The sequence below is a fragment of the Prevotella amnii CRIS 21A-A genome (genome assembly GCF_000177355.1).
Lineage (GTDB): Bacteria > Bacteroidota > Bacteroidia > Bacteroidales > Bacteroidaceae > Prevotella > Prevotella amnii.
The window spans coordinates 115,343-157,795 of sequence record NZ_ADFQ01000051.1; the positions used below are offsets into that span (position 1 = coordinate 115,343).

General features: G+C 33.1%; 34 protein-coding genes (1 of these 34 running past the window's edge). 14 read left to right on the forward strand and 20 right to left on the reverse strand.

Annotated features, from left to right (window positions below; all coding sequences use genetic code 11):
- The 5 genes in view from HMPREF9018_RS04690 to HMPREF9018_RS04710 are tightly spaced (at most 35 nt apart) and all read left to right on the forward strand, a layout consistent with a single transcriptional unit that may run on beyond the window.
- Positions 1-669: the 3' portion of a SusC/RagA family TonB-linked outer membrane protein gene (locus tag HMPREF9018_RS04690; protein ID WP_008448812.1), read on the forward strand. Its footprint begins 2,442 nt before the window's first position; only the last 669 of its 3,111 coding nucleotides appear in the window; its start codon lies off the left edge, out of view; the stop codon is at positions 667-669.
- A gap of 30 nt (positions 670-699) precedes the next feature.
- The gene (locus tag HMPREF9018_RS04695; RefSeq protein WP_039864398.1) at positions 700-2,256 is read left to right on the forward strand and encodes a SusD/RagB family nutrient-binding outer membrane lipoprotein; all 1,557 of its coding nucleotides are present in this window, start codon (positions 700-702) and stop codon (positions 2,254-2,256) included.
- A gap of 35 nt (positions 2,257-2,291) precedes the next feature.
- A complete protein-coding gene (locus HMPREF9018_RS04700) occupies positions 2,292-3,392 on the forward strand; it encodes a glycoside hydrolase family 18 (RefSeq protein ID WP_008448690.1) in 1,101 nt (366 codons plus the stop codon).
- 19 nt (positions 3,393-3,411) lie between these two features.
- Positions 3,412-4,581: a DUF1735 and LamG domain-containing protein gene (locus HMPREF9018_RS04705; protein WP_008448697.1), complete on the forward strand. Its 1,170-nt coding sequence runs from the start codon at positions 3,412-3,414 to the stop codon at positions 4,579-4,581.
- 20 nt (positions 4,582-4,601) lie between these two features.
- On the forward strand, positions 4,602-5,606 hold the full coding sequence (locus HMPREF9018_RS04710; RefSeq protein WP_008448730.1) for a DUF1735 domain-containing protein: 1,005 nt from the start codon (positions 4,602-4,604) through the stop codon (positions 5,604-5,606).
- Between the two features lie 167 nt (positions 5,607-5,773).
- On the opposite strand, the gene HMPREF9018_RS04715 is transcribed toward HMPREF9018_RS04710, so the two are convergent.
- Positions 5,774-7,300, reverse strand: coding sequence for an alpha-L-fucosidase (locus HMPREF9018_RS04715; protein ID WP_008448754.1), 1,527 nt, complete (start codon positions 7,298-7,300; stop codon positions 5,774-5,776).
- Between the two features lie 104 nt (positions 7,301-7,404).
- Here HMPREF9018_RS04715 and HMPREF9018_RS04720 point away from each other — a divergent pair, with 104 nt between their 5' ends.
- Both HMPREF9018_RS04720 and HMPREF9018_RS04725 read left to right on the forward strand, forming a co-directional pair.
- Positions 7,405-8,676: an MFS transporter gene (locus tag HMPREF9018_RS04720; protein ID WP_008448875.1), complete on the forward strand. Its 1,272-nt coding sequence runs from the start codon at positions 7,405-7,407 to the stop codon at positions 8,674-8,676.
- Positions 8,677-8,716: 40 nt separating this feature from the next.
- Positions 8,717-10,354: a beta-N-acetylhexosaminidase gene (locus tag HMPREF9018_RS04725; protein WP_008448870.1), complete on the forward strand. Its 1,638-nt coding sequence runs from the start codon at positions 8,717-8,719 to the stop codon at positions 10,352-10,354.
- 18 nt (positions 10,355-10,372) lie between these two features.
- Here HMPREF9018_RS04725 and HMPREF9018_RS04730 read toward each other — a convergent pair whose 3' ends face one another.
- From HMPREF9018_RS04730 to ftsY, 15 genes are all read right to left on the reverse strand, one after another.
- Positions 10,373-11,059 carry a tetratricopeptide repeat protein gene (locus tag HMPREF9018_RS04730; RefSeq protein ID WP_008448723.1) on the reverse strand — a complete coding sequence of 229 codons (687 nt, stop codon included), beginning with the start codon at positions 11,057-11,059 and terminating at the stop codon, positions 10,373-10,375.
- Between the two features lie 99 nt (positions 11,060-11,158).
- Positions 11,159-13,126, reverse strand: coding sequence for an NAD(+) synthase (locus HMPREF9018_RS04735; protein WP_008448727.1), 1,968 nt, complete (start codon positions 13,124-13,126; stop codon positions 11,159-11,161).
- A 32-nt stretch (positions 13,127-13,158) separates the two neighbouring features.
- On the reverse strand, positions 13,159-14,385 hold the full coding sequence (locus HMPREF9018_RS04740; protein WP_008448584.1) for a DUF2027 domain-containing protein: 1,227 nt from the start codon (positions 14,383-14,385) through the stop codon (positions 13,159-13,161).
- 32 nt (positions 14,386-14,417) lie between these two features.
- Positions 14,418-15,689: an S-adenosylmethionine:tRNA ribosyltransferase-isomerase gene (locus HMPREF9018_RS04745; protein ID WP_008448657.1), complete on the reverse strand. Its 1,272-nt coding sequence runs from the start codon at positions 15,687-15,689 to the stop codon at positions 14,418-14,420.
- 20 nt (positions 15,690-15,709) lie between these two features.
- Positions 15,710-16,399 carry a phosphatase PAP2 family protein gene (locus HMPREF9018_RS04750; protein ID WP_008448599.1) on the reverse strand — a complete coding sequence of 230 codons (690 nt, stop codon included), beginning with the start codon at positions 16,397-16,399 and terminating at the stop codon, positions 15,710-15,712.
- A 32-nt stretch (positions 16,400-16,431) separates the two neighbouring features.
- Entirely contained in the window at positions 16,432-19,017 is a 2,586-nt protein-coding gene (locus tag HMPREF9018_RS04755) for a BatD family protein (RefSeq protein WP_008448655.1), read from the reverse strand.
- Between the two features lie 4 nt (positions 19,018-19,021).
- On the reverse strand, positions 19,022-20,722 hold the full coding sequence (locus HMPREF9018_RS04760) for a VWA domain-containing protein (RefSeq protein ID WP_008448790.1): 1,701 nt from the start codon (positions 20,720-20,722) through the stop codon (positions 19,022-19,024).
- A gap of 32 nt (positions 20,723-20,754) precedes the next feature.
- Positions 20,755-21,711, reverse strand: a complete 957-nt coding sequence (locus HMPREF9018_RS04765) for a vWA domain-containing protein (RefSeq protein ID WP_008448668.1) — start codon at positions 21,709-21,711, stop codon at positions 20,755-20,757.
- 13 nt (positions 21,712-21,724) lie between these two features.
- Complete coding sequence (locus tag HMPREF9018_RS04770) at positions 21,725-22,792, reverse strand: hypothetical protein (protein ID WP_008448702.1); 1,068 nt, start codon at positions 22,790-22,792, stop codon at positions 21,725-21,727.
- On the reverse strand, positions 22,789-23,661 hold the full coding sequence (locus HMPREF9018_RS04775; protein ID WP_008448717.1) for a DUF58 domain-containing protein: 873 nt from the start codon (positions 23,659-23,661) through the stop codon (positions 22,789-22,791). Before HMPREF9018_RS04775 ends, HMPREF9018_RS04770 begins: the two co-directional genes overlap by 4 nt.
- A gap of 21 nt (positions 23,662-23,682) precedes the next feature.
- The gene (locus tag HMPREF9018_RS04780) at positions 23,683-24,678 is read right to left on the reverse strand and encodes an AAA family ATPase (protein ID WP_008448819.1); all 996 of its coding nucleotides are present in this window, start codon (positions 24,676-24,678) and stop codon (positions 23,683-23,685) included.
- Positions 24,679-24,824: 146 nt separating this feature from the next.
- Positions 24,825-26,120 carry an HU family DNA-binding protein gene (locus HMPREF9018_RS04785; RefSeq protein WP_039864402.1) on the reverse strand — a complete coding sequence of 432 codons (1,296 nt, stop codon included), beginning with the start codon at positions 26,118-26,120 and terminating at the stop codon, positions 24,825-24,827.
- Entirely contained in the window at positions 26,120-26,410 is a 291-nt protein-coding gene (locus HMPREF9018_RS04790) for an HU family DNA-binding protein (protein ID WP_008448826.1), read from the reverse strand. Before HMPREF9018_RS04790 ends, HMPREF9018_RS04785 begins: the two co-directional genes overlap by 1 nt.
- An 11-nt stretch (positions 26,411-26,421) precedes the next feature.
- Entirely contained in the window at positions 26,422-27,720 is a 1,299-nt protein-coding gene (gene rimO / locus HMPREF9018_RS04795) for a 30S ribosomal protein S12 methylthiotransferase RimO (protein ID WP_008448814.1), read from the reverse strand.
- A gap of 28 nt (positions 27,721-27,748) precedes the next feature.
- Positions 27,749-28,702, reverse strand: a complete 954-nt coding sequence (gene ftsY, locus HMPREF9018_RS04800; protein ID WP_008448659.1) for a signal recognition particle-docking protein FtsY — start codon at positions 28,700-28,702, stop codon at positions 27,749-27,751.
- Positions 28,703-29,354: 652 nt separating this feature from the next.
- Here ftsY and HMPREF9018_RS04805 point away from each other — a divergent pair.
- From HMPREF9018_RS04805 to HMPREF9018_RS04830, 6 genes are read left to right on the forward strand one after another with little or no spacing between them, the layout of a single operon-like run.
- The gene (locus tag HMPREF9018_RS04805) at positions 29,355-29,771 is read left to right on the forward strand and encodes a PaaI family thioesterase (RefSeq protein ID WP_008448862.1); all 417 of its coding nucleotides are present in this window, start codon (positions 29,355-29,357) and stop codon (positions 29,769-29,771) included.
- 31 nt (positions 29,772-29,802) lie between these two features.
- Positions 29,803-30,861, forward strand: a complete 1,059-nt coding sequence (locus HMPREF9018_RS04810) for an isochorismate synthase (RefSeq protein ID WP_008448769.1) — start codon at positions 29,803-29,805, stop codon at positions 30,859-30,861.
- Between the two features lie 9 nt (positions 30,862-30,870).
- The gene (gene menD / locus HMPREF9018_RS04815) at positions 30,871-32,535 is read left to right on the forward strand and encodes a 2-succinyl-5-enolpyruvyl-6-hydroxy-3-cyclohexene-1-carboxylic-acid synthase (protein ID WP_008448857.1); all 1,665 of its coding nucleotides are present in this window, start codon (positions 30,871-30,873) and stop codon (positions 32,533-32,535) included.
- A gap of 51 nt (positions 32,536-32,586) precedes the next feature.
- Entirely contained in the window at positions 32,587-33,414 is an 828-nt protein-coding gene (gene menB / locus HMPREF9018_RS04820) for a 1,4-dihydroxy-2-naphthoyl-CoA synthase (RefSeq protein WP_008448685.1), read from the forward strand.
- A gap of 31 nt (positions 33,415-33,445) precedes the next feature.
- The gene (locus tag HMPREF9018_RS04825; protein ID WP_008448618.1) at positions 33,446-34,483 is read left to right on the forward strand and encodes an o-succinylbenzoate synthase; all 1,038 of its coding nucleotides are present in this window, start codon (positions 33,446-33,448) and stop codon (positions 34,481-34,483) included.
- Between the two features lie 24 nt (positions 34,484-34,507).
- Complete coding sequence (locus HMPREF9018_RS04830; RefSeq protein WP_008448744.1) at positions 34,508-35,509, forward strand: AMP-binding protein; 1,002 nt, start codon at positions 34,508-34,510, stop codon at positions 35,507-35,509.
- A 251-nt stretch (positions 35,510-35,760) separates the two neighbouring features.
- Here HMPREF9018_RS04830 and HMPREF9018_RS04835 read toward each other — a convergent pair whose 3' ends face one another.
- Together HMPREF9018_RS04835 and lepA are read right to left on the reverse strand one after the other, a co-directional pair.
- Positions 35,761-36,360: a Crp/Fnr family transcriptional regulator gene (locus HMPREF9018_RS04835; RefSeq protein ID WP_008448687.1), complete on the reverse strand. Its 600-nt coding sequence runs from the start codon at positions 36,358-36,360 to the stop codon at positions 35,761-35,763.
- Between the two features lie 34 nt (positions 36,361-36,394).
- Positions 36,395-38,176, reverse strand: coding sequence for a translation elongation factor 4 (gene lepA, locus HMPREF9018_RS04840; protein ID WP_008448838.1), 1,782 nt, complete (start codon positions 38,174-38,176; stop codon positions 36,395-36,397).
- Between the two features lie 527 nt (positions 38,177-38,703).
- On the opposite strand from lepA, the gene HMPREF9018_RS04845 reads away from it, so the two are divergent.
- Complete coding sequence (locus HMPREF9018_RS04845) at positions 38,704-39,252, forward strand: glutathione peroxidase (RefSeq protein ID WP_008448675.1); 549 nt, start codon at positions 38,704-38,706, stop codon at positions 39,250-39,252.
- 422 nt (positions 39,253-39,674) lie between these two features.
- Here HMPREF9018_RS04845 and rprY read toward each other — a convergent pair whose 3' ends face one another.
- Together rprY and HMPREF9018_RS04855 are read right to left on the reverse strand one after the other, a co-directional pair.
- The gene (gene rprY / locus HMPREF9018_RS04850) at positions 39,675-40,382 is read right to left on the reverse strand and encodes a response regulator transcription factor RprY (RefSeq protein ID WP_008448673.1); all 708 of its coding nucleotides are present in this window, start codon (positions 40,380-40,382) and stop codon (positions 39,675-39,677) included.
- A gap of 46 nt (positions 40,383-40,428) precedes the next feature.
- On the reverse strand, positions 40,429-41,991 hold the full coding sequence (locus HMPREF9018_RS04855; RefSeq protein ID WP_008448849.1) for a sensor histidine kinase: 1,563 nt from the start codon (positions 41,989-41,991) through the stop codon (positions 40,429-40,431).
- Between the last annotated feature and the right edge of the window lie 462 nt (positions 41,992-42,453).

The window sequence follows — 42,453 nt, forward strand, 5'->3', positions numbered from 1 at the left end:
GAAACTATCAGACAAGGTGGCTTAAAGGGTGCCGAGGTAATACTTAAAAAAGGTGGTACTATGGGAGATATCTACATGACTACCGACTTTAAGCGCGATGCCGATGGCAATATAGCTGTGCAAGACGGCAATATAGCTCAGGTTAACCTTACTAACCCTTCTTACAGAGGGTCAGTGCTTCCAAAGGGTAATATTGGTTTCTCTAACGATTTCACTTACAAAGGGTTTAACCTTGGCTTCGTTATTACAGCCCGCTTAGGAGGTATAGTAATGTCTCAAACACAGGCTATAATGGACTCTTACGGTGTTTCTAAACGCACAGAGATAGCAAGAGATAACGGAGGCATATCTGTTAATAATGGTGTTATCAGCGCACAAAACTATTATAGCATTGTAGGTGGCGACAACCCTATATGGTCTGAATATATTTATAGTGCTACAAATGCTCGCATTCAAGAGCTTCATGCTTCTTACACCTTCCCTCGTAAGTGGTTAGGTGGCGCAGAGCTAACTCTTGGTATAAACGCTAACAACCTATTAATGCTTTACAATAAAGCTCCTTTCGACCCTGAATCTACAGCCTCTACAGGAACATATTACCAAGGCTTCGACTACTTTATGCAGCCAAGTCTGCGTTCTTTAGGCTTTAATATTAAACTACAATTCTAAAACAATCTTGTATCCTAATAAATAATTAAAATGAACAAGAATTACATAAAAAGAAGTATTGTACCATGTATAATGGCTTCTACTATGATTTATACGTTATCTTCATGCACAGAAGGCTTCCAAGAAGAGAACCGTCCGGGAGAATGTCTATCTTCAGAAGAGCTTAACAGAGATAACTATACAACCTCATCTTTTATTGTGCAAATGGAAAACGAGTCGTTCCCAGAACAGGAAAATACCTATCAGATGAATCAAGACTTAATAGGTAACACCTTAGGACGCTTTTTTACATACGCTAATAACAGTTTTGCAGAGAAAAACTTTGCTAAATTTAATGCTCCTGACGGCTGGGTAAGCTATCCTTATAAAGACTCTCAACCTAAAACAGTATCTGCTTTTAAAGCAATAGCACGCCTTACTAACAAGCAAGGGGTAATGTATGCTTTAGCTTTGATTATGCGTGCAGCTAACTTCTTACGTCTTACAGATATGTACGGACCTCTTCAGATAGGAGCAGTTAAGGACAATCCTAATGCTTACTCATCTCAAGAAGATGTATACAAATCGCTTATAAAAGACCTTGATGAGGCTACCAGCATTATAAAACCTTTATTACTTATAAAGCCTAACCTCACTGTGGCAGAAGAATATGATAAGGTGTATAAAGGCAACTGTGCTAAGTGGGAAAAATATGCTAACTCTTTAAAGCTACGTATGGCTATACGTATGCGCTTTGTAGCTCCTGAACTTGCTAAAAAGATAGGCGAACAAGCTGTAAAAGATGGGGTTATTACTAAAAATGAAGACAACTGTACCATAGAATACTCACCTAACGGATTATATAAAACATCTGTAGAATGGGGTGATACACGTGCTGCTGCCGACATAGAGAGCTATATGACTGGATATAAAGATCCTCGACTTATGAAATATTTTAATGCTACTGCTACACAAGGCGCACGCCCTGTTATAGGCTGTCGTGTAGGTGCTAAGATAGGTAACAAAGCTGTGGCTGTTAAGCTATACTCTTCTGCTAACGTAACAAAAGATACTCGTGGCGTATGGCTTTCTGCTTCAGAGATGGCTTTCTGCCGCGCTGAGGGAGCATTAGCTAACTGGGCTGGCATGGGAGGCTCTGTAGAGGAGCTTTATAACGAAGCTATTCGCCTATCATTTGAGCAGTGGGGAGCTAAAGGTGCTGACGATTATATCAATAACAACACCTTAAAGCAAGCCGACTATGTAGACGCTGCAGGAGGCTATGGTGCTAATGCCAGTGCTGTAAGCACTATTACCATTAAATGGAACAATAACGCTACTGAAGAAGAAAAGATGGAACGCTTAATAACACAGAAATGGATAGCTCTTTATCCTGACGGGCAAGAAGGCTGGTGCGAGCTTCGCAGAACTGGATATCCTAAGGTGTTCCCAGTAGCACAGTCTACAGGCTCTACCCTACAGGTGCCTAACCGCATACCTTTTGCACATGATGAAATTACCCAAAACAAAAACAATTACGAAAAAGCCGTAAAAATGCTTCGTGGAGGACAAGACAACTATGAAGCTAAAATGTGGTGGCAAAAATAATATATTGTGAAATTAAATAGATTGAAAATAAAAAGATGAAAAATTTATTCAAGACAATATTACTCACAGCTATAACCACTACAGCCTTTACAGCATGTAGTGACTGGACTGAGACAGAACCTAAAAACCCTACTGATCTTACAACCACTAACAGAAGTGAGGCTTATTATGCTCAGCTACGCAAATATAAAGCTACCGATCATGAGGTATCTTTTGGGTGGTTTGGTAACTGGACAGGTAGCGGTGCGTCGTTAGAAAATTCGCTTGCAGGACTTCCAGATAGTACAGACTTCGTTTCTCTATGGGGTAACTGGAAAAATCCTTCTGCTGCCCAGCTAAAGGATCTTCGTTATGTACAAGAGAAAAAAGGAACAAAGGCTCTTATATGCTTCTTAGTGTTTGACATTGGCGACCAGATAACGCCAGAAATTCCTGAAGATAAGCGCAAGGCAGGCATGACCTTTAAGCAGTGGAGACATGAGTTTTGGGGCTGGAAAAATGACGAGGCTTCACAGTTAGAAGCTACAAAGAAGTATGCTAACGCTATATGCGACACCATTTATAAATATAACTACGATGGTTTCGATATAGATGCAGAGCCAAGCTATGCACAGCCCTTTGCTACTGATCGTGAGCTTTGGACAAACCCAAAGATAATGACTACCTTTGTAGAAACTTTAGCTAAACGCATAGGTCCTAAATCGGGTACAAAGAAGATGTTAGTAGTAGATGGAGAGCCTCACGCATTCCTTGCTTCTTTAGGTAGCTATTTCGACTATTTTATCCTACAGGCATACGGTAATAGCTCTAATTCGGGATTAGATAGCAGAGTATCTTCACAAATAGGACATTTTAAAGGAACTCTTAAAGTGGAAGAGATTGCTAAAAAAATTATAGTATGTGAGAACTTTGAACGCTACGCAAGCTCAGGTGGTGTGACTTTTAGAGCCCCTCATGGTAAAACAATGCCATCTCTATGGGGTTTTGCACAATGGGAGCCTACCTACGATGGTAAGACTTATAGAAAAGGTGGTGTAGGTACTTTCCACATGGAGTATGAGTATGGACCTAAAAACTCTATTACTTACCCATATTTGCGCAAAGCTATTAATATAATGAACCCTATTATTAAATAACGATTAATAAGAAAAGAAAATGAAAAATTATCTACCAAAATACGTTTTAGGTGGCTTAATAATGGGCACTGTGGCTTTTTCTTCTTGCAATAATGCAGAATATTCTGAATTGACACATCAAGCATATATAGCACAGACAGCCACAAGTGGTAATTCTTCTACAAAGATAACATTAGGACAGAAAGCTGTTACACAAAACATCAGTGTGCGCCTTTCAGACATAGCTCAGCAAAACAGCTCTTTCGAGCTAACTCCTGACCCTGAAGCTCTAAACGCTTTTAACAAGCATAACGAGACAAGCTACACCTTTTTACCAGAAGGTAGTTATAGCTTATCGGCTTCTGAAATTACCGTGGGCAAAGGGAAAGTTACTTCACAACCAGCTATCCTTACCATAAAACCACTTTCAAAGGCTTTAAAAGATAGCGGAAAGAAGTATGCTATAGCGTTCAAGCTAAAGGCTAAAGATGGTGCTGAGCAGGTACTTACCTCTGGTAGCACTATGGTATATATTTTAGACCAAGTAGTATATCAGGCTGTTCCTACTATTAACAGCAGTAGCAACATTAAGCTAAACTTTAGAAAAGAGCTTTCACTTAAGGAGTGGACTCTCGAGATGAACGTAAACATCAGCATGCTTGGCACTCGTGTAGGCGAGCTTAACAACCAGACCCTCTTTGGCTGCTGGGCACCAGCAGGTAAAGACGGAGAGATATATACACGTTTCGGAGATGCTCCTATAGAGGGTAATCGCTTACAGGTAAAGACACAAGGTACACAGATGAATAGCAATATGCTCTTTAAGTCTAACACATGGTACCACTTAGCCTTTGTATGTCAAGGGACAAAGTTATATCTATATGTTAACGGCACATTAGACAACTCTATGGACTTACCCGGTAAGGTAGTATATCTTAGTGATCATGCACAGTTTGGTAATCAGGATTATCTTAAAGCAAATGTTATGGTTAGCGAACTTCGTTTATGGACTAAAGCACGTTCTAAATCGGAAATTGCTAATAATATGTACTCTTGCGACCCAACAAGTCCTGGCTTAGAGGCTTACTGGAAACTAAACGAAGGAGAGGGACAAGAGTTTAAAGATGCTACAGGGCATGGTAAACCTGCTACTGTTCCTACTGCTATAACATGGACTAAAGATGTTCGTATAGATGGACATAATAACTAATAACCTATAAAAAATATCTCATGAAACTATTTTCAAAAACAACAATATTAGTAGCCACTGCCCTAATGCCTTTCTTAGTATCGTGCCAAAGCGAACCAGAAGTGGGAAGCGGGTTATATCCTGAAGAGAAAGAAGACTATTCGGCTATAGCTTTCATAGACAATCTTGGCAAGGAAAGCTATATCAACTTTACCCAAATAGTAGGTACTAAGATGTTAGAAGTACCTAAAGAGGACCTAAAGTTTAAAGTTCGCCTAACAGCAACAGCAGATAAAGACCTTACTTTTAATATTAAGGTAGATAACAGTAAGCTCGCTACAAAGAAAGGTGTTACTTCTTTAGGTGAAGATGCGGTAAACTTCTCGACAAAGACCGTTACAATAAAGCAAGGTGAAACCTCGTCTAAAGATGTTGTTATAACACTTAACAAAACATCAAAATCGCTGCTCGACATGCAGAAAGATGGACGTATAGCATTCACTATAGTGCCTAATGACGGTACAAGGATAAGTAAGCAATATAATCATTATGTATGGAACGTTACTAAAGAGCAAAGCTATATTAACTCTGCCGGAACTTTAGATGGTAAAACATTAATACCTGTAACTGACTATACCATACCTAACGAATATTATGGTACTGATTATATACAAAATGAAAATGGCTTATTTAAAGATGGGTCTATATATCTATTCCTCAGTTATGGGTATGGCATGCTTAAAGTAAAATTAGCAAAAGAACAAGAGGTTGCAGGCTTTGAGTATATTTTACCACTAACAATACAAGGACAAAATGTAGCAAACTTTGTACCTTCTCGTCTCGAAATCTATGGTGGCACAGACGAAAATAAGATGGAAAAATTAGGAGTAGCTACTTTAAAGAAGAAACCTACTACCGAAAACGAAGTTTGGTCTATTGTTTTTGTAAAACCTATTAAACTTAAGTACTTACACATTGATACTATAGAACGCTTTGATAAAGTAAAAGAAAATTCCTTTCTTAACGGTTTCAAGCTCTATAAATAAAGTATTATTTGTAAATGAAGACGTTATTATAGCATAGAGCTAATATAAAAGAAAACCTCCTTAGAGCAAATTTTAGACGACTCTAAGGAGGTTTTTTATATAATTAAAACTACTATATATAGTAGTTTTGCCACTTACAAAATAATGCGCTTAAGAAGAAAAATGGTTTATTCCATATATAAGCCAAACTCTGATAAATATACCTTACCACGTGTTTGCTTGATAACAAGTCGTATTTCTTGAGCAGTTACGGTGTTAAAACGCAAAAGACGCTTATAACCAATAGTAGTGCCTTCTGCCACTTTTTCCCAGCTACCTCCTACTCTTCTTGCCTCAACGACAAACGATTCTACACGTTGCCCCTTGCTAATATCTTCCTGTAAAGCACAAACATTAAACGTAATAGGCGACTTTAAATAATAGGTAAGCACTTTGTTTTTAGCCTTATTTTCATTATCAGCTAAAACAGAAGAAGTTTCATAACGTCCATCTATGCTTGGTTTAAGAGCCTTAAAAGCCTTTACTCTGTTTTTATCTATATACCTGGCTAACAAATTAGTCTTAAAGATATTATCTATATTTTCCTTAAAAGACTTTAAAGACTTTACGTCTTCAGCAGAAAGGCGTCCTTCCTTATTAGGAGGAATATTAAGCAAGAGCACACCATTACGCCCTACCGATGAAAAATAAATGTCGGTTAGCTCTTTTGACGATTTTACCTTATTGTCTTCAGCCTTATGATAAAACCAACCAGGACGTATAGATACATCTATTTCAGCAGGATACCACGCCAAAACCTTTGCTTTTAATATCTTACTCCTACTACCTATATCGTCGCCTACCATATCGCCTTCAGGGGGTAAAAGCTCTGTCTGCTGCGAATGTTTAGCTATTAATGTAGGGTCGAGGTTGTCTTTAGGCACTACGCTCCATTCTGTTTCACGTCCACGCCCCGTCTCTGTACCTACCCAACGCACATCTGGACCCATTACAGCAATGACAGCTTGTGGCTGTAGCTTGCGTATAAGCTTATACCAACGTACAAAATCATATTTCTGCTTCTTACCATTAGGACCCTCTCCATTAGCCCCATCAAACCACACTTCGCTAACAGGACCATACTGGGTAAGCAGCTCTTCAAGCTGTTTTATAAAGTAATCATTATAGGCTTTGCCCTGCCCATATAGCAGAGAGTTACGATCCCATGGTGAGAGATATACACCAAAACCTACTCCATACTTCTTACACGCATTGCTAACCTCGCGCACAACATCGCCCTTTCCTTGTTTCCATGGCGAGCTTTTTACGCTATAATCGGTATAAGCACTTGGCCAAAGACAAAAGCCATCATGATGCTTACAGGTAAGAATAACACTCTTAAAACCTGCATCTCGCAAGGTCTTAACCCACTGCTCTGCATCAATCTCAGTGGGACAGAACAGGCTCGGACTATCTTTGCCATCTCCCCACTCCTTATTAGTAAATGTATTCATTCCAAAATGAATAAAAGCAGTTAGCTCCTGACGCTGCCATAAATACTGCCTCAACGAAGGCACAACATTAGCAGCCTTAGAGATAATAGAAGAAGGTGTGTCTTGAGGCGATATAACTACCATGTTTTGCCCTTTAACATAAACAGGCAATGATGATAAGCATAAGGGTAACACACCAGAGATAATAGATTTTAATATCATAATAGGTTTTATTTTATATATATACAAAAGTAAAAAAAATATCGTACCTTTGCAACAACTTTTGTAAAAATATAATCAACTAATAACCTAAAAACAAAAAAACAATGGGTCAGATCACTTCTGAAAGAAAAAAAACGAGTCCTATAACTTGGGTACCTACTCTTTATTTTGCCATGGGTATACCATTTGTTGTACTTAACATGGTATGCACCTTAATGTATAAAGGTATGGGGGTATCTGATACTAAGATAGCTTATTGGACCTCTTTAATCATGCTTCCATGGACATTAAAGCCCATCTGGAGCCCATTTCTTGAAATTTACAAAACAAAAAAATTTTTTGTTGTCACTACACAGCTGCTTTCAGGTATCATGTTTGCATTGATAGCTTTTGCCTTAGGTGCATCTTCTTTTTTTGCTATTACCATTGCCATGCTTGCAGTGGTAGCATTAAGCGGTGCTACTCATGATATAGCAGCCGATGGCACTTATATCTCTGTGCTTTCAAAAGAGGAACAAGCACGTTGGATAGGCTGGCAAGGAGCATTTTATAATATAGCAAAGATAGCAGCCACAGGTGGTTTGGTATATCTTGCAGGCATATTTATTAAGATGTTTGGTGTTGCTAAAGCGTGGATGATAATAATGCTCATTATTGGAATTATTATGATAGCTTTAAGCATTTATCACTACGCTTTCTTACCTAAAGAAGAGAAAACAAATAAGAAAATAACTACTTTTAAACAAACTTTAAACGAACTGTTATTCTTTTTTAAAGAGTTTTTTCAGAAAAAGCATATATGGTATTATATTATCTTTATTATTCTCTATCGGTTTGCAGAAGGGTTTGCTATAAAGATAGTTCCTCTTTTTTTAAAAGCATCTACTACTGTAGGTGGATTAGGGTTGAGCGAAAAAGAAATAGGCTTATGTTATGGCACTTTTGGGGCAGCAGCTTTTGTTATAGGAAGTATCCTCGGAGGAAACTATATTGCTAAACGAGGACTTAAAAAAAGCCTTTTCTCTTTAGCATTGATTTTTAACATACCTTTTGTAGCTTATACCTTATTAGCCGTATATCAGCCCTCTGACATTTGGATAATAGGGTGCGGTATAGTTATGGAATACTTCGGTTACGGCTTTGGCTTTGTGGGTCTTACACTGTTTATGATGCAACAAATAGCTCCGGGTAAACACAAAATGGCACATTATGCCTTTGCAAGTGGTATAATGAACCTTGGCGTGATGCTTCCAGGTATGCTTAGTGGTGTAATAAGTGATGCAATAGGTTATAAACACTTCTTTATCTTCGTGCTATTCTGTACCATTCCTGCACTGCTCATTACATGGTTTGTACCTTTTACTTACGAAGATTAATATCTACTGAAAATCTTTTATATATTTAATTTACAAAAATATGACAAAAAAAATATTACTATCCTTAGTACTAAGCCTTTTTGTGGCAACAGGTTTTGCTACAGATGCGTCTTATGATGTAATACCTCTACCACAAAGTATTGTAATGGTAAAGGGAAAATCCTTTATTCTAAATAGCAACACCACTATTTTTTGCTCTTCTAAAGACGATTTAATGCAAAAAAATGCATATTTTCTGTCTTGTTATATAGCAGACCTAACAGGATTAAAACTCAAAGTATCTGACATTAAACCAAAGAAAGGTAACTACATAGAATTATTATTAAACAACAAAAACATAAAAGGCGAAGAGGCGTACACTATAAATATTAATAATAAAAATATTAAAATTAGTGGTTTTACATCAGCAGGAGTTTTTTACGGTGTACAAACATTAAGGAAATCGCTCCCTATATGCAATGCTATTAATAATCCTATCGTATTACCAGCAGCAGAAATTAAAGATGCACCTCGATTTAAATACAGAGGAATGATGTTAGATTGCTCTCGTCATTTCTTCTCTATAGATTTCATTAAGAAATTTATTGATCTCATAGCCCTACATAACATGAACACCTTTCATTGGCATCTTAACGATGATCAGGGATGGCGCATAGAGATAAAAAAATATCCTAAGCTCGTAGAAATAGGGTCTGTACGCACAGGCACCGTGATGGGACGTAATAGCGATGTAGATGATAGTATTAAGTATGGTGGCTATTACACGCAAGAGCAATGCCGTGAGATAGTGGAATATGCACGTCAGCGTCATATCACTGTTATACCTGAAATAGATATGCCTGGACACATGAAAGCTGCGCTTGCATCATATCCTAACCTTGGGTGTACTGGCGGTCCATATAAAGTGGGACACAACTGGGGAGTATATTATGATGTTTTATGTATAGGCAATGAAGATACATTTAAGTTTGTAGAAGGTGTTCTTGATGAGGTAATAGATATTTTCCCTTCGAGGTATATTCATATAGGAGGAGATGAAACTCCAACAAAACGCTGGAGCGAATGTTCAAAGTGTGAAAAAATTATGCAAAAGGAAGGTCTTCCTATTAATAAATTACAAGCTTATTTTACCAATCGTATAGAAAAATATCTTAACAGTAAAGGAAGATCTATAATAGGTTGGGACGAAATACTTGATGGAGATATTAACAAAAGTGCAACAATAATGAGTTGGCGTGGTATTGAGCCTGGCGAAAAAGGAGCTAAAATGGGACATGATGTTATTATGTCGCCCACCTCACATTGTTATTTCGACTACGCTCAAACAAAAGAACAATATTCTGAACCTTTAACACAGGTGCACTCCTTAGATGTAGAGCAAGTATACAGTCTCGATCCTGCTCCTAAAACAATGTCAGAAGAAAGTAAAAAGCATATTTTAGGTGTACAAGCAAACCTTTGGACAGAATACATTAGCAATCCAAATCTTGCCACTTATATGCTTCTTCCACGTATGGCAGCACTCTCAGAGGTGCAATGGACGAGTCCTGAGCAAAAAGACTTTAAACAATTTAAGATTCGTGCTACTCGCCTTTCAAAGCTATACGACAAATACGGCTATATATATGCTTTACATCTATGGCAAGAAAGATATAAGCATAATAGGGAAAACTGGTAAGAAGAGGTCGAATACATATTATATTTTATTTTTCAGCTTATCTAAAAAAGGCTTTATATCACAGAAAGAAGCTCCTAATTTTTTAAGCAAGTCAACATCTCGTTTGGCTTGCTTATATTTTTTTTGTTTAATATATACCTCTATACGTTGAATAATATAATCAATATTATTAACATCTCTTATAATAGCCTGAGTATAATCGTATTCTGCTAATGTAAGAAGTCCTCTTTCTTTCTCTATTCCTGCTCTAACAGCATAGGCTATAGCACTATCAGGAGCCTGCTCTATTAAGCTATTAATACCGTCCATAGCCTCAGTGTAATGCTTATCCTTCTCGTTTAATAAAACCAAACCTAATTGTGCTTCAAAATGTCCTGGAGCCAACTTTAAAAGGTTATTATAATCTTGTCGTGCAAAGCCATACCTACCTAAACGCTCATTAGCATAAGCACGAAAAAACAACGCTCCAATATTATTAGGATTATGAGCAAGAATTATATCATAATCATCTTTAGCCGAACTCCATTTTTCAAGCAATAAATACCATGAAGCACGCTTTAAACGCAAATCTACTGAAGCAACATTCTCCTCTAACCTATGCGTTGCTACTAATAAAGAGTCGCGTAAAGGGTTTACTTGAGCACTTACATTATAGCCCTCTAATAACACGATTATCACTAAAAAGACTTTTTTTATATTTACCATATACCTTTTTTAATGTGAATATTTATGTCTTATAAATGTAGCAAATATAGTGTTAATAGTCTATACTTTACTCTTATTATTAATATTAATAATTAAAACTTAGCTCTCTATATTCTCGAGATCTCGTATCCATTCAGAGCACATAGCATCGGAAGGCATTCTCCAATCGCCTCTTGGAGAAAGGCTTACACTTCCCACCTTAGGGCCATCAGGCAGACAAGAACGTTTAAACTGTTGTGAAAAGAAGCGTTTATAAAATATACGAAGCCAATGAAGAATAATACCATCAGCATATTCTCCTTTAAAAGCTTGCTGTGCTAACCAAAAGATCTTTTTCGGACGAAAGCCAAATCTTAACATATAATATAAAAAGAAATCATGCAGCTCATAAGGTCCAACAAGATCTTCTGTCTTTTGTATAATATTACCATTTTTATCCGCCGGAGTTAGCTCTGGTGATATTGGAGTATTTATAATATCATTAAGTGTACACTTAGTAACCTCTTCTGTACTATCTTTTGCTATATAATATACTAAATGCTTTATCAATGTTTTAGGAATACCTATATTTACTGCATACATACTCATATGATCACCATTATAAGTACACCACCCAAGAGCTAATTCGCTCAAATCTCCTGTACCTATAACAATCCCTCCCGCTTGATTGCTTATATCCATTAATATTTGTGTACGTTCGCGAGCCTGCGAATTTTCATATGTAGTATTATGCAAATTTATATCATGCTCTATATCAGCAAAATGTTGCTTAACAGATTCTGAAATGTTTATTTCACGAATAGTTATATCTAATTTTTGCATTAATGTAATAGCATTGCTATATGTGCGGTCTGTAGTTCCAAAGCCTGGCATAGTAACACCTATGATACCTTTACGATTATATCCTAACTTGTCAAAGGCAAGAGATGCAACAAGTAAAGCTAAGGTAGAATCTAATCCTCCACTCACTCCTATAACTACTGTTTTACAATTAATATGTAATAAGCGTTTGGCCAAACCACATACTTGGATATTTAGTATCTCTTCACAATGCTCACGAAGCTCTTCTCCTTTAGGTATAAAAGGATACTTATATACAGAACGAGTAAGAATAAACTCTCGCTGGATAGATGGTGGTATACAAGTGGGGATATTGCTTAAAATAGCTTGATTATTAGCTCTCAGACGCTGCATCATAGTGGGACGTTGAGCATTAACAAAAGTAGTATTAGCTCTACGCTCTATACGCAACCTATCAATATCTATTTCTGAGATAATAATCTGTGCTTCCACTTCAAAACGTTTAGCTTCTGCTAATAACTTACCATTCTCATATATTAAAGCATTGCCTCCATAAACTACGTCCTGTGTGCTTTCTCCAAAACCACAGCTACTATATACATAACCACAAATAGTTCGTGCACTTTGTTGAGCAACTAAAGTTTTAAGATAATTATGCTTGCCTATAAGATCATCACTTGCTGAAAGATTAAAAATAAGTTCCGCCCCTGCCAATGTTAACTGATTACTTGGTGGAAGAGGAGACCATAAGTCTTCACAGATTTCTATGCCAAACCTAACCCCTTGAGAAGTAGAAAACAGCTGAATATCTGTAGAAATATCCATCTTATCACCTACATAATAAATACTTTGCAGCTGCAAATCTTGCGAAGAAGCAAACCAACGTTTTTCATAAAATTCACCATAATTAGGTAAATAAGTCTTTGGAACAATACCCAACAATTTGCCATGCTGTATCACTAAAGCACAATTAAGCAAAACAGAGTTGACACAAATAGGTGCCCCTACTATGATAGTTATATCCAGTTGCCTTGTAAAATCTAATAGCTGTACTACTGCTATTTCTATATTATCAAGCAAAACCTGCTGTTGAAAAAGGTCTTGACACGAATATCCTGTAAGAGATAATTCTGGAAAAACAATTATTTCTACACCTTCTCCTTCTGCCTTTATAACTTGCTTCTCTATCTCTGATAGATTATACTGTATATCTGCTACTTTTACAGCAGGTATAGCTGATGCTACTTTTATAAATCCGTACTTCATAACACTTAGGTATAAGATAGAACAAATATTTCTTATTTTATAGTAACTTGCGTTGCCCCATAACCATATTCACGAAAGGACGCATCTTGATAAGAATAATGCTTATAACGATAGTTCAGCTCATGTAGTAAAGATTGTCGTAAAACACCCTCTCCCTTTCCATGAATGAATATTATTTTTTGACCTTTAATATTCTTATATTCTTCTAAGGTTTTACGAAAAAAATCTAATTGATATTCTAAAATATCAGCTGACGTCATTCCTTGAATGGTTTCTAAAAGAGAATCAGCATGTAAATCGATAATAATTTTATCTTCACGCATCAACTTCTTTACTTTCCTAATAGGCGAAATTGGAGATGTTTCTGTAAAATGCTTCTGCAAAGTTTCTAAATTATCCTTATTAACCGATTTTTGTATACGAGCAGGTTTACATACGGAATCTTTTCTTGTATCTACTTCCAAACAATATTTTTCAGGTTTAACAGTTACATTATATCTCTGCTTATCATCTAATACTAAATTACAAAGAATCGCTGGTTTATTAAAAAAAATATTTTCATGGAAGGAATTCTGGTTATAAAATTTTATTGCATCAAGTTTCAATTGAACATCATATACTGACTTTAATTCAAAATTTTTATCTTGTTTATATGCAATAAATTGCACATTCCCTCTTAATAAATTATTTAATTCTTCTTTTCCAAACTGTTCTAATATCATTTTTGTATTTGGCTCTACTTCACCATGAGCATGAAGAGTCCATTTATTATCACTTTCATTTGCTATTTGATAAGTAAATGTAATATAATAATTAGAATCATTAATTATATAAGATTCAAATCGAGTAGCAGAAAGATTATCCTTATCAATAGGAACATACGCAATATATACCGAAAGTTTATCTCCACCTATACGCTCTTGTACAGGAATCTTAAAACCTACAGAAGGATCTTCTTCAGGCTTAACATCAGCATCTATATTACGCCAATTATCTAAACTTTCTTCAGGATCTAAGGAAAGTTGCTGCTTAATACTTTTATTAGTTTTATTTGCATCAATATTTTTTTCTTTCTCTTCTATGCGGCTTAATGCTTTCTCTTCAGTATATGAATCTTCTATAACAATAACATCTTTTATATTTGTAGGTATTTGAAACCCATCTTCATCTTCTATTAATACTATATTCTTATTCTGGAAGCCAGCAATTATGCCTCCTCCTTTCTCATTAAGAAATCTTACTTTATCACCTTTTTTCATAAATAAAATCTTTTTTAAATTATAACATTTGTTTAAGGAATTAATAAAGAAGAGTCACCATAACTCAAAAATCGAAAATCATGATTAAGAGCATAATCATATATGTTACGCCAATCGCCCTTAACAAAAGCACTTACTAATAATATAAGTGTTGATTGAGGTTGATGAAAATTAGTTATAAGAGCTTTTACTATCTTATATGTATATCCAGGAGCGATAATAATCTGCGTACTTGAGTGAAGTGCTTGTAAATTATCTTTTTTTAAATAAAAAAGTATGTTCTCTATAGCCTTTCTTACTGTTATTGCCACACCTTTTATTATTACAAGTCCTTCTTCATTATGTGGTAAATCATAAGGTTCCCACTGCTTTATGTGCAAATCTGCTTCAGAAGCGTTAGGATTTTCTTCAAGATGTATACCCATATAATATAAACTTTCCAATGTTCTTACACTTGTTGTTCCAACAGCTATAGCAGAACAATCATGTAAAAGTAATTGCTCTAAAGTGTGTCGTTGCACTACAACATATTCAGAATGCATATTATGTCCTTCTATCTCTTCGCTTTTTACAGGTTTAAAAGTACCAGCTCCCACATGTAGTGTAAGTTCATCACGAACAATACCACATTCATCTATAGCTTTCAATACTTCTGGTGTAAAATGAAGGCCTGCAGTAGGCGCAGCTACTGATCCTTTTATTTTGGAATATACTGTTTGATAAGTTTCTTTATCGCTTTCCTCTGTATCACGGTTAAGATAAGGAGGTATTGGCAGTTCACCCACTATTTCTAATATTTCAGCAAATGATACATTTTCATTATCCCATGTAAAGTCTATCCAATGATTAGTTCCTCCTAAAGTGTTAAGAGTTTTTTCTTTATTTAACGAAGCTATTAATGTTAATTTTTCTCCTTTTATATCAAACTTACGCTTTAATTTACCATCCTTCCATTTTTTTAAATTACCTACCATACAAAGCCATGAACAATTATGAGTAGTTTGAAACATCAATTCATAGTCCACTGGATCAGCAGGTTCCAAAAGGAATATCTCTATTAAAGCCCCTGTTTCCTTGCGAAAATGGATACGTGCTTGAATAACCTTTGTGTTATTACAAACCATCAATCCTCCACTTGGTAGATATTTTGGTAAATTATAAAAAACGTCCTCTGTTATTTTACCTTGTTTATATAACAACAATTTACTATTATCACGTTTAGCTAAAGGATACTTAGCTATACGACTATCAGGTAAATGATAGTTATAATCGGAAATGCTAATATGTTTTGTTTCTTCTGACATAATAATATTTTTATTTATAGTTATAATATTGCATGAAACATTGTGTATATTAATGTCAACATTAAAATATTTAATACAGTATCTATATCTGATAGGCTATATCCTGTTTCTGTATATTTAGCAGATATAAAATGTAAATGTTCGTTTGTTATTTTATATATTTTATAAAATGAAAAATATCCTAATACTGCTAATGAAATACCTAAAAATACTCCCATTATAATATCAGTAGGGTAATGTACTCCAAGATATAATCTTGTCCAAGCAATGGTTATAGCCCATAATAAAAGGGAAAAAGACAAAGTTTTATTACGTATAAGTAATGTTAGAAATGTGAATATAAAAAAGCTATTACTTGTATGTGAAGAATAAAAACTAAATCCTTTAGCAGTATAGCCATTAATTAAAGGTAATAAAGAATGTAAATGTGGGTCATTAAAAGGACGAAGACGCTCAAAAGAAGGTTTAACTATAACGTTATTTATAATATTACTTAATATGATAGTAACGGCAAAAATGCCTAAGATAAGTGATATCTTTCTCCAGCTTTCATTATTTTTAATTATCAACAATAATAGTGATAAATAAAGTGGTATCCATATATAAGAAGTAGTAAAGATAATGGCAAATTTGTCTAAAAACAAATTATTACCACCATGTAAGGCAATAACTAAATTATTATCCAAGTGCCTAAGAAATTCTATACCCATTCTTTTTCTTCCTATCTTTTAAATGTAAATAATTAAATTACTTCTGCAACACCTTTTTCTATCCAACCTTTCCTTCCATCATCAAGCACAATTTCCCACCATTGATCCATAGAATTATCTATAATTTTCAATTTAGTCCCTTCGTGTATGATAAACGCTTTACTTGCTGCTGCATCTGGTGTTGTTTTCACAACAACTGAAGGAGATATTACAATAGCAAAATCATGCGAACATATAAAACTTTTTTGTTGAAATGCAAAAAAGATAGAAAACACAAATAGTATTATTAATATGACAAATATCTTAGTTAAAGTCTTTCTAATACTAAGTTTTTTTATCTGTATAAAAGCACACATTCCACAAATAATAAGTATAAGAGAAAATATAGAAATCCATGCCCAACCATCAATACTCAATAAGTTCACTAGTGATTTATACCATGTTATAAAAAACATTTCTGATTTAGATGGTATATTATCTATAGTTTTAGATTGAGCTAATTGGAGATTAAATTTTATATCATTATCATCAGGAGACAAACGTAGAGCACGTTCATAAGCTATTACAGCCTTAGCTATACTATCCTGTTTATAATAAGCATTACCTAAGTTATAATAAAGAGATGGTGATATATTCTTTTGTAAAAGGAATTCATATGCCTGCGCTGCAGCTGCATAATTACCTTTATTATATAGTCTATTAGCTTCATTTTTTGATGTATTTATTCCAAATGAAGACAATGTAAATATAGTAAGAATACCAAATAAAAACAATAACGATTTCATTTTTCTTATTTTCTTATTTCTTTTTGAAACATCTTCTATAGAACTAATAGCTGTTATAGCTTTATCATAAGTACGACGCATATTCCCACGCTCATCACCAGGAGCATAACGTTCATACTCACATTCATCTAAAGCAGATATAAATTTTTCAATCACATTATTTGGAATATTAATATAAGCAAGCGATTCTGTGATATTTTCACGCGATAGTTCTCCTACAGCTATATGTAGCTTATCACTAACATAGCCCCAAAGAGCATGAGATATTTCTTCATAAAATTCTATATTATCACCTTTTAACATCATAGCATAAGCCGAATCTAATCGTGATGTTGCTGTTTTATTGGCATTTTTTTCCAACTTTAAAGAAAAATCAGCAGAACTACTCTTTAGCCCATCTCTAAAAAAATAGATTATTAATACTATAATTACAAATAAGATAAATATAAAAAACCAATAAAGAAATGAATTAAAGAAAGTATATTTAAAGTTATTAAAAGAACTTTCTTCTAATTTCAGTGGATGAATATCATTATCTAAAGAAGCAGCATCATCTACTTCCTTCTTTTTTATACTTTTATTTTTTAATATTTTTAGACAAAGTTTTTCTGTCTCTATTGTAACATATTTCTGCTGAGACACATCAAAATATGTAAACTTTATAGGATTAATGGTGAATCTACCTTCATTATGAGGTACTACTATTTGGTCATAAATCATATTACCCTCTGTACCTTTTACAGTCAATCGAGTTTTATCAGAAATATTAACATCGTATGCCTCAAAAGATTTTGGATAAGTTATTTTAGGTTGCTTTATAAGTTTTAAGTTACCATTTCCACTTATAACTACACGAATAGATAAAGGATCACCTGCTTTAACTTCTTTTTTATCAGCCTGAATAGAAATATTAAAGTGCCCTACTCCACCTGAAAAATTAGCTGGTTTATTAGGTAAAGGTAATACTTTAATGGCTAAACTTGGCGCAATTATATCTTTTTGAATATCACGACTATTATCTATGCCAAAAGCTTCAAAAGGATTAAAATCAGGATCACTTATTTGGACAATACCTTTAAACGTCAACGATGGTACTTTTAGAATTCCTGTCATTTGTGGATATATAACATATTGACTCCATGTAACAGTGTTATAAACTTTATTTTTTACACGTTCCTTATGGAAGGACTTTTGCTGTGGCAAATTTATTTCCTGTACATGAAAACCTACAAGATCAGGCATTTTGCCTGCAAGTTGTTTCAAGTTTTTAGTAGTATAAACTTTATAAGTCAATAATACTGGTTCTTGTTCATGCACAATAGTCTTATTTGCTATAACTTTAATAAATAAATCTTTAGATGTTATAGAAGATGGAGATGAAGAATAATCTGTATTTTCATCTTCACTCATAGAAGAGGATCCTTTAGAAGAAGCTCTTGAGGTATTTACATTTCCTACAGCCGTAATTCTAACTGGTGTAGAAGCTAGCATTTGCCCTCCTATATCAATACGAGCTGGACCAACAGTTAAAAGACCTTTCTTATTTGCTACAAAAACATAGGCAAAAGAGATAGACGAAGAGCTACTTGTATGTCCATCAACAAAACGAATACTTCGCTGAGAAGAGGTAGCTGGTCCATAAATCTTTTCTAAGCCAGATGAAATCTTTCCCAAATGAAAACGTCGCACATCTTGAGTATATACAGTATATTCTATTTGAAATTCTTCACCTACTGATACTCTTCTTGGTGCTACGACTCGTACATGTTGTGCCATTATTATTTGAAAGCATAACAGTAATAGTAATAAAAGAAGATGACGCTTAATATTCATTGTATTACCAGTTTTTATTTAATTGATGATCAGATGGCTGATGCATTGCCTTAGATAAGCGTTTTTGAGTAAGTTTTTCTTGCTGCATAGCTGCATCTAAAAGTCTCTCAGCATTATCTTTACTCATTTCTTTATCACGTTTCTGATCACGTTTATTAGAGTTATTCTTGTTCTTTTTATTTTTGTTCTGCTGTTTACTGTTGTTTTTTTTGTTTTTAGATTTTTGTTGCTGTTGTCGTTTTTGTTGTTGTCGTTTTTGTTGTTGTTTACAAAGTTCTAAATTATATCTGGCATTATTATTATTTGGATTATTTCGTAATGCATCTTTATATGATTCTATTGCTTCGTCATATTTTTTTTGTCCTTGAAATATAGTTCCAATATTATAATATGCTTTCGACTTATGCAAAGAATTTTCACTTACCTTTGTTGCTTTTTTATATTCACTTAAAGCTTCCTTATTTTTTTTCTGAGCTTGTAATGCACACCCTAAGTTATAAATAGTAATATCGCTTTTATTATTTTTAATTAAACTTTTACGGAAAGCTATCTCTGATTCTAAATAATTTTTAGATCTAAAAAACTTATTACCTTTTCTAATAAGTTGGTTTTCTGACTGTGCATAAATCATAAAATTACAGAAAAAAGATAAGAAAAATATACAAATTAATAGCTTTGCAAAATTATTTTTTATCATATACCATTTTTTCTTTTTTGTATTTTTACGTTCAAGTATGCATACCTCTCCTATTATTAATATTATAAGGATTATAGCAATAGCTTGGAATTGTTCATCATAATCGCTATAAACAATATTATTAATGTCATCTTTTTGTAATTTAGATAACTGTTTTTTTAAGATCTGTTGTGCGTCGCTATTATTATCTACATGTATATAAATACCTTTACCTGCATCAGCTATACCTTTGCACATATCTTCATTAAGATGTGATACAACAATATTTCCTCTTTTATCTTTCAATTTTTCACCATTACCAATAGGAATTTCTGCTCCAGATGTAGATCCTATACCAAGGATATAGATATGAAAACCTGCTTCTTGAGCTTTTTTTGCCATAGCTTCTGCACCTCCTTCATTATCCTCTCCATCTGTGATTATTATTATAGCTTTACCTGCTTTTGATGTAGGAGAAAAACTATGCATAGCAAGATTAATAGCTTTTCCTATATCAGTACCTTGAGTACCTATTAAAGAAGGATTAATGTCATTAAGAAACATCTTTGCTGAAATAAAATCGGACGTAATAGGTAACTGGACAAAAGCATCTCCTGCAAAAACTATTAATCCTACCTTATCATTATCAAAAGAGCGGAGGAGGTCTTCTATAAGTAATTTACTTTTATCTAAACGTGAAGGTATAACATCTTGAGCTAACATAGAATTACTAATATCTAAAGCTATAACAGTCTCTATACCTTTTCCATTTTTTGTAGAAGATATACGATTTCCAATTTGTGGGCGTGCTATTATAAGTACCATTAAAGCTATAGAGCTTTGCATAAGAAGAAACTTTATAAAACGACGCCTATTTGATAAAGAAGGGGATAGTTGTTTTACTAACTCTATATCACCAAACTTTTTAATGCGTTGCTTTCTATGCTGATATAAAATATAATAAAATATTGATAATAAAGGTATCAACAATAATAACCAAAGATATATAGGACTTTCAAATCTAAACATTTTTATTTATTTTATGACTATAATGAAAAACACTAAGGAATACGTTTAAAAACAGTAAGACGTAATAATATCTCCAGCAAAAAGCAAATTAAAGCTGCTATTGCAAAAGGCATATAGACTTCATATTTTGCACTCTTTCCTTTTATTTTTAATTTAGTTTTCTCTAGCTTATTAATATCTTTATATATCTGTGATAGTTCTGTTTGGCTTTGTGCACTATAAAATTTACCATTAGTTACATTAGCTATTTGTCTTAATGTAGTATAATCAATATCACTATATCCATTATTTTGTTCTGTTCCAAGCCCAATTGTATAAACTCGAATATTGAATTTTTTAGCAATTTCTGCTGCTGTCATTGGAGATATAGAACCTACATTGTTACTACCATCTGTTAATAAAATAACAACTTTACTCTTTGCTTTAGATGATTTCAATCTTCCAACAGCATTTATCAGCCCCATGCCTATTGCTGTACCATCTTGTATCAATCCCTTTACAACTAAATCAGTCCTAACACTGTTAAGCAAGTTGATTAATGATGCATGATCGGTTGTGAGTGGACATTGTGTAAAAGCTTCACCTGCAAAAATAGTAAGTCCTATGTTATCATTAGGTCGCCCACTTATAAAATCGGACGCTACTTCCTTTGCCACTTCTAATCTATTAGGGATAACATCATTTGTTAGCATACTTGCAGAAATATCCATTGCTAACATAATATCAATGCCTTCACTATCTTTATTATCCCATGCCGAATAGCTTTGTGGACGAGCCAGTACTATAACGACTAAAGAAAAAGTTATACAACGTAAAAACATTGGTAAGTGGATAAAACGAACACGAGCACTCTTTGGTGAATTTAGATAAGCATAAGTATCACTCATACGCATCGTAGGTTCTGTCCGCCTACCTTTATAGAAATACCATATTATATATGGTATCAAAAGTAGTAATAAAAACAAATATCCACTATCAGCAAAATCCATTTTTTCTTTTTTTTTAAATCACAATAGTATAAAACTTATAACAAGCATATAATAACAAGACTATTGATACCAACGCTACAATATATATAATACTTTTTATTATAGTTCTTCTATAATTTACTTTTAATCTATTGTCATTATTTTTATCTTCTACACTTGAATCAATATTTGTTTCTACTATTGCAGCTTTTGTGTCTTCTATAAAGCAAACAACTTTAGATAAATAATATTCTTTATCATTTTCAGAAGTGGAGAATTTTGCAAATTTCACTAAGTCGGCTGTAGAAAACAAATTTTGTAATTCGTTGATCTTTAAATCATCACATTGAGCTTTTAAAGATTCTATTATCTCTTCAGAGGTCATCTCTAATGAGTTTATATTAAACCGCTTATATATATACCATCTTATTATTTCTGTTATCTTTGTATAATATTTCTTCTGATCAGTAATATTTTTAGATTTATCTCTTAGCTTATTTAAAGCTTTCATAGACTCTTCATAGGGAGATAACTTAACAGGCATACTTTTAAGTGGAATAAACTTATTCTTTTTAATTATTCTTTTGTACAAAATAAAACATACTATAAACCCTATAAATGAAATTATAAAGTATAAAAATGAGGGAATAAGATCTATCCATTTAAAAGGTACATCTATAATGGTATCTGATGGCTTTTGATGTGCTTGTTTTTTATTGATTTTTATTTCGTCTACAGTAAGTAAAAACTCCTTACTCATAAATGTTTTTCCTTCTACTATAACAGGTAAGGACGGTATCTTATAGGTGTTTTTATCCCAAGAGGTAAGTATGTAGGTAACGCTATAGCCTTTGTTAGTATTGTTAGTTATAGTATCACGTTTTATATTTAAAATTTCTATTCCTGGCACTATTTCTTGCCTAATCTTAAATTTAGGAAATATAGGTAATACGTTTTTAGGCACTTCTATTGAAATTTTTAGAGCCGCTCTCCCACCTATTAATATCCTTTTTGTGTCTAATTCTGTTTTTAAGCTATCATGTGCAACACTAAAAATGCTACATACTAATAATATATATAATAAAACTATACTACGTTTCATCTACTTCTTTTTGAAAATAAAGCCATCAGCTTCTCTACATAATCATCATTAGTAGCAATAGAAACACTATCTACCCTACTTTTATTTAAAATCTCTTTAAGTTGTGTATTACGATTTATCCAATAATCGTGATGTAACTTTCGTAATCGTATATCATGAGTGTCAATATACATTTCGTGCCCTGTTTCTGCATCTACTACCTTCAGCAAACCTATATCTGGCAACATCTTTGCACGCTCATCATATACCTGAATAGCTACAACGTCATGTTTTTTATTTGCTATGATAAGCGATTGCTCAAAATTAAATTTTGTATAAAAATCACTTATAATAAAAGCAGTACATTTGCGCTTTAATACCTTTGTTAGATATTCTATTGCTATTTGCAAATCGGTATGCTTACTCTTTGGTTTAAAAGTAAGCATTTCTCTTATACAATAAAGAATATGTTTACGTCCTTTAGATGGCACAATATATTTTTCTATCGTATCTGAAAAGAAAATAACTCCTACCTTATCATTATTCTCAATAGCTGAAAATGCTAATGTTGCAGCAACCTCTGTAACACGATCACGTTTCATTTGCAGTTGCGTACCAAAGTCAAGCGATCCACTTACATCTACTAAAAGCATTACTGTTAGTTCACGTTCCTCTTCAAATACCTTCACATAAGGATGATGAAAACGCCCTGTTACATTCCATTCTATATCTCTTACATCATCTCCATATTGATACTCACGAACTTCAGAAAAAGCCATACCTCTACCCTTAAATGCAGAATGATACTTACCTGCAAAGATATTTTTACTCAAACCTTGAGTCTTTATCTCTATTTTTCTTACTTTTCTAAGCAGCTTCGTTGTATCCATAATATAAAGAACAAAACAAGATTAAGGTACTTGGATTTTATTTAATATTTCAGTAATAATTTGCTCAGATGCCATATTAGAGGCTTCTGCCTCATAAGACAATCCAATACGATGTCTTAACACATCATATGCTACAGCACGCACATCTTCAGGTATAACATAACCTCTATGTTTAATAAAAGCATAAGCTCTTGCTGTCTTAGCAAGATTAATACTTGCACGAGGACTACCTCCAAAAGTTATCATCTGCTTTAACTCTCCCAACTTATAACGTTCAGGATAGCGTGTTGCAAAAACAATATCTGCAATATATTGCATTATTTTATCGTCTAAATATACTTCTTTTACAATTTTTCTTGCAGAAATAATGTCGTTTAAACTTACTATAGGACTTACTGTAGGCATTGAGGATTGCAAATTTTCACTGATAATAAGTTTCTCCTCCTCTATAGTAGGATAATCTATAATTACCTTTAACATAAAACGGTCTACCTGTGCTTCTGGTAAAGAATAAGTACCTTCTTGCTCTACAGGATTTTGAGTTGCCATCACAAGGAAAGGGTTTGGTAAAAGAAAAGTATCATCACCTATTGTTACTTGATGTTCCTGCATTGCTTCTAATAAAGCACTTTGCACTTTTGCAGGAGCTCTATTAATCTCATCTGCTAAAATAAAATTAGCAAATACAGGACCTTTTTTTACATTGAAACTTTCGTCTTTCTGAGAATAAATTTGGGTACCTATAACATCGGCAGGCAAAAGATCTGGAGTAAACTGTATTCTACTATATTTTGCATCAATAAGATCTGATAAAGTCTTAATAGCCAAAGTCTTTGCTAATCCAGGAACGCCTTCCAGCAAAATATGTCCATCACTCAATAAACTTATAAGAAGAGATTCTATCAAGTGCTTTTGTCCTACTATCACTTGATGCATTCCTACTGTTAAATTTGTAATAAAAGAGCTTTGCTGCTCTATCCGTGCATTAAGCTCACGAATATCTATTGCTTCTGCCATTTATAACTATTTTTAGTTTACTACTATCATTTATTTATTATCATACAAAAGTACAATAAATAATAGTCTTAGGTTGTTATCTACAGTCTAAATAACCTTAAAAAAGGTTTTCTAAAACCTTATGTGTTAGAAAACCTTTTCTTATATTAGTATCTTTCTTTTCTTTTCTTTTGATATTGAGGACGATACCTAACCTTTGGCACTTTCATAGTATCTCCTTCATACATTTCATCTACTCCATTTAAAACTTGAAAATATCCTAACATATCTGGCCCTAATGTTCTACGGCTATATTTTGTCATAGAATCGCCACTTTTTAAAACAACAACCTTTTCTATTCCTATGATATTATAAGCCCCATAACGTATTTTAGGATCGTTACTCAAGCTTTCATACCTCGACTCTTCTGATATCTTTTTTATCTTAGCAGATTTTTTCTTTGATGTAATAACTCTATGTACTGAAGATGAATCTACATGTTTTGGAACATATTTTACGGGTTTTACTATGTTTTTAATAGTATTATCCTTTACAATTTCTTTTTTAAAAGATTGATCATAAAAAGTCGTCTTTACGTAATAACCTCCAAAAGCTATTATTGCTATAATTAATACTATCAGTAAAATGCAGCATAAAGATCGCATTTCACGCTCATCATCTGTTGGCTCTTCTTTTTCTATACAATTATCTGTAGCTGTAATATCTTTATTTTTTTCTTCTGTAACTTCTTGTATAATTTTATCTGATAAAACGCTTGAGTCTTCTTTTTGTAAAGATTCAGTAGTATTTTGACATGAAGTGATCTTGTCATTTAATATTTTTTCTTCATTATACAGAGTCTTATCTGCGTCTTTTTCCGAAAAATCATCTTTATTTTCATCTAATTTAGAAATAGTATTATCATTAGATGGCTCTGCAGAACTTAAAATAGGGCTTTCTCTACATGATTTTTCACATATCTCTGCATTTTCTTTAATATCAATAGCGGTATCAGAAGAACTTGCTGCGGATTTTTCTTTTAAAGTTTTTTCTAATGGTATTTTGACATTATCTTCTTCTATACATTCTTCATCATTTTCTGTATTATCCTCATTTTGGTCGTTTTCATCTTCAAATTCTACTCCATCATTCAAAACAACAGTATCAAACTGTGCAAAAGGCTTATTTACAATATCTTTCATTGCTTGGTCTGGCGTAAAAGATATTTTATCGTGTCCTTCTATAAGGACACGTTCCCCTGTATTTACATTAACACTTTCACGAGGTTTTACTGACTGCAATTTAAATGTGCCAAGCCCTTTTATTTTAACAGGATTACTATTTTTAAGTTCGTCTATAATGATATTAAACATTGTTTCTACAAACTTTATAGCATCTGCATTTGATAAGTTGTTTTTCTTTGCAATTGCAGTAGCAAGCATCTGGATAGAACTTTTTGCCATTATTCAGCCACTCCTCCTTTCTTTATATGTGCTTTTATAGTATTAGTAGGCTTAAAACTTAACACCAATTTAGGGGGTACAAGCATTCTTACTCCTGTAGCTGGATTTACTATAATTCGTTCCATACGCTTTTTTATATCAAACGATCCAAAGCCTGATATTTGAATAGGTTTACCTAATTCGAAAGATTTACCCATTTCATCGAGTAAAGTCTTAACACATTTCTGACTTTCTTCTTGTGTAAACCCCATTTGGTTAGATAACTTAGCTATGAACTCTTTATTATTCATTCGGTAAAAATTTATCTTATTTCTCCATAAAGATCGAACTCATCGGAACTTGTGATATACACATTATAGAATTCACCTACTCGCAACGTATCTTCTTTCATTGGGATTAAAACCTCTGGGTCTACCTCTGGTGAGCAAAACTCTGTACGTCCTACATAATAATCTCCTTCTTTTCTATCTATGATTACTTTAAAAGTATGCCCTACTTTAGCTCTTTCTATTTCTGTTGAAATATCCTGCTGGATAGCCATTAATTCGTTAAGTCGTTGCATCTTAACCTCTTCAGGAACATCATCTTCATAATGCTCTGCGCTATAAGTACCTTCCTCGCGGGAATAAGAGAAAGCCCCCATACGCTCAAACCGTGCTTGACGAACAAAATCTTTTAACTCTTCAAAATCTTCATCCGTTTCTCCGGGAAAACCTACCAATAAAGTTGTGCGTAAATGAATATTTGGTACACGACTACGTATTTCTTTTATCAGACTGAGCGTTTCTTGTTTACTTACATGTCGATGCATTCTGTTAAGCATATTATCAGAAATATGCTGAAAAGCTATATCGAGATATTTACATACATTTGGCTTATCTGCTATAACATCGAGCAAACTTAAAGGAAACTGATTAGGATAAGCATAATGAAGGCGAATCCATTCTACTCCTTTTATATCAGCTATCTTTGAAATCAAATCAGATATATGGTGTTTTCCATCAATATCCACTCCATAATAAGTAAGCTCTTGCTCTATTATCTGAAATTCTTTTACGCCTTCCTTTACAAGTTGTTCTACTTCTTGCAAAACATCTTCCATTTTTCTTGATTGATGCTTTCCTGTAATAAGTGGTATTGCACAATAAGCACAATGCCTATCACAACCTTCTGCTATCTTTATATACGCATAATGGCGTGGTGTGGTAAGATGGCGTACACCATTGCATGAGGCTACACTGGCTTTGCCAAGATCTGTTAATAGCTGTTTATAGTTAAATTTACCATAAAATTTATCTACTTCAGGTATTTCTTTTTTTAACTCTTCCTTATAACGTTGCGATAAGCACCCCATAACAAAGAGCTTATTTAGCTGTCCTTTTTCTTTCCTATTAACAAATTCCAATATAGTATTGATGCTTTCCTCCTTAGCTGTTTCTATAAATCCACATGTATTGATAACAGCTATTTCTCCATCTGGCTTATCTGAATCATGGGTACATTTAAAACCATTAGCCTCAAACTGCTTCATAAGCAATTCTGAATCTACAAGGTTTTTAGAACACCCCATTGTTATAATATCTATCTGATTTTTATTCATATATCAATGAAAACGTAAGAAAGCAAACTTAACCCTTAAACAAACTATCTACAAATTCTTCTTTATTAAATAACTGCAGATCTTCCATTCCTTCACCTAAACCGATATATTTTACAGGTACTTTTAATTGATCACTAATACCTATAACGACACCTCCTTTAGCAGTTCCGTCAAGCTTTGTAATTGCTAAAGAAGAGATCTGAGTAACAGCAGCAAACTGTTTAGCTTGTTCAAAAGCGTTTTGTCCAGTACTACCATCTAAGACTAACATTACTTCGTGTGGAGCATCTGGTATGACCTTTTTCATTACTTCTTTTATCTTTTTAAGCTCATTCATAAGGTTCACCTTATTATGCAAACGCCCAGCTGTATCTATCAATACAACATCTGCATCATTGGCTTTAGCACTCTGTAATGTGTCGAAAGCTACACTGGCTGGATCTGCACCCATTTGCTGCTTTATTACAGGGACTCCTACTCTTTTCCCCCAAATATCAATCTGTTCTACTGCTGCTGCACGAAACGTATCTGCTGCACCTAAGTAAACCTTTTTGCCTGCTTGTTTAAATTGATATGCCAGCTTGCCTATTGTAGTAGTTTTACCAACTCCGTTTACTCCAACTACAAGAATAACATAAGGCTTTTTACCCACTAACATCTCACTATTAGCAATATCTCCGGTGTTGTTTTCTGCTAATAAGTTAGCTATCTCGCTCTTTAATATAGCATTTAGTTCACTTGTTGAAACATATTTATCCCTTGCTACACGCTTTTCTATACGATGAATAATCTTTATTGTAGTATCTACACCAACATCTGATGTTACTAAAATCTCTTCTAAGTTGTCTAAAACATCGTCATCTACCGTAGATTTTCCTGCTACAGCACGTGCTAATTTAGAAAAAACATTCGCTTTTGTTTTTTCCAATCCTTTATCTAACGTATCCTTCTTACTTTTATTAAATAATCCAAATAAACCCATAATATGCTATTTTTATGCAAAGATAAATAAATCAGATGATATAACAAAACACCTTAATATATTAAATTATAAAACAATACCTGCTACTTTGATTTTTGACCTTTAGTGATGAATATTTATCATAAATATAAAAACACTAAACTAACATCATCTTTCACTATACAAATATTTATTTATTTGTGCATAAAAGTTCACTTTTTTAGTTAGCAAAAGAGATCACATAATAATAAAAATAATTTATTTTTATCTGATTTTTAATTTATTTTTAGTACAAAAATAAATTATTTTTTATCACAATCAGTTCTCTTTTCCAAGAAAAAGACTCATTCTTATTACTATAAAACATTAGCTTTCTACACCTAAGAATTGTTATTTTTTACTGGATATAAGAAGTTTATCTATTTTTATTGCTATCCTAATCAATAAAAATATATTAGCTACTAAAAAGTAAAGTAGTTTTTTATTTATTTCTATAAAACCAATTTGTGGTGATAAAGGGCTTTTTTATAAACTTTTTTTTATTTCCTAAATGGTATTTTCCAAATTTTATTACTAACTTTGTATATAATAGATTATACTTGTCTAAAGTAGGTTATAAGTGCATATATTACTCTTATTGCTTATCTTTAATAGTTATAATAGAAATAATATAATGGATATTTCATACTTTTGGGATAATTTTAAAAAAGATGACGGGTTAACACGTTCTCTTGGAATAGAATTTATTAATACTCCTGACCCTGATACTTTACAAGCAAAAATGCTTGTTTGCGATAAAAACAAACAACCCTTTGGAGTCTTAGCAGGCGGCGCATCACTATCAATGGCAGAGAACTTAACTGGTGTTGGCTCTATGGCAGTATGCCCTGGTTATATTGCTGTGGGGATAAATGTAAATGGAACTCATGTAAAGCCTGCATATATAGGCGATGTGGTTACTGCTTATGGCAAACTCGTTCATAAGGGTAAAACTTTACATGTTTGGCATGTTGATATAAAAAATCAGAACGGTGAGCTTATTTCTACAATACAAGTAACTAACTACTTAATGCCAAACCCAAAGCTATAAGTAAAATGTAGTTATTAAATAGTTATTAGTAATGCCCTCATTTTATAATTTTCTTTTAACAGAAAAAATACAGAAAGGATCATTTGCGCTTAGTCGCTTACCTTTCTCCGATAGTTGTACATGTTATTACCAAGCATCTCCACCTTCGGAATTTTACAATCTTAATAGTCTTAATGGAAAGAAGGGCTTTATCTTTGCTCCTTTTATAGCAAGTAAAAAATATCCTATTTTGCTTTTTGAAGATGCTGTATCCAAAAAGATCACGTTGCCCCCTTCTGGAGAAAAAATATTATTAAAAGATTTTGAAAATAAAGATATAGATATATCTTACACTAAAGCTTTTAATACATTCTATAATGCATTGCAAAACAACTTGTTTGACAAATTAGTTTTAGCTCGATATGTAGATATAAAAACATCACATATCAACCTTGAAAGCATTTTTTTAGAAGCCTGTAAGCAATATCCGCAGCAGCACATAATATTAGTATCTACACCACAATCAGGTATATGGCTTATGGCTACTCCTGAAATATTATTAGATAAAATAAATGGTAACATTTGGCATACTATGGCTTTAGCTGGTACTATGCATAAAGATAAATGTAACATAAAATGGTCTAACAAGAATAAAGAAGAGCACAACTATGTGGTTAAATATATTTTAAATTGTCTACAGCAATATAGCAATTCCATTAATGTTAGCGAGCCTTTTACTACTTTTGCTTCTAACCTCGCTCACTTACGAACTGATTTTCAATTTACACTTACTAATGAAAACAATATAGGAAATTTACTTTCAACCCTTCATCCCACTCCGGCTGTATGTGGTATACCTAAAGAAGCAGCTAAAGATTTTATTTTATCAAATGAGGGAATAGATAGGAGTTATTATAGCGGTTTTATAGGTCCACTAAATATAAATAATGAAACTCATCTTTATGTTTCACTTCGATGTATGCAAATAATGGACAATTGTTGTAGACTTTATGCTGGGGGTGGACTTTTATCAGAAAGTAAAAAAGAAAGTGAATGGCAGGAAACGGAAGCAAAGCTTCAGACAATGCTTCAACTTTTGCAACAGACATAAATAAAAGACATGTATAGTAGTAAAAAAAATGTAAATATCCTTACGTCGTTATTGTTATCGCACGGCATTCATACTGCTGTAGTTTGTCCTGGTTCGCGCAATTCTCCTATTGTACATAATTTATTGGAGACAAACGAAATAACCTGTTATCCTGTTACCGATGAGCGTTCTGCTGGCTTTATAGCAATAGGCATTTCTGAAGCTATTAATGCCCCTGTTGTGGTATGCGTTACTTCAGGATCGGCACTTCTCAATCTATCACCAGCCGTAGCTGAGGCTTATTATCGTAACATTCCTATCATTATTATCTCTGCCGATAGACCACAACAGTGGATAGGACAGAGTGATGGGCAAACACTTAAGCAGGCAAATGCTCTCAAACCAAATGTTCGCAAGCATATTAACATCTCTGAACCACGCACAGAAGAAGAACTATGGTATTGCAATAGATTAGTAAATGAGGCACTGAATGCTACCGTATCATACGGCGGCGGACCAGTACACATCAATGTACCGCTATCTGAACCTCTTTACGAATATAATATAACACAGCTGCCTAAAGAGCGTTATATATTTTTAGGAACAGCTGTTAGCGATACTGATAAGCTGGAATTATTAGCTAACGAACTATCTCGGGCAAGTAAGCCTTTGATTGTTATAGGGCAGTTAGATGCTGATGTTGCCGAAGCTTTGTCGGCTGATATTGCTAAAATCCATGAGCATTATGTTCTCTTGCAGGACAATCTGTCGTCAGGTGGCAATCCGTATGCACAACATCTTGATGCAGTCTTGACACGAATAGATAATGATACTACCTTTTTACCCGATTTCATTGTTTATATAGGTGGCACAATTGTTAGCAAACGACTTAAGCAATACCTACGAAAGGCACGAGGAATAACCTCTGTTCTTATTGATGAACACGGTGAGGTACGTGATGTTTTTATGAATCTTTCATGGGTGATACAAGCTTATCCAGCTTTATTTGTACACTTATTGGCAGCACATAGCAAACAGCATAAGGTAAATAATTATTATCAACAGTGGTTAACAGTGAGAAAAGCGGTGGCAGAACAAGCTGAAAGCTACCTCCCAGCCTATTCTCAGATGTTAGCAGTAAAGCTTTTTCATACATATCTTTATACATATAAAGGTAAGCATAGCCTGTTTTATGCCAATAGTTCTGCCGTGCGTTTAGGCAATATCTATTCGCAAGAATATATCCATGTCAATCGTGGGGTGAATGGTATAGAGGGGAGTTTGTCGGTCGCTGTAGGGTACTCGCTTAAGGATTCAGAGGCTGAGCAAGTATATTGTGTAATAGGCGATCTAAGTTTTTTCTATGACAATAATGCCCTTTGGAATATATGTTCTAAGCGTCTTCTAAAAGTGTTATTACTCAATAACGGTGGTGGCGGTATATTTTACCAAATGAAAGACCCTAAAAAATCACCTTATTGTGAAGAATATATAGCAGCAAGTCATCACACATCGGCTGAAGGTATCTGCCATTCCTATGGCTTACAATACCTTAGTGCGCATAATGAGGAGGAGCTGCGTGAGCAAATGCAGCGTTTTGTAACAAATACGGAAGGGGCTGTTCTGTTGGAAGTTTTTACTAATCCTAATAATGATGCACAAGTAATGAATGAATATTTTCAATGTATATTATAAAAAATACAAGACTAAAATTGAAATATAGAATAATAATTAAAATAGAAGAATATGCAAGAAAGAGAATGGAAACCCATTGAAGGGTTTAGTTTTGAGGATATACTCTTTGAGGAATTTAATCATATTGCAAAGATAACTATTAATCGTCCTCGCTATCGCAATGCCTTTACTCCCAAGACAGTATGGGAGATGTCTCAAGCTTTTAGTTATTGTCGCGAATCTCTTGATATTCGTGTAGTTATTCTTACAGGTGCCGGCGATAAGGCATTTTGCTCTGGTGGCGATATGCACGTTAAAGGTCAAGGTGGATATATTGGAACTGATGGTGTACCACGTCTAAATGTTCTTGATGTACAAATGCAAATACGTCGTTTAACTAAACCTGTAATAGCCATGGTTAATGGTTATGCTATTGGTGGAGGACATGTTTTGCATATAATGTGCGATTTATCTATTGCTTCTGATAATGCTATTTTTGGACAGACAGGTCCTCGTGTAGGCTCTTTCGATGCTGGATTTGGAGCTTCTTATCTGGCTCGTATTGTAGGACAGAAAAAAGCGCGTGAAATATGGTTTATGTGTCGTCAATATAATGCTATAGAGGCTGAACGAATGGGATTAATTAACAAAGTGGTTGCTTTCGATCATTTAGAAGATGAATGTGTAGCATGGGCTGAACGCATGATGGAACATTCTCCACTTGCTCTTCGTATGATAAAAGCAGGATTAAACGCAGAATTAGATGGTCAGGCAGGTATACAAGAGCTTGCAGGTGATGCCACTATGTTATATTATAATATGGAAGAGGCACATGAAGGTGGGCAAGCTTTTCTTGAAAAACGTAAGCCAGACTTTGATAAATATCCACAGTTTCCATAGTTTATGAAAATGTCTTTTATATAAAAAGGCTATGTATAAAATAAATATTACTAAAAAGATTTTTCATTTTAAAGTTCCTGCTACTACTTCAAGGGGAGTATATCTTACACGTAAAAGCTGGTATGTTACTATACATGATACTGACAAACCTCATATAAAAGGTATTGGTGAGTGTGCTACACTTCCAGATTTATCATGCGATGCCATGCCTGATTATGATTATGAACATATCTTAAAACATTTCTGTAACGATATAGAACATACAGGGAAAATAAATTATACAGCACTAAGACCTTATCCCTCTATGCTGTTTGGACTTGAAACAGCAATGAAACAATTAGATAGAAAAGGAAGTTTAGACCTTTTTAATACTCCCTTTGGTAAAGGTGAGAAAGGGATAACCATTAACGGACTAATATGGATGGGCACTTTTGATGAAATGTTTCAGCGTTTAGAAGAAAAACTAAAATCAGGTTTTCATTGCATAAAATTAAAAATAGGATCTATTGATTTTACTAAAGAGTTAGAGCTTATAAAACATATTCGAGCATCTTTTACAAAAGAACAAATAGAGCTGCGTGTAGATGCTAATGGTGCTTTTTCACCTAATGAGGCTCTTTCACGTTTAGAAGCATTAGCTAAATATGACATTCATTCCATAGAGCAACCTATCAAACAAAATCAATGGCAAGAAATGGCTTTCATTTGTAAGAATAGTCCATTACCTATAGCTCTCGACGAAGAGTTGATAGGAATAAACTATATAGATAAGAAAAAAATATTATTAGATACCATAAGACCTCAATATATTATATTAAAACCTAGTCTACATGGTGGTTTGCAAGGCTCTCGAGAATGGATAAATATGGCAAAAGAACGCAACATTGGGTCATGGATAACATCTGCTTTAGAAAGTAACATAGGACTAAATGCTATTGCACAATTTACAGCAAGTATTTATGGCTCTGAACTTGTTACTCCACAAGGGTTAGGTACAGGACATCTCTTTATAGATAACATACCTTTACCTTTAGAAATAAGAGGAGATAAACTGTTTTTCTGTGGTTAATATTTTACATAAAAATTTATAATAATGACCTTACACGATTTTCTATTAGAGTGGCATAACGATAAAAGTACGCTACTTGTACATACCAGTGGCTCTACAGGTACACCTAAAAATCTGCTTGTAAAAAAACAGAATATGCTAAACTCGGCTAAAATCACTTGCGATTTTCTTAATTTAAAGAAAGACGACACAGCCCTTCTATGTTTACCTCTTGACTTTATTGCAGGTAAAATGATGGTAGTACGTAGCATAGAACGCGGATTGAAACTTATCTATGTAGAACCTAATGGACATCCTCTTTCTAACAATTCTCTTAGGGAATCAGGCTATTTAGGTGAAATAACTTTTGCAGCAATGATACCTTTACAAGTAGCCAACTCTCTCAAAGTTCCTTCTGAACGTAAACGTCTAATGGCTATAAAGAATCTTATCATAGGCGGTGGGGCTATAGATGTAAACATGGAGACTATTTTAAAATCTTTCCCTAATGCTGTATGGAGTACATACGGCATGACAGAAACTTTATCTCATATTGCCCTACGACCACTTAGTGGTGCTGCTGCAAGTGAATGGTATGAACCTTTTGATAGTGTAAAGTTATCTGTAGATTCAGACAATAGCCTAATTATTAACGCTCCTTTAGTATGCGATAACATACTTAAAACAAATGACAGAGTGGAGTTAAAACAAACAAAACAGGGTAAAACTCTTTTTCGCGTTTTAGGTCGTAAGGATAATATTATCAATTCTGGTGGAATAAAAATACAAATAGAAGAAGTAGAAACCATTCTCAGACCATATTTATCGGCTCCTTTTGTAATTACAAAAAAGAAAGATAATATCTTCGGAGAAATAGTTGTGATGCTTACAGAAAACAGTAATTTAGATGAAATTAGAAATATATGTAAACAATATTTACCAAAGTTTTGGCAGCCTAAACATATTGCTCATTTAGCACATATACCTCTTACAAAAAATGGCAAGATAGCTCGAGCAAAGGCAGAAACTATTGCTAAAGACATATAGGAAAGATTTTAAAGATTATTGGTTTTGTTCTTTAGTCTTAAATACTTTTTTTTTACAATAAGAAAGGAAGCTCTTCTATGTTTTATTGTAAAGCAAGAAGACTGGAAATAGATAACAAGGACTTTACAAGACATCAATAATAAAAAACAAACTTTTAAATGAAAGAGGTATTATAGCTTAACCATACCTCTTTTTCTTTTATTTATTATTAGTTCTATCCTTATTAAATCACTATGCTAACTATTATTTTTTTATTCTAAAAGGGTAGATGATCTTACTCTACTTAAAGTTTCTGGCGTCATTTGAAGATAACTTGCTATATATACCAAAGGTGCACGTAATATAACCTGTGGACATAACTTGCAAAATCTTTTATATCTATCTTGCGCAGTCTCAAAGCGCACAAGATCGGCATGTATCTGAGAAGTTATTAGGCTTTCTTCTAAAATTTTTCTATAAAGTATTTGAATATTTACATTATGAAGCGCCACTTGTTCTAATCTAAATTTAGGAATAGCATATATAATAGTTGGCTCTAAAGCCTCTACTTGCAAAGATGTAGGTTCTTCTCTAAAAAGACTCTCTATACACATAAAGATGGTATGATCCTCACCTAAGTGTTCTGTTATTTGTTTACCTTTTTTAAAATAGAATTGGCGTATCAACCCTTGTTCTATATAATAAATGTTTTTACACACCTCACCCTCTTTAAGTATCATTTGCCCCTTTGCAAAACGCATGGGCTCAAGAATATTCTCAAGCACATTTAACTCTTCATGAGTCATTGTACTATACTTTCTTGCTAATTCTCTTGCAATATTTCTAGTTTCGCTTATATCATCTATACGCATACAAAAACCCTCCCCATAAAGTTATATTTTATTCTTAATCAAGTTTCAATACAGCAAGGAAGGCTTTTTGTGGAACCTGTACATTACCTACCTGCTTCATACGTTTCTTACCTTTTTTTTGCTTTTCTAATAATTTTCTCTTACGACTAACATCTCCTCCATAACATTTTGCTGTAACATCTTTTCGTACCTGCTTAACTGTTTCACGTGCTATAATTTTGGCACCAATAGCAGCCTGAATAGCTATATCAAACTGTTGTCGTGGGATAAGCTCCTTTAGCTTTTCACATATACGACGCCCAAAGGCTACTGCATTTGATTCATGCGTTAATGTAGAGAGAGCATCGACGGGCTCACCATTAAGTAAAATATCAAGTTTAGCCAATTTTGAAGGACGAAAAGAATCAATATGATAATCGAAAGAAGCATAACCTTTAGATATACTTTTTAGTTTGTCATAAAAATCAATGACTATTTCACCTAAAGGTAACATAAAAATTAATTCTAACCTATTGCCACTAACATAATTTTGACTTATTAGTTCGCCTCGTTTATCAAGACATAATGTCATAATAGGACCAATAAAATCGGAAATAGTAATAATAGAAGCCTTTATATAAGGTTCTTCTATATGTTCTATCATGGTCTGTTCTGGCAATCCTGACGGATTATGTACTTCTTTTTTATTACCTTGCTTATCGTATACCATGTAGCTAACATTGGGAACGGTAGTTATTACATCCATGTTAAACTCCCTATCTAATCGTTCCTGTACTATTTCCATGTGTAATAATCCTAAAAAGCCACAACGGAAACCAAAACCTAAGGCTTGTGAGCTCTCTGGCATAAACGTAAGTGAAGCATCATTAAGCTGAAGCTTTTCTAATGATGAACGCAAATTTTCATAATCATTTGGATCAATGGGGTAAACACCTGCAAAGACCATAGGCTTAACCTCTTGAAAACCGTCTATAGCCTTCTCACAAGGATTATCTACATTGGTAATAGTATCACCGACCTTTACCTCAGTAGCATTCTTAATACCAGATATAATATAACCTACTTCGCCTGTAGATAGCTCCTTTGTTGGTTTCATATCCATTTTTAAAACGCCCACCTCATCAGCAATATATTCCATTCCAGTCTGTACAAATTTTACCTTATCTCCTTTTTTTATCACACCGTTTTCTACTTTACATAGTGTAATTATGCCTCTAAATGAATTAAATATAGAATCGAATATTAATGCTTGCAATGGAGATTTTAAATCACCTTTAGGAGCTGGCACTTTTTCTACAATTGCATCAAGGATAGCATCTACCCCCTCGCCTGTCTTACCACTTGCCAAAATAATATCTGCAGGTTCGCAACCAATAAGGTCAACAATCTCGTCTTCAACCTCTTCTGGCATAGCATTAGGCATATCTATTTTATTTATAACAGGAATAATTTCCAAGTTATGTTCTATTGCCATATAAAGATTTGATATTGTTTGTGCCTGCACACCCTGCGTTGCATCAACAACAAGCAAAGCACCTTCACAAGCAGCAATACTTCGAGATACTTCATAGGAAAAATCAACATGACCTGGAGTGTCTATAAGGTTAAGAACATACTTATTACCATTCTTTTTATATTCCATTTGTATGGCATGACTTTTAATAGTAATACCACGCTCTTTCTCCAAGTCCATATTGTCGAGCATTTGACCTTGCGTTATCTGAATAGTATTTGTATGCTCTAATAATCTATCAGCTAAAGTTGATTTACCATGATCGATATGAGCTATAATGCAAAAATTTCTGATATGTTCCATTGATACATAATTGTATATATACCTGCAAAAATAACAATAAAAAACGAAAAACTAAAAAAAGGTGTAGTTTTTTATATGAAATAATTTAATAATCGTTCTTGAAAACTATCCTACTTGTTGATAATAAACAAAATAACCTATTTTAAATTTACGTATTCCTATAATATTTTCTTATTTTATAATATATAGCAAATTGACAATATATGAATATTCTCCAAACATAATTATTTTGATAATCTTGAGAAAAAGTTCTATCCCGAGCTTTTTCTCCACACAACAAGTTAACAAAAAAGATAAATAAAAAATTGTTTTAGTTGTCCTTTGTTTCTTCTATAAGAGTTCTTTAAAGACTATATTAATATTATAACTTACATTTGCTATATAACTACATTGCATTTAGTACTTAAGCATACTAATAAAAACAAAAATATAGTTAAGTTTCTTTTATATCGCTTACGATAGTGAGAAAAATATATACCTTTGTAAAAATTACAATAATATTTCAATAACAAAAAAATAATACGAAAATGGAAACAGTTTACAATTTTAGTCTTCCTGACAAAAAAAACAAAGAAGTATGTCTTTCTGAGTATAAAGGTAAAGTACTTCTTATAATTAATACTGCTACAGGTTGTGGTTTTACTCCACAATATGAAGAATTAGAAGCTCTTTACAAAAAACTAAAAGAGAAAGGATTTGAAATATTGGATATTCCTTGTAACCAATTTGGACATCAAACTCCAGGTACTGATGAAGATGTAACAAACTTTTGTACTACAAAATTTGGCACCGATTTCCCTCAATTTAAAATATCTGATGTTAATGGTGAAAACGAGCTTCCTCTCTTCACATGGTTAAAGAAAGAAAAACCTCATGGCCTTGGCAAATATGAAGATAAATTAGCAGCTATTATGGAAGATCTTTACAACAAAGCTAATAAAGTGCCTCGCAACGAAACAGATATAAAATGGAATTTCACCAAATTTTTAGTAAATCGTGAAGGTAATGTTGTTGAACGTTTCGAGCCTACATATAGTATTTCTGAAATAGAAAACAAAATTAATTCTATAATATAAAAAATATTACTGCACGGTAAAACTTTTATTAATTTTAATCAAGTAGGAGATAAACACACTAATTATAGATGCTTGTCTCCTACTTTCATATATAATAACCTCTTATACAACACAGTACGGAACTTTCATATATAGAAATATCTATTTGAGATATCATTCAATATATTAACCATTTAAAATAACATATCCTTTCTAAAGTATATTTTCTCGGATTATAATCCTATTACGTGTTAATTTATTAGAGCTTATAAAGTCCTATGCTCTATATTTGGGATAATTCAGAAGCTATAATCTGAAGATGCACATTTTTGATAAACTTTTCCCAGCTTACTCCTTTTAAAATATACATCTAAAAAGATGAAATCTTTTTGCATAAAAAAAGAGGTTGTGTCAATTTTGACACAACCCCTTTTCATATTTTCTTATTCCTGACCTGGAATGATTAATTTATATCCCTTACCATGAATATTAATTATTTCAATATTAGGATCTGGTTTTAAATGCTTACGAAGTTTGGTAATATAAACATCCATAGACCTTGCATTAAAATAATTGTCGTCTATCCATATTGTTTTTAAAGCATAATCACGTTGTAATATCTCATTAGCATGAGCACATAGCAATGCTAAAAGTTCATTTTCTTTCGTTGTTAACTTTGTAATTTTTACAGGGTCGTTATCAAGAGTAAGTAATTGCTTCTGAGTATCAAAAACAAACCTACCAAGAGTATATAAAGTTTGCTCCTTTACTTTTTTACCTCTAACTCTACGAAGTATTGCTTCAATACGAAAAACTAGCTCCTCCATAGAGAAAGGCTTTGTAATATAATCATCTGCACCGATCTTAAAACCTTCTAATATATCCTCTTTAAGCTGCTTAGCTGTTAAAAATATAATAGGTATTTCTGCATTAACCTGACGAATTTCTGTAGCTAAAGCAAAACCATCCATCTTAGGCATCATAACATCTAACACACAAATGTCAAACTTACTCTTTAGAAAAGCCTTAAAACCAGCTTCCCCATCAGGACAAAGTTCTGCCTCATACCCTTTAGCTTGTAAATACTCACTAAGAAGAGTACCTAAATTCTCATCATCTTCACACAATAAAATTTTTAATTTCTCATCCATATCGCTTAAACTTTAAATGTTATTATTTCGTTTTACTAAAATATATTTATCTTTTATTTTCATCTTCTTGATCATGAATAACAGGTAACTTTATAACAAACTTGGTACCTTTACCATAATCACTAATTACTTTTATATCACCTTCATGCAAATCTATCATTCTCTTAACATAAGCTAAACCTAAGCCAAACCCCTTAACATCATGTCGATTACCTGTATGTACACGATAAAACTTATCAAAAATCTTTTTTAAATTCTCTTTTTTTATACCCATACCTGTATCACGAATAGAAAGATATAAATGCTCATTAGTATTCCATGTTTTCATATATATATTTAATGGCTCTCCTGATTTAGCATACTTAACAGCATTGTCCATTAAATTAAAAATTACATTTTGAAAATGTGTTTCGTCAACATACATTGTTGAGTCAACAGCTTCTACGTCTGTATATACTTTACCTCCTGTATGCTCTACACGTAATGAAAAAGAATTAGCTATATTCTCTACCATTTCATTCATATCAGTATAAGTCTTCTTAAGCACAGCTCGCTTACTATCATATAAGCTCATTTGTAAAACTTTTTCTACAAGAAAACGAAGTCGCTTTGACTCATCAGCTACTACACAACTAAGATGGTCAAGCATTTTTGGCGTTTTGTTAAGAGATTTATCTGTTAACATCTGTGCTGCTAATGAAATACTTGCAATAGGAGTTTTAAGCTCATGGGTCATATTATTAATAAAATCATTCTTTATTTCACTATATTTCTTTTGACGAAATATAATAACTATAGTATAAATAAATGTAACCAATAAAACAAATATAAAAATAATAGAAGGTATCATAAACTGTACACTTGAGAAAATATAGCTATTCATATCAGGAAAGTGTATCTTTATAATTCCCATCCTATTAACTGGGTCATTTCGAAACAAAATTTGTGAATACGAGTTTTGCTCACCTTCTGATACATAATCCGGACAACGATATACCTCTCTTCCATCTTGGGTACTTACAGAAAAGTGATAAGGAATATCTATTCCATTATTCATTAACTCTGCTTTTAAATCTTGATCTAATAATTTAAAATTTACTCTTTCTTTTAATGGCTTGTCTGAAGCAGAATACAATATATTATAAATAACCTCATCAAGCATAGCTTTTTTATATACATACCTATTTCTTACAATACCCTGTATATCACGTTTAGTTGCTGAAATAGAATTGCTGTCATTTCGTAAGATTAAAGCTTTTGGCGTAAGCGTTGGTTTTGTTCTCAATAGTTTGCTCTCGAAAGAAGAATATGGCTCGCCCTGAATATCAGAAGGTGGAATCTGATGAGTCTTTGGAGAAACAACTGATACCATTTTATTTTCATTACTATCTTTTTTCTCATGCTTATTTATATCACTTTCAAGATAACGCAAAGTTTCATTAAGTTCCATATTACGAGATGCCTGATATAAAGCACGACTTACCGATTCTGCAAATTGTTCTTTCTTCATGCTAACCATTTCTTCTATATAGTTAAACTGAATAAAAAGCAAACCAAGAAATGATAATCCCATAATGATTGCAACTGCCCAAATTGTTTTCTTACTCATAATACTATCTTTTCTCATCTTTATTACAACATATAATAAGAATAATACTTAAATATGTTAATAATGCAAATATAAACAAACCTAAGATAAATTAATAATCAAAAGTTAATAAAGTTGCTTGTTTTTTTATATTTTAACCAAATATAGTTATTTTGATTTACAAAAATCATATATAAGTCAATATAGATACTTAAAATAAACAACTTATTAGATCTTCTTTTACAAGATTTTACTATATATATAAGTTTTCTGAAAACTAAAAATAATATATTAAACTCATAAAATTAATCTAAATAGTCATTCCTTATAAACCTAATATTCCTCAGATTTACAATATATTATACTCAAATTATTTGCTTATATTTTCATTTTTTTGACCTTTACATTATAAATCTTGCAGATATTTATGCTTAAACGTAAATCTAAAACAGCTCTCTATGTTCTCTTCTTTAGAGAACATGC

What these genes read in the sequence shown, in the direction of transcription:
- HMPREF9018_RS04755 (WP_008448655.1), bottom strand. Translation starts at nt 19,017, where the DNA reads ATGAATATTAAGCGTCATCTTCTTTTATTACTATTACTGTTATGCTTT.
- HMPREF9018_RS04785 (WP_039864402.1), bottom strand. Translation starts at nt 26,120, where the DNA reads ATGGCAAAAAGTTCTATCCAGATGCTTGCTACTGCAATTGCAAAGAAA.
- HMPREF9018_RS04730 (WP_008448723.1), bottom strand. Translation starts at nt 11,059, where the DNA reads ATGGTAAATATAAAAAAAGTCTTTTTAGTGATAATCGTGTTATTAGAG.
- rprY (WP_008448673.1), bottom strand. Translation starts at nt 40,382, where the DNA reads ATGGATGAGAAATTAAAAATTTTATTGTGTGAAGATGATGAGAATTTA.
- HMPREF9018_RS04855 (WP_008448849.1), bottom strand. Translation starts at nt 41,991, where the DNA reads ATGAGTAAGAAAACAATTTGGGCAGTTGCAATCATTATGGGATTATCA.
- HMPREF9018_RS04695 (WP_039864398.1), top strand. Translation starts at nt 700, where the DNA reads ATGAACAAGAATTACATAAAAAGAAGTATTGTACCATGTATAATGGCT.
- HMPREF9018_RS04715 (WP_008448754.1), bottom strand. Translation starts at nt 7,300, where the DNA reads ATGATATTAAAATCTATTATCTCTGGTGTGTTACCCTTATGCTTATCA.
- HMPREF9018_RS04835 (WP_008448687.1), bottom strand. Translation starts at nt 36,360, where the DNA reads ATGCGTATAGATGATATAAGCGAAACTAGAAATATTGCAAGAGAATTA.
- HMPREF9018_RS04700 (WP_008448690.1), top strand. Translation starts at nt 2,292, where the DNA reads ATGAAAAATTTATTCAAGACAATATTACTCACAGCTATAACCACTACA.
- HMPREF9018_RS04760 (WP_008448790.1), bottom strand. Translation starts at nt 20,722, where the DNA reads ATGTTTAGATTTGAAAGTCCTATATATCTTTGGTTATTATTGTTGATA.
- ftsY (WP_008448659.1), bottom strand. Translation starts at nt 28,702, where the DNA reads ATGGGTTTATTTGGATTATTTAATAAAAGTAAGAAGGATACGTTAGAT.
- HMPREF9018_RS04710 (WP_008448730.1), top strand. Translation starts at nt 4,602, where the DNA reads ATGAAACTATTTTCAAAAACAACAATATTAGTAGCCACTGCCCTAATG.
- HMPREF9018_RS04825 (WP_008448618.1), top strand. Translation starts at nt 33,446, where the DNA reads ATGTATAAAATAAATATTACTAAAAAGATTTTTCATTTTAAAGTTCCT.
- HMPREF9018_RS04845 (WP_008448675.1), top strand. Translation starts at nt 38,704, where the DNA reads ATGGAAACAGTTTACAATTTTAGTCTTCCTGACAAAAAAAACAAAGAA.
- HMPREF9018_RS04810 (WP_008448769.1), top strand. Translation starts at nt 29,803, where the DNA reads ATGCCCTCATTTTATAATTTTCTTTTAACAGAAAAAATACAGAAAGGA.
- HMPREF9018_RS04720 (WP_008448875.1), top strand. Translation starts at nt 7,405, where the DNA reads ATGGGTCAGATCACTTCTGAAAGAAAAAAAACGAGTCCTATAACTTGG.
- menD (WP_008448857.1), top strand. Translation starts at nt 30,871, where the DNA reads ATGTATAGTAGTAAAAAAAATGTAAATATCCTTACGTCGTTATTGTTA.
- HMPREF9018_RS04745 (WP_008448657.1), bottom strand. Translation starts at nt 15,689, where the DNA reads ATGTCAGAAGAAACAAAACATATTAGCATTTCCGATTATAACTATCAT.
- HMPREF9018_RS04780 (WP_008448819.1), bottom strand. Translation starts at nt 24,678, where the DNA reads ATGGCAGAAGCAATAGATATTCGTGAGCTTAATGCACGGATAGAGCAG.
- HMPREF9018_RS04805 (WP_008448862.1), top strand. Translation starts at nt 29,355, where the DNA reads ATGGATATTTCATACTTTTGGGATAATTTTAAAAAAGATGACGGGTTA.
- HMPREF9018_RS04770 (WP_008448702.1), bottom strand. Translation starts at nt 22,792, where the DNA reads ATGAAACGTAGTATAGTTTTATTATATATATTATTAGTATGTAGCATT.
- HMPREF9018_RS04735 (WP_008448727.1), bottom strand. Translation starts at nt 13,126, where the DNA reads ATGAAGTACGGATTTATAAAAGTAGCATCAGCTATACCTGCTGTAAAA.
- HMPREF9018_RS04765 (WP_008448668.1), bottom strand. Translation starts at nt 21,711, where the DNA reads ATGGATTTTGCTGATAGTGGATATTTGTTTTTATTACTACTTTTGATA.
- HMPREF9018_RS04750 (WP_008448599.1), bottom strand. Translation starts at nt 16,399, where the DNA reads ATGGGTATAGAATTTCTTAGGCACTTGGATAATAATTTAGTTATTGCC.
- rimO (WP_008448814.1), bottom strand. Translation starts at nt 27,720, where the DNA reads ATGAATAAAAATCAGATAGATATTATAACAATGGGGTGTTCTAAAAAC.
- HMPREF9018_RS04790 (WP_008448826.1), bottom strand. Translation starts at nt 26,410, where the DNA reads ATGAATAATAAAGAGTTCATAGCTAAGTTATCTAACCAAATGGGGTTT.
- HMPREF9018_RS04725 (WP_008448870.1), top strand. Translation starts at nt 8,717, where the DNA reads ATGACAAAAAAAATATTACTATCCTTAGTACTAAGCCTTTTTGTGGCA.
- menB (WP_008448685.1), top strand. Translation starts at nt 32,587, where the DNA reads ATGCAAGAAAGAGAATGGAAACCCATTGAAGGGTTTAGTTTTGAGGAT.
- HMPREF9018_RS04830 (WP_008448744.1), top strand. Translation starts at nt 34,508, where the DNA reads ATGACCTTACACGATTTTCTATTAGAGTGGCATAACGATAAAAGTACG.
- lepA (WP_008448838.1), bottom strand. Translation starts at nt 38,176, where the DNA reads ATGGAACATATCAGAAATTTTTGCATTATAGCTCATATCGATCATGGT.
- HMPREF9018_RS04775 (WP_008448717.1), bottom strand. Translation starts at nt 23,661, where the DNA reads ATGGATACAACGAAGCTGCTTAGAAAAGTAAGAAAAATAGAGATAAAG.
- HMPREF9018_RS04740 (WP_008448584.1), bottom strand. Translation starts at nt 14,385, where the DNA reads ATGAAAAAAGGTGATAAAGTAAGATTTCTTAATGAGAAAGGAGGAGGC.
- HMPREF9018_RS04705 (WP_008448697.1), top strand. Translation starts at nt 3,412, where the DNA reads ATGAAAAATTATCTACCAAAATACGTTTTAGGTGGCTTAATAATGGGC.